Here is a 57249-nt window from a genome sequence, read left to right as displayed (position 1 = left end):
CACCGCGAGCAGCGTCGACTTGCCCGCGCCGTTGGGGCCGACCAGCGCCACGTGCTCGCCCGCCTCGATCCGCAGCGAGACGCCATCGAGGATGCGGGCCGGGCCGATCTCGACCGAGACGTCCTTGACCGACAGCATCAGGCCCAGCCCCCCGCGCTGTTGCGAGCCCGTCGCAGCAGCCAGAAGAAGAAGGGCCCGCCGACCAGGGCGGTGAGCATGCCGATCGGCAGGTCGGCGTAGGCGACCGCCGTGCGCGCGAACAGATCGGCGGTCACCAGCAGCAGTGCGCCGCCGAGCGCGCTCGCGGGGACGAGCACCCGGTGGCCGGGGCCGACCACCATCCGGATCAGGTGCGGGATGACCAGGCCGACGAAGCCGATGATCCCGGCGAAGGAGACCGCTGCGGCGGTCAGCACGGCGACCAGCACGATCGAGGTCATCCGCAGTTTCTCCACGTCGATGCCGACGTGGCGGGCGGCCCGGTCGCCGAGGGCGAGGATGTCGAGCTTGCGGGCCAGCACGATCGAGCCGAGCACGCCGGCGACGACGAAGGGGGTCACCACACCGACGTACTGCCAGCGGGTGCCGTTGAGGCTGCCCAGCTGCCAGAAGACGATCTCCTCGCGGGCCTGGGTGTCGGCCAGGAAGATCATCAGCGCCAGGCCGGCGCTGCAGACCGCGTTGACGGCGATGCCGGTGAGGATCAGGGTCACGACCTCGGTACGACCGCCCGAGCGGGCAAGCAAGTAGACCGTCAGCGTGGTGACCAGGCCCCCCACGAACGCGAAGACGGGCACGGTCCAGGCGCCGAACAGGCTGATCTGGTAGACGATCACGACCGCCGCCGCGAACGCCGCGCCGGTCGAGACGCCGACGACGCCGGGCTCGGCGAGCGGGTTGCCGAAGATGCCCTGCATGAGCGCGCCGGCGGTGGCGAGTGCCGCGCCGACGATCACCGCGAGGGTGACCCGCGGGAACCTCACCGACCACAGCGTGGCGTCGCCTTGCGGATGGGCGGGCATCGGGCCGATGTCGAGGCCCATCCGGTGCAGCACCGAGCCGAGCACCTCGTCGGCCGGGACGTGGAGCTGGCCGCGGCCGGCCGCGACGAGCACCATCACGACCAGGCCGGCACCGAGGAGGACGAACAGCAGCGTCGCACGACCGACGCGCGAGCGCGGCAGCACGTGCTCCTGGGTGGCGACGGTCACTTGGCGGCCTCGCCGGGCTCCAGATCGACCTCGACGTCATCGGTCCTGGCGTCGGCGATCGCCGAGTCGGGCGCGTAGATCGCCACGGCGAGTGCGTTGAGCACCTCGGCGGTGCGCGGGCCGTAGCTCAGGATCGCGGTGTCGCTCATGTCGACGATGCGGCGCTTCTGGCCGGCCGGGGTCTGCTGCAGCGCGGGCAGCCGGTCCAGCAGCCCGTCCACGCCGTCGACCGACTCCAGCCCCTTGGTCATCATCAGGATCAGGTCGGGTTGGGCCGAGATGATGCCCTCGTCGGTGACCGGCTTCATGCCCGACCAGTCGATCTCCCCGGCGACGTCGTAGCCGCCCAGCGCGGTGATCAGGCTGTCGGCGCCCGAGCCCTCGCCGAACATGTAGTAGATGCCGGACTGGCCGCGGACGTAGAGGAAGACCATCCGGAGCTTGTCCGTCAGGTTCTGTGGCGCGATGGCCGCGATCTCGGCGATCTTGGCGTCGGCCTCGGCCTGGATCCGCTCGCCGAGCTCCGTGCCCTCCTCGGGAACGCCGAGTGCCGCGGCGACCTCCTCGGTGAGCGAGGCGAGGTTGTCCATGCTCCGGGTGGAGTCGGTGACGACGACGGGGATGCCCGCGTCGCGCATCTGCAGGATCACGTCCCAGGGGCCGAGCGTGCTGTCGGTGATGATCAGCGAGGGGTTGAGCTCGAGGATCTTCTCGGCGACCAGCTCATGGCCGTTCTCGGTGACCAGCGGGAGGTCGCGAGCCTCCTCGAACTGCGTCGAGATGTCGCGGCCGACGACATAGTCGCCCAGCCCCAGGTTGAACACCGTCTGCGAGAGCGTGCCGTAGAGATCCAGCGCGAGGATCCGGCTGGTGTCGGTCACCTTGACCTTGGTGCCCTGGGCATCGGTGACGGTGACCGGCAGCGCCTGGGCGGGGTGGTCGGCGATCGGGTCGATGGACGCCTCCGCCAACCCGGCGTGGGTCGGCCCCTCGTAGGCCTTCGGGTCGTCGAGCAGCTTCGCGTCGGAAAGGTCGATCGAGGCGGTGTCCCCCTCGCCGTGCGGCGAGGCGGAGGTCGCGTCGCAGCCCGCGAGCACGACCACGAGGAGGGTCGCCACCAACCGAGCCGCTGACCCGCTCATCCGGCCGCGCAAGCGGTTCACACCCTTTCCACATCCGTTCGACACTCTTGACCAGGCACCATTGAGTTAGGTTAGCCTAAACACAATGAGGTGAGCCTTCCCAAATACTTGCCAGGATCCTGACGCCGTGTCAATATCTTCTCGACAACTCGTCAGCATCTGGGCCGAGCCTCAGGCCGAGAGAGGGAGACCCATGACCGTGATCGACCCGGTGGTCGACCAGACCAGGTCGCTGTCGGCGGCCATGCGGGAAGGCTCCCGGGCCGAGCATGAGGCGGCCGAGCACTCCTCGTTCTTCGAGGAACTGCTCGCCGGACGCATCAACGAGGCCGGGTACGCCGCCTACCTGCGGCGCTATCGCATCGTGTACGCCGCGCTGGAGGAGACCACCCGGGCCTCCGCCGGTGACCCGGCCGTGGCGGCCGTCTTCGACCCCGGCCTGGAGCGGCTCGCGCTGCTCGAGCGGGACCTCGCCTTCTGGGACTCGGTCACCGCCGCCGACCCGGTCGAGTCCCCCGCCGCGACCGCCTATGCCGCGCGGATCCGCGCGGCCGCGGCCGAATGGGCGCCGCTACTGGTGGCCCACCACTACACCCGCTATCTCGGCGACCTCTCCGGCGGCCAGGCCATCGGCCGGCTGCTGACCCGGCACTTCGACCTCGACGGCACCGCCGGGGTGGCGTTCTACGACTTCGCCTCGATCGAGAAGCCCAAGATCTACAAGGACGGCTACCGCGCCCGGCTCGACGCGCTCGGTCTCTCCGAGGCCGAGATCGGCCGGGTCGTGGAGGAGGTGAAGCTCGCCTTCAGCCTCAACCAGGCGATCTTCGAGGAGCTCGGCGCCCAGATCGACGCCTTCCGCCGCTGACTCGGGGCGCGGTCCGCCGGCAGGGCGCGCAACGGCTCGGCAGCGGCCCCGCGCCCGGGGCGTCAGCTCACCCGCAGCCTGACGACGCGCTTGGAGGCCGCCGTGGTGTCACTGCCGCTGTAGACCGCCCGGATTCGGTGCTTGCCGGTGCCGAGCCGGGGCAGTTGGAGGACCAGCGTGCCATCGGCCGCCGCGCTCAGCGCACGGGTGCGGACCACGGCGCCGTCGACCCGCACCACCACCGTGCCAGTGGGCACGATGCCGGCGTCGGCCGTGGTCACCCTGATGGTGGCCCTGAACCGCTTGCCCGCCCGGGCGGGAGCTCGGGCCAGCGACACCTTGGTCGTGGTGGACGCCTTCGCGGTGGTCGTCGTGCCGGTGCCGGTGGTCGTGCCGGTGCCGGTGGTCGTGCCGGTGCCGGTGCCGGTGGTCGTCCCGGTGCCGGTGGTCGTGCCGTCCGAGCCCGTGTCGTCCGAGCCCGTGTCGTCCGAGCCGTCGCAGGCGGCCACCGTCGAATCCGCCGCCGCAGCGGTGCTGGTGGCGGTCGCCCCGGTCGTGGCCGCCCTCGGGCCACCCGGAACACCGCCACCGCCGCCACCACCGGAGCTGGACTGACCGGCCGTCACCGTCGCCAGCAGCGTGGTGCCGGCAGTGCCGCTCTCGGCGAGCCCGCCCACCGTCGTACACGTGGCGGAGCCGCCGACGTAGAGCCGGTACGACGACCCGTTGGTCACCGAGCTCGCGGAGTAGACCACTCCCTGGAAGGCCTTGCTCGCGACGTAGGTCGCCAGCAGGTCGCCGGACGGGCCGACCACGGAGAGCACCGTCCCGGCCGACTGGGAGGCACTGAGGCTGGCCACCAGCCAGCCCTGCATGGAAGCCGAGCCGGGCGACTGGAGCATCCCGTTGGAACCGACCGCCAGCACCGTGCCGCCGTTGATCAGGAAGTCGCCGTCGGCGTCGAGCGGGCTGTTGTCGGCGCCGGTCGGCCCGGCGACCACCACAGTGCCGCCGGAGATCGTCAGGGTGCCGTTGGAGTCCAGGCCGTCGCCCTGGGCGTCGACCGCCAGCGTGCCGCCGCTGACCACCAGCGTGGGCGTCGCGAGGTCGCTGGAGGCGTTGACGCCGTCGTCGTCGGTCGTCACCGTGCTGGCGCCGCCGCTGATCAAGATGTCCTGGGCCTCCAGGCCCTCCTCGGCCTGGGTCACGGCGACGGTGCCGTCGGCGATGGCGAGCTGGGCGTCGGCGTGGATGCCGTCGTCGCCGGCGGCGATGGTGAGCGCGCCCCCGGTGACGGCGATGTCGACGCCGGAGTTGACGCCGTCAGCGGCGGCGTCGATGTCGATGGTGCCGGCGCCGATCGCGATGGTGTCGTCGGTGTTGGTGCCGGCGGTGATGCCGTGGGGCGAGGAGTCGGAGGTCTCGTCGTACTCCGTGTGGCCGCCGCCGGCCTCGACGCTCAGCGTCGCGCCGTCGAGGACGACGTCGGTGACGGCGTCGACGCCGTCGCCGGTGGCGGTCACGTCGAGGGCGCCGCCCAGCAGCGCGACGTAGCCGCGCTTGACCTTCTCGTCGTTGGTGGACTTCAGCCCGTCGCCGCCGGCCGAGACGGTGATGGTGCCGTCGCGGACCACCAGCGAGTCCTTGCCCCGGATGCCGTCATCGACCGCGCTCACGTCGTAAGTTCCGGAGCGGATGGACAGGGCGTCGGAGCTGGCGATGCCGTCGGCGTACCGTCCTGTGACCTTGAGCGTGCCGGAGCCGTAGAGGACCAGGTCGGCCGCCGAGTAGAGCGCGGCGCCGGGGGCGTCGTCGCTGGTGTCGATATAGCTGGTGGCATCGGTGAGGGTGTTGGTGGTGCCCGTCTCGGTGACCACCTCGGCCAGCCCGGCGGCCGCCACGTTGACGGCGGCGGTGGTGCTGCTGGTGATCGTGGCGCTGTCGAGCACCAGCCGGACGGTCGCCTCGGCCGCGTCGACGACCACCTGGCCGGTCAGCGAGCCGGTCAGCACGTAGGTGCCGGCGGCCGTGATCGTCACGGTGCCCGAGTCGACGGTCACGGCGGCGACCTGGGCGCCGGTCACGGTGGCCCCGGTGCCGGCGAGCGTCACCGTCGTCTCCTCGGCGGTGTCCCACACCTCGTCGGCGGTCCAGTCCTCGTCGACCGCGCCCTGGTTGACGGCCAGCACCTCGGCGGGCGTCAGCACGGCAGTGGCGGCGTAGGCCGGGGCCAGGGCCGGCGCACCGAGGCCGGCCAGCACCAGGGCGGCGCCCGCCACGACGCACAGGGGACGGGGCTTGCTCATCGATTCGACCTCCGAGTCCGTCCGCCAAGGCGCGGACACCAGCGGCAATATAGGCGCGCAACTTGTGAGGGCAAAGAGCCCTCCCTGTGAAGGCGACCTGAGATGATCGCCGACATGCCCCGGGTGACCCTGCTCACGCCGTACCTCCTGGTCGCGGCCGTCCATCTCGTCGCGGCGCTGCACGGACCCGACGCGCTGGCCGACCTCACCCAGGTGCTGTTGATGCCGGCCCTCGCGGCGTACCTGCTGCTGGTGGCGCCCCGGCAGCACCGGCTGGTCCGGCTCGCCGGCGCGGCGCTGTTCTTCTCGTGGCTGGGCGACACGGTGCCGCGGTTCCTCTCCGAGGACGCCGGCTTCCCCGCGCTGATCGGCTGCTTCCTGCTCGGCCAGGGCTGCTATATCGCCGGCTTCTGGCCCTACCGCCACCGCAGCGTGCTGCGCACCCGCCTCGTCACGCCGTACGCCGTCTGCCTGGTCGTGCTCTGGGCGCTACTGCTCCCTCACGCCGGGATGCTGGCGCCGGCGGTGGTCGTCTACGGCGCCAGCCTGGCCGGCATGGCGGTGCTGGCCACCGGCATCGACCGGCTGGCCTGGGCGGGCGGCGCCGTCTTCGTGGTCTCCGACGGGCTCATCGCGCTGGACGCCTTCGAGGTGTGGACCCAGCCCGGCCACGACTTCTGGGTGATGCTCACCTATATCCTCGCGCAGTTGCTGATCGTGCTGGGGGTGACGGCGCGGGCGGCTTCGGTAGGTTCCTCCCATGACGAGCCCCGACCCCACGGAACCGATCTCCGGGCTGATCAACCGCGCTCGCGCCTGGCTGGCTGAGGACCCCGATCCGGCCACCCGCGCGGAGCTGACCCAGCTGCTCGACGCCCGCGACGTCGCCGCGCTCGCGGACCGGTTCGCCGGCACGCTGGAGTTCGGCACGGCCGGGCTGCGCGGTGCCCTGGGCGCCGGCCCCAACCGGATGAACCGGGTCGTCGTCATCCGGGCGGCTGCCGGGCTGGCCGCCTATCTGCGCGAGCAGGGGCTCACCGGTCCCGTCGTGATCGGCTACGACGCCCGCCACAACTCCGAGGTCTTCGCCCGCGACACCGCCGAGGTGATGAGCGGCGCCGGCATCGACGCGCGGGTGATGCCGGGCATGTTGCCCACCCCGGCGCTCGCCTTCGCGATCCTCGACCAGGGCGCCGCCGCGGGCGTGATGGTGACCGCCAGCCACAACCCGCCGCAGGACAACGGCTACAAGGTCTACCTCGGCGACGGCTCGCAGATCGTGCCGCCGGCCGACGCGGAGATCGCCGCGCACATCGCCGCCGTCGGCCCGCTCGCCTCGGTGCCCCGCGGTGACTCGTGGACCGTCCTGGACCAGGGCGTCTTCGAGCGCTACCTGGCCTCGGTCGTCGGGGTGGTCTCCTCCGGCGGACCCCGCGATCTCAAGATCGCCTACACCCCGCTGCACGGCGTCGGCGGCATGGCCGTCATCTCCGCGCTGAGCTCGGCCGGCTTCGGCCATCCGGCGATCGTGCGCGAGCAGTTCGCCGCCGACCCCGACTTCCCGACGGTCGCCTTCCCCAACCCCGAGGAGCCGGGGGCGATGGACCTCGCGCTCGCGCTCGGCGCCGAGAAGGACGCCGACATCGTGGTCGCCAACGACCCCGACGCCGATCGGTGCGCGGCCGCCGTACCCACCGCCGACGGCTGGCGGATGCTGCGCGGCGACGAGGTCGGCACGCTGCTCGGCCACGCCCTGCTCGGCCGCGGCGTCCAGGGCACGTACGCCGCCTCCATCGTGTCCTCCTCGCTGCTGGGCAAGCTGGCGGCCGCTGCCGGGCAGCCGTTCGTGGCGACGCTGACCGGCTTCAAGTGGATCGGCCGGCTGCCCGACCTGGTCTTCGGCTACGAGGAGGCGCTGGGCTACTGCGTCGACCCGGCGCACGTGAAGGACAAGGACGGCATCTCGGCGCTGCTGCTGCTCTGCGAGCTGGCCGCCGCGCTGAAGACCCAGGGCCGGACCCTGCTCGACCAGCTCGACGACATCGCCCGCGAGCACGGCCTACATGCCACCGACCAGCTCTCCGTGCGGGTCGGCGACCTCGCCGAGATCGGCGCCGCGCTGTCCCGGCTGCGCACCACCCCGCCGACCTCGCTGGGCGGTCTGCCCGTCACCTCCTTCGAGGACCTCGCCACCGGCTCGGCGGACCTGCCGCCGACCGACGGGCTGCGCTACCACCTCGACGGCGGCGCCCGGGTCATCGTGCGGCCCTCCGGCACCGAGCCCAAGCTCAAGTGCTACCTCGAGGTGGTCGTCCCGGTGACCGACTCCGTCGACGCCGCCCGCACGGCCGCCGCCGACCGGCTCGACGCGATCAAGACCGACCTCAAGTCCGCCGCCGGGATCTGAGAACGTGTTCTGAGAGGCTCCGGTCAGGTCAGCAGGAGGACCACCAGCGCCAGCGCCAACACGACCACGCCGGCGATCTCCGGCCAGGCCCACTGCCGCCGTACGGCGCCGGCGGTCTGTCCCTCGCGGCGGGCCTCCCTGGCGCGTCGGTCGATCGTGTCGGCGACATGGTCGGCGTAGCGGGGCGGACCTGAGCTGGTCGGTGGCGGCAGGTCGCGGGGCCGGCGCCGCTGGTGGGCGATCTGGCCGTAGGAGTGCCCGACCGCCGCGCTGACGTAGCGCCGGTCGGCGGCGCGGACCGCCAGCACCTGCCGCACCGCGACGCTCTCGACGGCGGCGACGGGGATCACCACCGTCGAGACGATGCCGCGCAGCAGCAGGTCACTCCCGCGTACGCCGACGCGGGGACGCAGCAGCACCATCCACGACAGCAGCGCGACCAGCAGACCGAGCGCGAGATAGTCGGCCGGGGCGTGGCCGAGGACCGCCAGCCCGAGGATCACCACGGCGGCGAGCAGTCCCAGCACTCCCGAGATCCGCCCGCTGGTCGGCACGAACCACTCGGTCTCCGCCTCGCTGCCTGGGCTGCTCACGGGGATCAACACTAGGGTGTCCGGGTGAGTGTCTCTGCCGCGGCGGTCGCCCGCATCATCGACCACACCCTGCTCAAGCCCGAGGCCACCCGTGCCGACGTCGAGGCGCTGGTCGCCGAGGCGGCCGAGCTGGGCACCTACTCGGTCTGTGTCTCGCCCTCGATGCTGCCGGTCGAGGTGCCCGAGACCCTCAAGGTCGCCGTCGTCTGCGGCTTCCCGAGTGGCAAGCACACCTCCGCGACGAAGGCCGCCGAGGCGGCCGAGTCGGTGCGGCTGGGTGCCGACGAGATCGACATGGTCATCGACCTCGGCGCCGCCAAGGAGCACCGCTTCGACGACGTCCGCGAGGACATCCGCGCCGTCCGAGGCGCCGCCCCCGCGCCCACGGTGCTCAAGGTCATCATCGAGTCCGCCGCGCTCACCGATGAGGAGATCGTCGGCGTCTGCCGGGCCGCTCGCGAGGCCGGGGCCGACTTCGTGAAGACCTCCACCGGCTTCCACCCCGCCGGCGGCGCTACCCTGCACGCGGTCGAGCTGATGCACGCCACCGTGCCCGAGTTGCAGGTCAAGGCCTCCGGCGGCATCCGCAACCTGGAGCAGGCTCGCGCCATGATCGATGCCGGCGCGACCCGGCTCGGCGTCTCCGGGTCGCGGGCGCTGCTGGCCGGGGAAGCCGCCACCGGCTACTGACCGCATGGCCGCTCGCGTCATCGTCCTTGCCGGTCCCTCGGGCGCCGGCAAGTCCCGGCTCGCCCACCGGCTCGGGCTGCCGGTGCTGCGGCTCGACGACTACTACAAGAACGGCTCGGACCCGTCGCTGCCGCGCATCCCGCACGGCCCCAACGCCGGCCTGGTCGACTGGGACCACCCCGACTCCTGGCTGCCCGACGACGCGGTCATGGCACTGGTCGAGCTGTGCCGCGACGGCCACGCCGACGTGCCGGTCTACGACATCGCCGGGGACGGCAGGACCGGTCACCGGCTGCTGGACCTGGCCGGCAGCCCGCTGTTCGTCGCCGAGGGCATCTTCGCGCAGGACGTGGTGGCGCGGTGCCGTGAGGCGGGCATCCTGGCCGCGGCGTACTGCGTCACCCAGCATCCCGTCGTCACGTTCTGGCGGCGGCTGGCGCGTGATCTCCGCGAGCGTCGCAAGCCCCCGCTGGTGCTGATCCGCCGCGGCTGGGCGCTGCTGCGCGCGCAGCGGCAGGTGGTGGCCGACGCGGTCGCCAAGGGCTGCGAGGTGGTCAGCCCGGACCAGGGGTACGCCGCGGTTCGACGCCTGTTGGTCGCGGCATGACCCTGGCGTTCGGGCCGGCCCTCAAACAGCCCGACCAGCGCTGCTGCGGTGCCTGCTGCGTCGTGGTGGCGCGGCTGCTGCGTGCCGCCGAGTCCGCCGGTCCGACGCGGTCGCTGGCCGGGTTCCCGGCCGAGGCGCTGGCCACGCATCGCCGGCTCACCTCGGCCGCCGACGGCCTGGGCGGATTGCAGCTGCCCTGGCCGCGGGCCCTCGGCACACCGCCGTGGGCGATCGCGCGGGCGCTCGGCATCCTCGAGGGCGTCCGCTACCGCGTCCGGCTCGCCCGCTGGACCTCGCGCGACGACGAGATCGCCGAGGCGGTCGTGGACCACCCGGTGGCGATCTACGTCGGCTCCCCCGCGCTGCCCCGCCACGTCACCCTCGCCATCGCGGCGGAGGGTGACGGACTGCGGGTCTACGACCCCGCCTCGGGCGGTCTGGTCACGCTCGCGCGAGACAGCTTCCGCGTCGCCGGCTGGTCGGTCCCCTGGTTCGTCGTGCTGCCGCGCTGACCTGCGCAGGCACCTGCCGAGGGTCAGCGGAGCGCGGCGTACCCCGGTCTGATCTGGTCGTGGATGATCCGGACGCGCTCGTCGTAGGGGTAGAAGGCGGACTTCATGCCGTTGATGGCGAACCGCTCCAGGTCGTCGACGCCGTAGCCGAAGGCCTCCACCAGCTGCCAGGTCTCCTTGGTCATCGAGGTGTTGCTCATCAGCCGGTTGTCGGTGTTGACGGTGACCCGGAAGCCGAGGTCGGCGAGCAGGCCGAACGGGTGCTCGCCGATCGACGCGGCGGCGCCGGTCTGCACATTGGAGGTCGGGCACAGCTCGAGCGGGATGCGGCGGTCGCGGACGTAGGCCGCCAGCCGGCCCAGGCTCGCGGTGCCGTCCTCGGCGAGGGCGATGTCGTCCACGATCCGCACGCCGTGGCCGAGGCGGTCCGCGCCGCAGGGGTGGACGGCCTCCCAGATCGAGGGCAGCCCGAACGCCTCGCCGGCGTGGATGGTGAACCGGAGGTTCTCCGCGGCCAGGTGTTCGAAGGCGTCGAGGAACCGGGTAGGCGGATAGCCGGCCTCGGGGCCGGCGATGTCGAAGCCGGCCACGCCCCGGTCGCGCCAGGCGACGGCGAGCTCGGCGATCTCCCGGGCCCGGGCGGCCTGCCGCATGGCGGTCAGGATCTGCCGTACGACGATGGGGCGAGCGCCCCGAGCCGCCCCAGCGGCGACGGCCTCGTCGAAGCCGGCCTGGACGGCGGCGACGACCTGGTCGAGTGTCAGCCCCTGCTCCACGAACAGTTCGGGGGCGTAGCGCACCTCGGCGTAGACCACGCCGTCCTCGATCAGGTCCTCGGCGAACTCCCGCGCGACCCGGTGCAGGTGCGCCTCGGTCTGCATCACCGCGATGGTGTGCACGAAGGTCTCCAGGTAGAGCACCAGCGAGCCGGAGGAGGCGCTCTCGTGGAACCACCTGCCCAGCGACTCGGCGTCGTTCGCGGGGAGCTCGTGGCCGATCTCGGCGGCGAGGTCGACGATCGTCCCGGGTCGCAGCCCACCGTCGAGGTGGTCGTGGAGGACCACCTTGGGAGCCGCCTTCACCTGCTCGTAGGTGAGATCGGTGCCTGTCATGTCGGTATCCAATCAGAGGAGCGGCCCTCAGGCGGCCCAGGGGTTCAGCAGCCGCACCCCGGTCCGCTCGAAGTCCCGCGTGTTCCGGGTGACGACCGTGAGGTCGTGCACGAGCGCCGTCGCGGCGATCAAGGCGTCACGATCCGGCGCCGGATCGGGCACGTGCAACGTTGCGGCACCACGCGCGACGCGGGAGTCGACGGGGATGATCTGGCTCGCGAGCCCCACCGCGACCTCCTTCTCCAGCCAGGCACGCCAACTCCTGCCTTCGGTCGCTTCGCGGCGCTCTCGCCGGAGCACCCACACTTCCAACTCCATCAGGGTGACGACGCTCAACGCCACCTCTTCGGCGCCGACGCTGCCCAGCCAGGTCAGGACCGCGGGGCTCCCGTGCTGCTTGCGCGCTTGGCTGACGACGTTGCTGTCGAGCAGGTATCTCATTCGTCGTCGTCCTCCGGGACCCGGAGGCTTGACGGCTGACGGCGCATCTCCTCGATGAACCGGTCGAAGTCCTCGACCTCTTCGTCACTCAGAAGGAGCGTTCCGGGCGGGCGCAGCGCCTCCAGAGCACTCTTCCCGCGGCCGGCCAACCTGCGATAATCCGCGTGAGTCATCAGGACATAGGCCGGCTTGCCGCGGTCGGTGATGATCACCGGGCCCTCGTCAGCCGCCCGCTTGGCGGCGCTGACGTCTTGGTTGAGCTCACGCGCGCTGATCTGCTTCATGGCGGCCACCTCCGATGTAGGCACAGTGCCTTCATCGTACGTCGCGGCGCGGAGTGGAGTCATGCAGCCGACGGTGGGCCGCAGCGCGAGCCGCCGGAACCGCGCCGATGCGATCTGTGGATAACTCAGCTGATCCGGTCGAGCAGGAGCGGGGTGGGCTCGAAGGGGGTGCCCTCGACGGCCTCCTCGATGTCATAGCCGCCCTCCAGCGAGGCCAGGGCGCGCTCGAAGCGGGCCGGGTCGTCGGCGTGGAGGGTGAACAGCGGCGCGCCGGCGGTAACGGCGTCGCCCGGGCGGGCGTGCCAGACGACGCCGGCACCGGCCGAGACCGGATCCTCCTTGCGCTCCCGGCCGGCGCCGAGCCGCCAGGCGGCCAGGCCGACGGCCAGGGCGTCGAGCCGGGTGAGCACGCCGGAGGAGGGCGCGAGGACGACGTGCTGCTCGGCCGCCACCGGGAGCGGGGCGTCCGGGTCGCCGTCCTGGGCGGCGATCATGGCACGCCAGGCGTCCATGGCCCGGCCGGAGGCGAGCACGTCGGCAGGGTCGACGTCGGTGACGCCGGCGCCGAGCAGCATCTCCCTGGCCAGTGCCAGGGTGAGCTCGACGACGTCGGCGGGTCCGCCGCCGGCGAGCACCTCGACCGACTCGGCCACCTCCAGCGCATTGCCGGCGGTACGGCCGAGCGGGGTCGCCATGTCGGTCAGCAGCGCGACGGTGTGCACCCCCGCGTCGGTGCCGAGGTCGACCATGGTCCGGGCGAGCTCCCGGGCGGCGGGCAGGGTCTTCATGAACGCGCCGGAGCCGACCTTGACGTCCAGCACCAGCACGCCGGTGCCTTCGGCGATCTTCTTCGACATGATCGAGGAGGCGATCAGCGGGATCGACTCCACGGTGCCGGTGACGTCGCGCAGCGCGTAGAGCTTGCGGTCGGCCGGCGCGAGCCCGGAGCCGGCGGCGCAGACCACCGCCCCGATCGACTCGAGCTGGTCGAGCATCTGCTCGTTGGTCAGCGAGGCCCGCCAGCCCGCGATCGACTCCAGCTTGTCGAGCGTGCCGCCGGTGTGGCCCAGGCCCCGGCCGGAGAGCTGGGGCACCGCCACGCCGCAGGCGGCCACCAGCGGGGCCAGCGGCAGCGTGATCTTGTCGCCGACACCGCCGGTGGAGTGCTTGTCGGCGGTGGGCCGCGACAGCGACGCGAAGGAGAGCCGCTCGCCGGTGGCGATCATCGCGGCGGTCCAGCGGGCGATCTCGCGACGGGTCATGCCGCGCCACAGGATCGCCATGTTGAGGGCGGCCATCTGCTCCTCGGCGACCACCCCGTCGGTGTAGTTGCGGATCACCCAGTCGATCTGGCTGTCGGAGAGCTCCTGGCCGTCGCGCTTGGCAAGGATCACCTCGACGGCGTCGTGCTCAGCCACGGCTCCCCCTGACCGGGACGTGCCGGTTGCCGCGCAGCACGAAGGTGCCCCGGCTCTCGGGCTCGCCGGCCAGCTCCAGGTCGGGGAAGGTCTCGAAGAGCGCGGGCAGCGACTCGCCGAGCTCCATCCGGGCCAGCGGCGCGCCGAGGCAGAAGTGCACGCCGACGCCGAAGGCGAGGTGGTTGTTGGGGGTCCGGTCGACCAGGAACTCGTCGGGCCGCTCGAAGACGGCGGGGTCGCGGTTGGCCGCGCCGAGGAGGGCGGCGATCTTCTGCCCCTTCTCGACGACGACCGGCTGCTCGCCGTGGGCGAACTCGACGTCCTCGGTCGCGGTGCGCTCGAAGAGCTGGAGGGCGGAGTCGAAACGCAGCATCTCCTCCACGGTCGCCGCCACGTCCGCGCCCGGCCGCAGTCCGCGACGCAGCATCGCGGTCAGCCCGTTGCCGAAGACGTTGACCGAGGCCTCGTGCCCGGCGTTGAGCAGCAGCACCACTGCGGCGACGACCTCGTCCTCGTCGAGCTCGGTAGCGACCAGGTCGGTGATCAGGTCGTCGGCCGGTGTGGCACGCCGCTCGGCGACCAGCTCGCGGACCAGTCCGGCGAACTCGGTGGCGGCACGGACCGCGGCCTCGACGGTCTGCTGCGAGGGCGCCACCTCGTACATCTTCACGATCGCCTGGGACCAGTCCCGCAGGTCGTGGGCGTAGGAGCGCGGCACCCCCAGCAGGTCGGCGATCACCAGGACGGGCAGCGGCTCGGCGTACCCCTCGATGACGTCGAAGCCGGCCGGGTCGACGTCGTCGAGCAGCGACTTGGCCAGCTCGCGGACCCGGGGCCGCAGCCGCTCGACGTGGCCGCGGGCGAACGCGGAGGCGACGGGCCGGCGCAGCCGAGTGTGCTCGGGCGGCTCGTTCTCCATCATCTGGTTGCGGTGCAGGAGGTTGAACGGCTCCATGTAGTCCGCGGGTCCAGCGGCCGGTGCTTCTCGGTCGTGCCAGATCCGGCCGAGCCGGCGGTCGCGCTGCACCTGGCCCACCGAGGCGTGCGAGAAGGTGAGGAACATCCCGGAGGCCTCGTGCCAGGCGACGCCGCCGGTGGCGGCGTGCTCCTCCCGCTCGCGCGCGAAGTGCGGGTAGGGGTCGGCGACGACCTCCGGCGAGGTCAGGTCAAGCGAGGTCGTCGGGACCGAAGGCATCCGGCAGCACCTCGCTCATCGACTTCACGCCCGAGACGGTCCACAGCAGCATCGCCGGACCCCCGTTCTCCCACAACAGCTGCCGGCAACGACCGCACGGCATGATGACCTCACCCTTTCCGTTGACGCAGACGACGTGGGTCAGTCGACCCCCACCGGTGATGTGCAGCTGAGAGACCAGCCCGCACTCGGCGCACAGTCCGACGCCGTAGCCGGCGTTCTCGACATTGCAGCCGGTCAGCACCCGGCCGTCCTCGGCCAGTCCGGCGACGCCGACGGGATAGTGGGAGTACGGCGCATAGGCGTGCGTCGCGGCCTCGACCGCCCGCTCCCGCAGCCCCTCCCAGTCGAACCCCGAGTCGATCTGGCTCACCCGGCGCTGCCCTTTCGATAGACCTGCCCGTCGGCCGCGGGCATCCGCAGCCGCTGTGCCGCGAGCGCGAGCACCAGCAGGGTGACCAGCTGCGGGGTCATGCTGGTGAAGTCGTTGGCGATAGTGTCGGTGACCAGGAAGAGCACCAGCAGGGCCACCCCGATGCCGCCGGTGATGACCGCCTGCCGCCGGCTCCCCCGGCGCAGCATCCACGCCGCGACGACGACCAGCAGCACGACCACGAGCAGCAGCAGCGCGTGCACCGACTCCTCGCCGCTGCGCAGCCGGACTGCGTCGGCGTACCCGAACAAGCCGGCACCCGCGGCCAGGCCCCCCGGCCGCCAGTTGCCGAAGATCATCGCGGCCAGGCCGATATAGCCACGACCGCCGGTCTGGCCCTCGCGGTAGATGGAGGCGTCGTCCACGAGATAGGCGCCGGCCAGGCCGGCCAGCGCGCCGGAGACGATCACGGCGATGTACTTGTAGCGGTAGACATTGACGCCGAGCGACTCCGCCGCGGCCGGGGACTCGCCCACCGAACGCACCCGCAGCCCGAACGTGGTGCGCCACAGCACCCACCAGGTGAGCACGAAGAGCGCGACGCCGAGCAGGGTGAGCAGCGAGAGCCGGTTGGTGAACGAGGCGACCACCGCGCCCAGGTCGGAGAGGAAGAACCAGTTCTTCCCCTCCAGCCTGCTGGACCAGTCGCCCAGCAGCGGCACGTCGAAGGTCGTGATCGAGCCCACCTTCGGCGACTGGGTGGGGCCGCCGCCCTCCTTGCCGGTGAAGAGCAGGCCGGCGATATAGCGCGACGCGCCGGCGGCGATGACGTTGATGGCGACACCGGAGACGATGTGGTCGACGCCGAAGCCCACCGTGGCGACCGCGTGCAGCAGGCCGGCCAGCGCCCCGAACAGCAGCGCGAAGAACAGCCCCGCCCACATGCCCCACTGGTAGCCGGCGTAGCCGGCACCGAGGGTGCCCATGATCATCATGCCCTCAAGGCCGATGTTGACCACGCCCGCCCGCTCGGCCCACAGCCCGCCCAGGCCGGCCAGCGCGATCGGCATGGCGGCGCGGATGCCGGCCCGGATGGTGCCGGAGGAGGCCACGTCGTCGGCCCCCGTGACGGCGCGCAGCACCGAGATCAGCAGGATCGCGGCCGCCACCGCGATGAGCACCATCGGCCAGCTGGCGCGGACCTTCCTGGCCGCCGCCAGGCCGGACACCTTCTCCAGGACACTCACGCCGTCACCCCTCGCTTCGCTCGTGGCCGGCGTGTTGCCTGTGGTTCGTTCGCAAGCTCACTCACGCCGTCACCCCCTCGGGGGTCTTGGCCGCGGCCGCCAGCTGGGCCGCGACGGCACGCTGCTCGGCGGTCTTGTTGACCTGCTGGACGACCGCGTAGGCGATCACGACGGAGAGCACGATGACCCCCTGCATAATGCTGACGATGTCACTGGACACACCGGCCTGGATCTGGAGTCCGTTGGCCTGCTCGTTGAGGAAGGCGAACAGCACGGCCGCGAAGCCGATGCCCACCGGATGGTTGCGGCCCAGCAGGGCGACCGCGATGCCGGCGAAGCCGAGCCCGGTCTGGAAGGTGAGCCCGTAACTGTGCGAGGAGCTGAAGATCAGCGGCATGCCGATCAGGCCGGCCACCGCCCCGGAGAGCAGCATCGCGGCCAGGATCATCCGCTTGGAGGAGATGCCGCTGGCCGCGGCGGCGGTCTCCGACATGCCGGTCGCGCGCAGGCTGAAGCCGAACACGGTCCGGTTGAGCAGGACCCAGTAGACCAGGCCCGCGACCACGGCGAGGATGGTCAGCGTGTAGACCTTGTTGGGCGCGCCGGAGACGAGCTGGAGGCCCTCCAGCCAGCTGCTCTTCGGCAGCGTCGTGGTCGCCAGGTTGTTGCCGTCGACCTCCCCGAACTGACGCAGCAGGTAGGCCACCAGCGAGCCCGCGATCGCGTTGAGCATGATCGTGGCGATCACCTCCGAGACGCCGCGGGTGACTCGCAGCGCTGCGGCGATGCCGGCCCACAGCGCCCCGGTCACCATCGCCACCAGGACGGCGGCGAGGATGTTGAGCCACCCGGGCAGCAGGCCGTAGCCGCCGAACCAGGCGGCACAGAAGGCCGCCACGCGGTACTGCCCGTCGACGCCGATATTGAACAGGTTCATCTTGAACCCGATCGCCGCGGCCAGGGCGGACAGGTAGAGCGTGCCGGCGCCGTTGACGATGTTGACGACGTTGCGCGCCTTCGGCTTGCTGAAGATGACGTCCCACACGCCGCCGACCGGGTCGCCGGCGACGGCGAGCACCAGCGAGGTCACGATCATCGCGAAGACGACCGCCAGGACGGGCGCGGCCACGGTCAGCCCGGCCCGGCGCAGCGACTGGCCCCTCATGCCGGCACCTCCGCACCGGTCATCGCGGAGCCGAGCTGCTGCGGGGTGACGGTCTGCGGGTCCACGGTGCCGACCAGCCGTCCGCGCAGCATCACGTGGATGGTGTCGGAGAGCCCGATCAGCTCGTCGAGGTCGGCGGAGATGAGGAGCACGGCGAGTCCTTCCCGGCGCGCGGTCTTGATGTAGTCCCAGATTGCCGCTTGGGCGCCGACGTCGACGCCGCGGGTGGGATGGGAGGCGATCAACAGCACCGGGTCACCGGACATCTCCCGGCCGACGATCAGCTTCTGCTGGTTGCCGCCGGACAGTGCCCGGGCGGTGGTGTCGATGGAGGGGGTGCGCACGTCGTACGCCGCCACGATCCGGTCGGTGTCGGCCCGGGCGCCCCGCCGGTCGATGAAGGGTCCGTTGACGCAAGGCTCCCGGGTCTGGTGGCCGAGGACGCGGTTCTCCCACAGCGGCGCGTCGAGCAGCAGGCCGTGGCGGTGACGGTCCTCGGGGATGTAGCCGATGCCGGCCTCGCGCCGGCGGCCGGTAGACCAGCGCGAGATGTCGGTGCCGTCCAGCGATACAGTGCCGGTGGCCTTGCGCAGGCCCATGATCGCCTCGACCAGCTCGGCCTGGCCGTTGCCCTCGACGCCGGCGATGCCGACGACCTGGCCGCGGTGGATGTCGAAGCAGACGTCGGTGAGCAGCGGCCGCCCGCCCAGCGGGTCGGGCAGGTCGAGGTGGCGCACCGAGAGCTCGACCACGTCGGTCACGGTGGACGCCTCGGTGCTCGGCGAGGGCAGCTCGGAGCCCACCATCATCTCGGCGAGCTGCCGGGAGGTGGTGGTCGCCGGGTCGGCGGTGCCGACCGTGCGCCCGCGGCGCAGCACGGTGACGTCGTCGGCGACCGAGAGCACCTCGTCGAGCTTGTGGGAGATGAACAGCACCGTCAGACCGTCGGCCTTCAGGTCGCGCAGGTTGTCGAACAGCTCGTCGACCTCCTGCGGCACCAGCACCGCGGTGGGCTCGTCGAGGATGATCGTGCGGGCGCCGCGGTAGAGCACCTTGAGGATCTCCACCCGCTGCCGGTCGCCCACGCCGAGGTGCTCGACCAGGGTGTCGGGGTCGAGGTCGAAGCCGTACGACGTGGCGAGCTCGCGGATCCGGCGGCGGGCCTTCTCGCCGCTGCCGTAGAGCTTCTCGGCGCCGAGCACGACATTCTCCAGCACGGTCAGGTTGTCGGCCAGCATGAAGTGCTGGAAGACCATGCCGATGCCGACGGCGATGGCGTCGGACGGCGAGGAGAACGACACCGGCGCGCCGTCGATCTCGATGGTGCCGGAGTCCGGCTTCTGGACGCCGTACAGGATCTTCATCAGGGTCGACTTGCCGGCGCCGTTCTCGCCCACGAGCGCGTGGACGGTGCCCTTGCGGACCGTGACGTTGACGTCGTCATTGGCGATGACGCCGGGGAACCGCTTGCCGATCCCCGTCAGCTTCACGGCGACGTTGTCCACTGAAATCCTCCTCGGGGCGGGCCCCACAGAATGGCTGGGAGACGGCGCTGCCCGGGACGGCACGCTATCGCGTCCGGCCCGGGCAGCGCTTCCTGCCACAGCGAGTTTTGTCGGTCAGCTCTCGGGCGTCGTCGGCACCTCGATGGTGCCGTCGATGATCTGCTGCTTGTAGTCGTCGAGCTGGGTGGCGATGTCGTCGACCAGGCCACCGGAGGTCGCATAGCCCACGCCGCCCGCGGCGAGGTCGTAGGTGACCGTGCCCGTCTTCGGCGAGCCGTCGACGACCGACTTGATGAAGTCGTAGACGGCGACGTCGACCCGCTTCTGCATCGAGGTCAGGATGTAGGGCTGCACCGACGCGTCGGCGGTGAGGTACTGGTCGGCGTCGACGCCGATGGCGTAGGCACCCGCCGCGGCGGCGGCCTCGAAGACGCCGGAGCCGGAGCCACCGGCGGCGTGGTAGACCACGTCGGCGCCGTCGTCGTACATGCCCTCGGCCGCGGTCTTGCCCTTGGACGGGTCGCTGAAGCCGGTGTAGTCCGGCGGCTCGGTGAGGTACTGGACGTCGACCGTGATGTCCGGGTTGACCGCCTCGGCGCCGGCCTCGTAGCCCGCCTGGAACTTCTGGATCAGCGGGGTGTTGACGCCGCCGACGAAGCCGATGTGACCGGACTCCGACTTCAGCGCCGCCGCCGCGCCGACCAGGAAGGAGCCCTGCTCCTCGGCGAAGACCAGCGAGGTGACGTTGTCGATCGGGTTGCCGTCGGCGTCGGCGGGCACGTCGTCGATGATGGCGAAGTCGATGTCGGCGTACTGCGGGGCGACCTCAGCGACGGCGGCGTCGTAGGCGAAGCCGACCGCGATGATCGGGTTGTAGCCCGCCTCGGCGAGCTGGGTAAGGCGCTCGACCTTGGCCGCGTCGTCCTCGCCGTCGGAGGCCTCCGACTCCTGGGTCTCGATGCCGAACTCCGACTTGGCCTGGTCGAGGCCGCTGGCCGCCATGTCGTTGAACGACTGGTCGCCGCGACCGCCGATGTCGTAAGCCATGCCGACCTTGATGTCCGATGTCGCCGCGCCCGTGGACTCGCTGGTCTCGGCCGATGGACTCGTGGTGTCCTCGGCCGCCGAGCCTTCGCTGTCGCTGCTGCCGCAAGCGGCCAGCGCGACCGACAAGATACCGGCAGAAAGAACTGCCGCAAGCTTCGTGCTGCGTCGCAAGACGCCCTCCTCTGGGATCCTCCGGACGTCCCGGTTCAGGGACGCGTGGGCCTACCCTAGGTGCGCCACGAGGCCCGGTGCATTACTGACATCAACTTGTTACGCACTCGCATCTTGTGACTATTTGCCAGACGACGGCGCTGTCACCGGCGATCCTTCGGTGACTCGTGGGTGAATCGGGCCGATCGGGGCGTCTCAGCCGGCGAGCGCCAGCAGCGCCGCGCCGGCGAGCACCTTCGCGCCGATGGCGATGGCCGACTCGTCGATCCGCAGGTTGCCCTGGTGCAGGTCGTACGTCGCCCCGCCCGGCGTCCGGGTGCCGAGCCGGAACATCGCGCCGGGGATCCGGTCGAGATACCAGCCGAAGTCCTCGCCGCCGAGGCTCTGTGCGGTGGCGACGTGGCCGGTCGGGCCGAGCACCTCCTTGACCGCCTCGCGCAGGATCCGGTGCGAGGTCTCGTCGTTGACCACCGGCGGCACACCACGGTGGTAGTCGACCTGGGCCTTGACGCCGTAGGGGCGGACCAGGTCGGCGACGGCGTCGCCGACCGCCTGCTCGGCCTCGCTCCAGGCACCGGCGTCGAGGATGCGCACGGTGCCGGCGACCAGCCCGGTCTCGGGGATCACGTTGGCGGCGGAGCCGGCCCGGATCATCCCCCATACGACGCTGACGCCGGCGCGAGGATCCATCCTCCGCGAGAGCACCGCGGGCAGCTCGGTGGTGAGCTTGGCGAGCGCGAAGGTGAGGTCGGCGGTCAGATGGGGACGGCTGGTGTGGCCGCCGGGGCCGGTGAGCCGGACCTCGAGCCGGTCGGTAGCGCTGGTGAGGGGACCCTGCCGCAGGCCCACCAGGCCGGCGTCGACGCCAGGGTCGGCGTGCAGCGCGAAGATCCGCTCGACGCCGTTGAGGGCGCCGTGCTGGATCAGGTGGAGGGCGCCGCCGGGCATGACCTCCTCGGCCGGCTGCAGCAGCAGCCGCACCCGGTCCTCGAGCAGGCCGTCGCGGTGGACGGCCGTGAGCGCGGTAGCGGCCCCGACCAGTGCGGCGACGTGGGCGTCGTGGCCGCAGGCGTGGGTAAGGCCAGGGACGGTGCTGGCCCACGGGTCGCCGGTCTCGTCGGTGACCGGGAGAGCGTCCATGTCCGCCCGCAGCGCGACGGTCCGCTCCCCCGAGCCGAGGTCGGCGACCAGTCCGCTGAGCGGCACCGGACGCACCGTCCAGCCGAGCGCCTCGAGCCGGGCCGCCACCACTGCTGTGGTACGCCGCTCCTGCCAGGCCGGCTCAGGGTGGGCATGGAGCTCGCGGCGCAGCGCGACGAGCTCGCTCTCGTGCTCGTCGACGACCTGGGTGATCAGCTGGGCGGCCTCCATCCCCAGCAGGCTAGCGTCATGCGGACGGTGCAACCGCTCACACCGTCCGCATGACGCTACGCGGGCGGGTCGGCGTCGTAGGCGGTCAGGAGCTGGTCGGCCGCCACGGTGGCCGGCAGCTCCCCGCGCAGCACTCGCGCGCTGATGTCCTCGCGCACCGCCCGCACGCCGGGGCTGTGCCGCAGCCGCTGGTCGAGCTCGTCGCGCACCAGCGCCCAGGTGAAGTCGAGCTGCTGCTGGGCGCGCTTGTCGCGCAGCCCGGCCGGGCCGAGATAGTCGCGGTGCTTGCCGACCTGCTCCCAGACGCCGTCGACGCCGTCGCCGGTCAGGCCGCTCGCGGTGACGACGGCCGGGGCCCACTCCCCCTTGCCGCGCACCAGCCGGAGCGCGCCGGCCAGCTCGCGGGCGGCCGCCCGCGCCTCCTGCTGCCGGCTCGGGTCGTCGGGATCGGCCTTGTTGACGGCGATCACGTCGGCGATCTCCAAGATGCCCTTCTTGATGCCCTGCAGCTGGTCGCCGGTACGTGCGATGGTCAGGAAGAGGAAGGTGTCGACCATGCCGGCGACGGTCACCTCGGACTGGCCGACGCCGACCGTCTCGACCAGGATCACGTCGTACCCCGCTGCCTCGAGGATCGCCATCGCCTGCACCGTGGCGCGGGCTACGCCACCGAGGGTGCCGGCGCTGGGGCTGGGCCGGATGAACGCGTGCGGGTCGACCGAGAGCCGCTGCATCCGGGTCTTGTCGCCGAGCACCGAGCCGCCGGTGCGCACGCTGGAGGGATCCACGGCGAGTACGCCGACCCGGTGGCCGTGCTCGGTCAGCCGGGTGCCGAGCGACTCGATGAAGGTGGACTTGCCGACGCCGGGGACGCCGGAGATGCCGACCCGGGTCGCCTCCTTGTGCGGCAGCCGGGTCAGCAGCTCGCGGGCCTGTGCCCGGTGCTTCGGAGTGGTCGACTCGACCAGCGTGATGGCCCGGGCGATCGCGGCCCGCCTGCCCTCGGCGACCCCGGCCAGGAGGTCGGCGACAAGGCTGCTCGGGTCGGACACGGCGCAAGTCTGACATGTCAATCACTGGTTGACACCGCCGCGATGTCAACCTACGGTTGACAGCATGAGAATCCCCTCGACGTCCGGTGCCGTCCCCGTGCTGCTCGGCCTGGTGGCCTATGTCGTCGGCCGCACCCTCGACGGCCCCCTGGGCGGCTTCCTCATCGGCGCGGCGATCGCGCTGCTGCTGCTCGGCGTCTACCTCATCTCCGCCGCCGTCCGCCGCCGGCGCCGCGGCTGGCTGCCGAGCCGGGACGGCGACGGACGTGACTGACGCCCGGGACACCCTCGCCGACGCCCTCGGCGCCGCCATCCTGGGCGAGGAGACCGAGCCCGACCCCCTCGCGCTCGTGCGGCGCGCGGCCACTGCTGACACCGTCGTGGCCGGGCTGCTGGCGCAGGCGGTGGCTGCGGCGCGCTCGGGCGGCCACAGTTGGGCCGCCATCGGCATGGAGCTCGGCATGAGCCGCCAGGCGGCGCAGCAGCGCTTCGGCGGCCACGACGGCGAGCCGCTGGCCGCCGACGAGCGCTGGCTCGGCCCCGTCACGGCGTTCGACGAGATGCGCGAGCTCGACCTGGCCGGCCGGCTGGGCTGGCACACCGTCGCCGCGGGCATCCTGCGGCACCGGATGGTCCGCACCGCCACCCAGTGGGAGCACCGCCGGACCACCTGGCTCGGCGCGCGACACCTGTCCGACGGCTGGCAGGTCGGCGCTCGCGCCTTCCCGTGGGTCTACCTGATCCGCGACACCGGTCTCCCGGCCGACTGATCAGCCGTGGTGGCTCGCGGGCACGAGCTCCCTGATCGCGGTCAGCTTCTTCTCCTCGGACGTCAGTGGTCGAGCTGCTCGCGCAGCCGCCTCAGCAGGTCCAGCGCAGAATCGGCGATCACTGTTCCCGGCAGGAAGACCTCCGCCGCTCCCATCTCCTTCAGCGTCGGGACGTCGTCGGGTGGGATGACGCCGCCGATGACGATCATGATGTCCGGCCGGCCCTGGTCGGCCAGCGCCTTCCTCAGCGCGGGCAGCAGGGTCAGGTGTCCGGCCGCGAGGGAGGAGACACCCACGATGTGCACGTCGGCGTCGACGGCCTGCTGGGCGACCTCCTCCGGCGTCGAGAACAGCGGCCCCACGTCGACGTCGAAACCGAGGTCGGCGAAGGCGGAGACGACCACCTTCTGGCCGCGGTCGTGGCCGTCCTGGCCCATCTTGGCGACCAGGATGCGGGGACGGCGGCCCTCGGCCTCCTCGAACTCCTCGGTCGCCTTGAGCACTGCGGCGACGCGTCCGTCGCCGGCGGAGCGGGCCTCGTCGCGGTACACCCCGGAGATGGTACGGATCACCGCCTGGTGGCGCCCCCACACCTTCTCCAGGGCGTCGGAGATCTCCCCGACGGTGGCCTTGGCCCGAGCAGCGCCGACGGCGAGGTCGAGCAGGTTGCCCTCGCCGGACTCGGCCGACCTCGTCAGCGCCTCGAGGGCACGTCGTACGTCGTCGGGGTCGCGCTCGGCGCGCAGCCGCTCCAGCTTGGCGATCTGGGAGCGGTAGACCTCGTCGTTGTCGACCTTGAGGACCTCCAGTGGGTCCTCGGCGGCCAGCCGGAAGGTGTTGACGCCGATCACCTTCTGGGTGCCGGAGTCGATGCGGGCCTGGGTGCGGGCGGCGGCCTCCTCGATGCGCATCTTCGGGATGCCCTGCTCGATGGCCTTCGCCATGCCGCCGGCCGCCTCGGCCTCCTGGATGTGCGCCCAGGCGCGCTCGGCGAGGTCGTGGGTGAGCCGCTCGACGTAGTAGGAGCCGCCCCAGGGGTCGATGGTCGCGGTGGTGCCGCTCTCCTGCTGCAACAGCAGCTGGGTGTTGCGGGCGATCCGGGCGGAGAAGTCGGTCGGCAGCGCGATCGCCTCGTCAAGGGCGTTGGTGTGCAGCGACTGGGTGTGGCCCTGGGTGGCCGCCATCGCCTCGATGCAGGTGCGGGCGACGTTGTTGAAGACGTCCTGCGCGGTCAGGCTCCAGCCGCTGGTCTGGCTGTGGGTGCGCAGGCTCCTGCTCTTGGGGCTCTTGGGGTCGAACTGGCTGACCAGCCGGCTCCACAGCGCGCGGGCGGCGCGCATCTTGGCGACCTCCATGAAGAAGTTCATGCCGATCGCCCAGAAGAACGAGAGCCGGGGCGCGAAGGCGTCGACGTCCATGCCGGCGGCCAGGCCGGTGCGGATGTACTCCACGCCGTCGGCCAGCGTGTAGGCGAGCTCCAGGTCGGCGGTCGCGCCGGCCTCCTGCATGTGGTAGCCGGAGATGGAGATGGAGTTGAACCGCGGCATGTGCTGTGCCGTGTAGCTGAAGATGTCCCCGATGATCCGCATGCTGCCCGCGGGCGGGTAGATGTAGGTGTTGCGGACCATGAACTCCTTGAGGATGTCGTTCTGGATGGTGCCCGCGAGCTGCTCCGGCTTCACCCCCTGCTCCTCGGCCGCCACGATGTAGAGCGCGAGCACCGGGAGGACCGCGCCGTTCATGGTCATCGAGACCGACATCTGGTCCAGCGGGATGCCGTCGAAGAGGGTGCGGGTGTCGTAGATCGAGTCGATCGCCACGCCCGCCATGCCGACGTCGCCGCGCACCCGCGGGTGGTCGGAGTCGTAGCCGCGGTGGGTGGCCAGGTCGAAGGCGACCGAGAGGCCCTTCTGGCCGGCCGCGAGGTTGCGGCGGTAGAAGGCGTTGGACTCCTCGGCGGTGGAGAAGCCGGCGTACTGCCGGATGGTCCACGGCTGGGTGGTGTACATCGTCGGGTAGGGGCCGCGCAGGAACGGCGTCAGCCCGGGGTAGGTCGCCAGCGCGTCGAGGCCGGCGAGGTCAGCCGCCGTGTACGACGGCTGGATCTCGATCCCCTCCGGCGACTGCCACGGCTCCGCCGGGGACGTCAGCCGAGGTGGCTGCTCGGGCGACCGATCCGGATGACGTCCGAGGAGGTCGAGGTCCTTGAAGCTGGCCGGGATGCTCACTTGCCGAGCTCCTTCCGGGTCGAGACGAGGAACGCGAGCGCATCGACGCCCATCGCGGCAGCGGCGTCGGCGTAGTCCACCGGGCGACCCGCGATGATCACGTGCTGCGCACCCGCCTCGCGAAGGGCGGCGGCAGCGGCCGCGCCCCACTCGTCGTAGGCGGCGTCGGAGCCGGCCAGGCAGACCACGCGCTGGCCGGCGTACGCCTTGACGAGGTCGTCGACGCCGGCGGTCGCGCCGGCGCTGTCGACCCCGATGCCGCCGGCGGCGAAGAGGTTGGTGATGAAGGTGGCCCGGGCGGTGTGCTGGGCGACGGTGCCGAGGGTGGCGAGGAAGAGGTGCTGCTCGGCGGGCTGGTCGCGCAGTTCCTCGAAGGAGGCGCCGTAGCGGCGGACCCGGTCGCTGAGCGGGTCCGCGTCGCGCCGGGGCAGCGTCTCGGCGAGGTTGGGGAACTCCGAGAGGCCGGTGACCGGCCGCTTGCGCTTGGCGATCTCGGCCTCGCGCCTGGCGACCACCTCCGCGACCCGGCCGCGGAAGGCGGCGAAGTCGGCGCCGCCCGCCCACTCGGCCTCCAGGGTCTGGAACTCGCGCCAGCCCTTGCCTGCCAGGTCGTCGGTGAGCTGCTCGACGGCGTACGCGCCACCCGCCGGGTCGGCGACGGCGGCGACGTGGGACTCGTCGATGAGCAGGTGGCTGACATTGCGGGCGATCCGTCGGCCGAAGGCGTCGGGGCGGCCGTTGGCGCTGTCGAAGGGCAGCACGGTGACGGCGTCGGCTCCCCCGACGCCGGCGGCGAAGGCCGCGACGGTGCCGCGCAGCATGTTGACGTAGGGGTCGTACTTGCTCAGCATCGGCCGGCTGGTGGCGCCGTGGACGCGGGCGGTGGTGTCGGCGACGCCGGAGTGGGTCAGCACGCTGGCCCACAGCGTGCGCAGCGCCCGGAACTTGGCGATGGTCGGGAACTGCTCGTCGGTGGCGGCCAGCCGGAACTCGATCAGGCTCGCCGCCTCGTCGGGGCCGAAGCCGTCGCCCGCGAGCGCGCGCAGGTAGGCGGTGCCGACGGCGATCGCCCAGCCGAGCTCCTGGGCGTCGCTGGCGCCGAGGTCGTGTGCGGCGGTGGCGTCGACCACGATGGCGCGGATGTCGGCCTGCCAGGCCTTGCGGGCGTAGCCCGTCAGCTCCTCCATCGCCAACGGGCTCTGCTCGACCGTGGGGCGACGCAGCATCGCGCCGAGCGGGTCGATGCCGAGGTTGCAGTCGGGATGCTTCGCGCCGGGCAGCGCCAGGAACGCGTCCGCGATCGTCGCGGGCGCGGTCGGGGCGTCGAGCACCACCGGCGCCAGGTCGAGGAGTACGCCGGCCAGGGTCGCCGCGACGTCGGTGCTCTCGTCGGCGGCCAGCCACAGGCTGGTGACGCCGCCGTCGAGGTCGACCAGCGCCGCCTCGTTGGCGAGCTTCGCTTCCGGGTCGGCGATCAGCGAGCGGATGTCCCAGGCGCCCTGACGGGTGGGGCGAACCGACACGATGCTCTGCCGATCCAGGTGGCCGCCGGGCATCCCCAGCGGGGTCACGGCGATGCCGTCGAGCGTGGTGCGGGCCAGTTTGTCCCAGGCGAGCGCGTCGGCATCGGTCTCGGAGAGCCGGCGGGCCTTGCGGAGCACGGCCGCCGCAGCGGCCTCCCACTCGGCGGTGGTGTGCTCGTCCCCCGGCTGCAACAGCGGCAGGGCAGTCGCCAGCGCGTCGGCGTCGGTCATAGGCGGCACCTTAGGACCAGACAGTGGCGGTCGCCACAGAGTGTGAACTTTCCATCACGCCGTACCCCACTCGGAGCCGGACGGCGAGCAAGGGCCACATGATCACCTTCACGGGCGCGACACGCCGAGGCGCGCCCCGCGTGTCGCGCTGATCGGCCACCCGCGAGTGGCCCTACCTGCTCGTCGTACTGAGAGGTAACCGGGCATATGTCACACGGGCCCGGATCACATGACGGAAGTCACCACGAGTAACGTGCTGCGCTGTGGCAACCACCGAACTCGTCAAGGGAGTGCGGGCGACGCGGTCGACGATCGCGCTGAAGCTGCTGATGGCAGCCAGCGGGATCGTCTTCATCCTGTTCGTTCTCACACATATGTACGGCAACCTCAAGGCCTTCTCGGGCGAAGAGGCCTACAACACCTACGCGGAGCACCTGCGCATCATCGGCGAGCCGATGCTGCCGCGCGAGGGCGCGCTGTGGATCATCCGGGTCGGCCTGCTGGCCGCGCTGGTGGTCCACGTGGCCAGCGCCGCGACGCTGTGGAAGCGCGCGAACCACGCCCGCCCGGTGAAGTACCAGGTCAAGCGGAATATCAAGTCCTCGCTCTCCTCGCGCACCATGCGCTGGGGCGGGCTGACGCTGCTGGTCTTCATCATCTGGCACCTGCTGCACTTCACGATCGTCAAGATCAACCCCGGCTCGGGTGGCCAGGCCGCCGACATCACCGAGAACCCCTACCAGCTGCTGGTGCACAGCTTCGACGTGTGGTGGATGACGATCATCTATCTCATCGCGATGCTCGCCCTCGGGTTCCACCTCCACCACGGCACCTTCAGCTCGCTGCAGACGCTGGGCCTGACCAACTCCGCCGTCGCCCGCGCCCGGGCCCGCATCGCCGGCTGGGTGGTCGCGATCGTCATCGCCGGCGGCTTCGCGCTGGTCCCTCTCTTCACGCTGCTCGGCGTCATCGACTAGGAGCCCGATCATGGCTGATGGAACCCACTACCTCTCGGGGCTGACCCCGACCAACGAGCCGCCACACCAGTTGTCCGACGACGCCGCCGGCTACTACGTCCTCGGCGACAAGCTCGTCGACGCCAAGGCGCCGACCGGCCCGATCGCCGAGCGCTGGACCACTCGCAAGTTCGAGAACCGCCTGGTCAACCCGGCCAACCGCCGCAAGCTGAGCGTGATCATCGTCGGCACCGGCCTGGCCGGCGGCGCCGCCGCCGCCACGCTGGGCGAGGCCGGCTACCACGTGAAGTCCTTCTGCTACCAGGACTCCCCGCGCCGGGCGCACTCGATCGCCGCCCAGGGCGGCATCAACGCGGCCAAGAACTACAAGGAGGACGGCGACTCGATCTTCCGTCTCTTCTACGACACGGTGAAGGGCGGCGACTACCGGGCCCGGGAGTCCAATGTCTACCGGCTGGCCGAGGAGTCGGTGAACATCATCGACCAGTGCGTCGCCCAGGGCGTCCCGTTCGCCCGCGAGTACGGCGGCCTGCTGGACAACCGCTCCTTCGGCGGTGTGCAGGTCTCCCGCACGTTCTACGCCCGCGGCCAGACCGGTCAGCAGTTGCTGCTGGGCGCCTACCAGGCGATGGAGCGGCAGGTGGCGGCCGGCACGGTCGAGGCGTTCACCCGCCACGAGATGCTCGAGCTGATCGTGGTCGACGGCCGGGCGCGCGGCATCATCGCCCGCAATATGGTCACCGGTGAGGTCGAGACCCACCTCGCCGACGCGGTCGTGCTCGCCTCCGGTGGCTACGGCAACGTCTTCTACCTCTCCACCAATGCGATGGGCTCCAATGTCACCGCGACCTGGCGGGCCCACCGCAAGGGCGCCTATATGGCCAACCCCTGCTACACCCAGATCCACCCGACCTGCATCCCGGTCTCCGGAGCCCACCAGTCGAAGCTGACCCTGATGTCGGAGTCCCTGCGCAACGACGGTCGCGTCTGGGTGCCGAAGCGGGCCGAGGACGCAGAGTTGGACCCGCGGGAGATTCCCGAGGAGGACCGCGACTTCTTCCTCGAGCGGATCTACCCCTCCTTCGGCAACCTGGTCCCCCGTGACATCGCCTCCCGGGCCGCGAAGTACATGTGCGACGAGGGTCGCGGCGTCGGCCCCGAGGTCGCCGAGGCGCAGCCCGACGGCACCACCAAGATGGTCCGCCGTGGCGTCTACCTCGACCTCACCGACGCGATCGCCCGGCTGGGCAAGCACGCCATCGAGGAGAAGTACGACAACCTCCTCGACATGTACGAGCGGATCACCGGCGAAAGCCCCTACGAGGTGCCGATGCGCATCTACCCCGCCGTGCACTACGTCATGGGCGGGCTCTGGGTCGACTACGAGCTGCAGTCCAACATTCCCGGCCTGTTCGTGACGGGCGAGGCCAACTTCTCCGACCACGGCGCCAACCGGCTCGGCGCCTCGGCGCTGATGCAGGGCCTGGCCGACGGCTACTTCGTGCTGCCGAACACCATCCGCGAGTACCTCGCGGACGGCCCCTTCCCCGCGGTGGACGACTCCGACGCCGCCGTACTGGAGGCCCAGCAGGCGGTGCAGGAGCGGATCGCCAAGTTCCTGTCGATCAACGGCTCCCGCTCCGTCGAGTCCTTCCACAAGGAACTCGGCCAGATCATGTGGGAGTACTGCGGCATGGAGCGGACCGCGGAGGGCCTGAAGAAGGCCATCGGCCTGATCCGCGACCTGAAGAAGGAGTTCTGGGGCAACGTCAAGGTGCTGGGCAGCGCCGAGTCGCTCAACCAGGACCTGGAGAAGGCCGGCCGGGTGGCCGACTTCATCGAGCTCGGCGAGCTGATGTGCATCGACGCGCTCAACCGGCGTGAGTCCTGCGGTGGCCACTTCCGGGCCGAGTCGCAGACCGAGGACGGCGAGGCGATGCGCCACGACGACGAGTTCGCCTACGTCGCGGCCTGGGAGTGGGGCGGCGAGGACGGTGCCCCGGTCCTGCACAAGGAAGACCTGATCTACACGGCGATCGAGATGAAGCAGAGGTCCTACAAGTGAAGTTGACGCTGAACATCTGGCGCCAGGCTGAGGCGACCGCCGCGGGGGCGATGCACACCTACGAGCTGGACGGCGTCTCGAGCGACATGTCGTTCCTGGAGATGCTCGACCTGCTCAACGAGCAGCTGGTGACCTCCGGCGAGGAGCCGGTGGCCTTCGACTCCGACTGTCGTGAGGGCATCTGCGGCATGTGCTCGCTGATGATCAACGGCCAGGCCCACGGTCCGGAGGTCACCACCACCTGCCAGCTCCACATGCGCTCCTTCTCCGACGGCGACGTGATCACCATCGAGCCGTGGCGCGCGGGCTCCTTCCCCGTCGTCAAGGACCTGGTGGTGGACCGCTCGGCGTTCGACCGGATCATCCAGTCCGGCGGCTACATCTCCGCCAACACCGGCTCCGCGCCCGAGGCCAACTCGGTGCCGGCGCCGCGCGACAAGGCGATGCGCGCCTTCAACGTGGCGACCTGCATCGGCTGCGGTGCCTGCGTGGCGGCCTGCCCCAACGGCTCGGCCTCGCTGTTCCTGGGCGCGAAGATCACCCACCTCGGCGAGCTGCCGCAGGGCCAGCCGGAGCGCTACTCCCGGGTGGCCTCGATGGTCGCCCAGCACGACCACGAGGGCTTCGGCGGCTGCACCAACATCGGCGAGTGCGCGGCGGCCTGCCCCAAGGAGATCCCGCTCGACGTGATCAGCCAGCTCAACAAGGATCTACGCACCGCGATCAAGCAGGGGCTCTAGGGAATCGCTGATCAATCCCGCCTGCTGCGCGCCGCGATGCGGCACGCTGGCCGCGCCGCCGACGCTCGACAGGCGGCCAGCCTGACTTCGCGCCCGCGGCTTGCCAGCGCACTCGCCTCGCGACGCTCGCGACGGCGCCATTGATCAGCGATTCCCTAGCTACTGCCGTAGTGACGGCGGCGCTGGCCCGGGTGTTGCAGGCAGCCGGGCCAGCGCCCTGCCAGCCCTGGGTGACCCAACCGGCGCGGCGGCGTACGAACCCGGCTACCTGCCGGCTCGCAGGCGCTTGGCGCCGACGACCCCGAGGACGGCGCCGATGATCAGGTCGACGACGATCAGCACGGTGTGGGCGATCCAGTAGCCCTGCGGATGCTCCTCGCCACGACTGTGGGCGGCGGAGAGGTTCTTGGCGAAGGTGATCCAGATGAAGAAGTTCCAGATCGCCACGCCGACGAGCAGCCAGCCGAGTCTCTTGTCAGACTTCACGCCCGCCATCGTTTCATGCCCCCGCCTCGGCCTTGCGGGCGGCCGGTGAGGTCTGCGCCCAGGATGCGCCGTAGAGCACGACCTGCATGAAGTAGTTCATCCAGACCAGCAGTACGACGGCCACACCGAACGCCTGGAAGGCCGGGCTGCCGCGCACCGAGCCGAGCACCAGGAACGAGAGCGCCTTGAGGATCTCGAAGCCGACACCGCCGAGCATGGCCGCCTGCCACAGGCTGCGGCCGGGCACCGCCGGGCGGCCGACGAGCCGGAACAGGGCGAAGAACAGCACCACGTCGACGACCCAGGCGATGACCAGGGCGATGAGCGAGACCGCCCAGGAGGCGCCCTGGCCGAGGCCGAGCCAGCCCAGGACGTCGTCGGTCCAGCCGGTCACCAGACCGGCGCCCACGACGCTGACGAACAGCACCGCGCCGACGCCGATCAGCGCGACCAGGTCGTTCAGCTTGCCGCGCAGCCAGCCCGGCCGCTCGGCGGCGGGCACGTCGAAGACGACCTGCAGAGCGGTGCGCAGCGCGGAGATCCAGCCGAGGCCGGCGTACAGCACGCCGAGCAGGCCGACGAGGCCGGCCCAGCCACTGAAGCGCTGCACGTCGCTCAGCGAGACCTGCCCCTCCCCCGAGCCGACCAGGCCGGGGACCACCTGATTGATCGCGTCGGCCAGGCCTGCCTGGGCGTCGGGCCAGACCCGGGCGACCAGACCGACGGCGAAGACGGCCAGCGCGAGCACCGGGAAGAAGGACAGGAAGCCGAAGTAGGTGACCGCCGCCGCCTGCTGGCTGCCGCCGACGGCGCCGTAGTTCTCCTGGGTCCGCAGGGCATGGTCGACCAGCGGACTCCGGTCACGGAGCCGCTGCAGGAGCGCCTTCGGGCTCAGCGACGCGCTCCCACCTGGAGCGTGAAGTCACGACTGGGCCGCCAACCCTCGACAGCGTCGTGGAGGTAGAGGTGGAAGTCGTCGACCTCGAAGATCGCCTCGAAGTCGGCCAACTCGCCGAACGCCTGGTCCAGTGCGGCCTCCGGGAGGTCGTGGGCGACGGTGACGTGCGGGTGGTAGGGGAAGGCGAGGTCGACGTCGAGCGGCCCGCGCCGCACCGCCTCGGCCAGCAGCTCGCACTCGACGATCCCCTCGACCACCGCGACGAAGACCACCGGCGAGACCGGCCGGAAGGTGCCGGTGCCGCGCAGGTGCACCCCGAACGGGGCGATGCCGTCGGCGACCGCCGCCAGATGGCGCTCGATGTCGGGCAGCACCTCGTCGGCGACCAGGGTCGGCGGGACCAGGGTGATGTGGGTCGGGATCATCGCGGCCGTGTCGTCGCCGATCGAGGCCCGGTAGTCCTGCAGTTGCCTCGCCCACGGCTCCGGGATCGCCACAGCTACACCGATGGTCAGCACGTCGGCGACTCTACTGGCCGGGCGCCACAAATCCGACCCGTTCGTAGACGTCGGCGAGCGTCTTCGCGGCCACCGGCCGCGCCCGCGCCGCCCCGGCGGCGAGTACGCCGGAGAGATAGGTCGGGTCGTCGAGCAGCTCCAGCGCCCGCGACCGGAAGGGAGTCACGAAGTCGACCACCACGTCGGCGAGGTCCTTCTTGAAGTCGCCATAGCCGCGCCCGGCGTACTGCTCCTCGAGCTTCTCTACGGGTGCGTCGGTGAGCACGGAGTAGATGCGCAGCAGGTTGGAGACGCCCGGCTTGCCCTCCTCGTCGAAGCGGACCTCGCTGCCGGAGTCGGTGACGGCGCTCCTGATCTTCTTGGCCGAGACCGCCGGGTCGTCGAGCATCTCGATGATGCCGCTCGGGGAGGACGACGACTTCGACATCTTCCTGGTCGGATCCTGCAGGTCGAAGATCTTGCCGGTCTCCTTGACGATATAGGGCTCGGGGAGGCGGAAGGTCCTCTTGTAGCGGGAGTTGAACCGCTGTGCCAGGTCGCGGGTGAGTTCGAGGTGCTGGCGCTGGTCCTCGCCCACCGGCACGTAGGCGGGCCGGTAGAGCAGGATGTCGGCGGCCATCAGCATGGGGTAGGCGAACAGGCCGACGCTGGAGGAGCCCTCGCCGCCCTTGGCCGACTTGTCCTTGAACTGCGTCATCCGCCGTGCCTCGCCGAAGCCGGTCAGGCACTCCAGCACCCAGGCGAGCTGGGCGTGCTCGGACAGGTGGGACTGGACGAAGATCGCGCTGCGCTCGGGGTCGACCCCGGCGGCCAGCAACTGCGCGACCGCGACCAGGGTCCGCCGGCGCAGCACCTTGGGGTCCTGCTCGATGGTGATCGCGTGCTGGTCGGCGATGAAGAAGAACGGCTCGTAGTCGGCCTGCAGGGCCTGCCACTGCCGCACCGCACCGAGGTAGTTGCCGAGGTGGTAGCTGTCGGCGGTCGGCTGGATCCCGGAGAGGACCCGCGGTCGCGCCGTCGGTGCGGTCTCAGTCATGGATCCCATTCTCCCCGGCTGACCTCGCGGACGCGAACCGGTATCGCTCAGCAGGTCGCGGCCGCCAGCGTCGTACGACGATGGAGGGTGACGCTCCAGGCCATGATCGCCACGCCGACGACCGAGAGGATCACCCCGACGACGGCCGGCGAGCGGTAGCCGTAGCCGGCGTCGATCACCGCTCCGCCGAGGAAGGCGCCGAGGGCGTTGGCGACGTTGAGGGCGGCGTGGTTCATCGCCGCGCCGAGGGTGACGGCGTCGCCGGCGACGTCCATCAGCCGCAGCTGCAGGTTGATCGTCAGGATGGAGCCGACCGCGGTGACCAGGAAGGTGAACGGCCACAGCCACCAGCCGTGCGGTGCCGCCAGCCAGAAGGCGACCAGCGCGAGGCCGCTGCCCAGGCCGCCGATGAGCAGCGACCGGAAGACCGACCAGCGCGCCAGCTCGCCGGCCAGCCAGGTGCCGACGACCATGCCGAGGCCGAAGGCGAGGGTGAAGAACGGCACGGCGCCCTTGTCCAGGCCGCCGACGACCTTCACGATCTCGGCGATATAGGAGTAGACGCAGAACAGTCCGCCGAAGCCGATCGCCCCGGCCAGCATGGTCAGCCAGACCTGTCCGTTGGTGAAGAACTGGCGAGCCTCGGCGCGGCCGGTCGCCGCCGGGTCGCCGGGCTGCTGGGGCACGAACAGCGCGACCATCACGACGGTGACCAGCGCGAGCAGGGCGCAGGTGAGATAGGTGGCGCGCCAGCCGGCCTGCTGGCCGAGCCAGGTCGCGGCGGGCACGCCGACGACATTGGCGACCGAGAGGCCCATCATCACCCCGGCGACGGCGCGGCCGCGGGTCTCGGGGGCGACCAGGCTGGCGGCGACCAGCGAGGCGACACCGAAGTAGGCGCCGTGCGGCAGGCCGTCGAGGAAGCGGGCGAGGGTCAGCAGGCCGTAGGAGGAGACCAGTGCGGAGGCGGCGTTGAAGAACGCGTAGACGCCCATGAACGCCAGCAGCAGCGTCTTGCGGGGAAGCCCGGCGGCGAAGAAGGAGAGGATCGGCACGCCGACGACCACGCCGAGGGCGTAGGCGGAGATGATGTGGCCGGCCGACGGCACGCTGACGCCGACGCCGTGGGCGATCTCGGGCAGCACGCCCATGGTGACGAACTCGGTCGTGCCGATCGCGAAGCCGCCGACCGAGAGCGCGACGATGGCGAGGACGAGATGGGCGCGATGGGTCACGTGGACCCGCAACACGTGCCTCCTTCACCGGTATTCCTCAATCCCGGCATGAGCCCGGTCACCCCGCCAGGTGGCCCCAGGCCGGGGCCAGCTCCGGCCAGGGCCCGACGGCAGCGACCTCCCCGTCCACGAGTACGACGACCCGGTCGGCCTGGGCGAGCGCGGCCCGTTTCGAGGTGGCCCCGATGACGGTGGTGTGCCGCTCCCGCAGGCCCTGCCACAGCTCGATCTCGGTGGCGGCGTCGAGCGCGCTCGAGACGTCGTCGGCGAGCAGCAGCTCGGCGTCGGCGGCCAACGCCCGGGCCAGCGCCAGCCGCTGCACCTGGCCGCCGGAGAGACGGACGCCGCGATGACCCACGACGGCGTCCGGCCCGCCGGCGTCGGCGACGTCGGGGCCGAGCCGGGCGGTGGCGACCGGCCTGTCGAAGTCGCGGTCGTAGCCGAGCCTGACGTTGTCGGCGAACGTCCCCGACAGCACCCGCGGCACCTGGGCCACGTGGGCGACCTGCCGCGGCCGCAGGAACGCCTCCGCGTCGTCGACCTCGACACCGTTCCAGCGGATCGCGCCGGTGTGGTCGAGCAGCCCGGCCAGGGCCGAGAGCAGGCTGGACTTGCCGGAGCCGACCTGGCCGAGCAGCAGCACCAGCTCGCCACGCTCGACGGTGAGGTCGACACCGGAGACGCCGATGGTGCCGTCGTCGTGGACCGCAGTGAGACGGTCGAGGGTGAGGCCGCGCAACTCGACGTGCTCTGCCGGCGCCGGCTCCGGCGCGTCGCCGGTCACCAGGTCGATGCCGGGCTCCAGCGTCATCAGGTCGACGCCCCCGGCGAACTCGCTGGTGGCCCGCTGCCAGGCGGCCGTGCCGGGCGCCTCGGTGACCACGGCGCCGGCGACCCGGCCGAACCAGTCGAAGCCGTTGACGGCGTTGGCGACCAGCAGCGCGGTGGCCAGCCCCCACACCCCCCACAGCAGGCAGGCCCAGGCCACCACGACGCCGACCTGGACCAGCACGATGGGGACCGCGTCGAGGACGGCTTGGACCCGATGTTCGAAGACGGCGGCCTCGACCCGGCCGTCGTCGACCTCGCGGAGGTGGGCGTGCACCTGCGGGATCCGGCCGGCGAGCTTGACGGTGCGGGCCGACTCCACCGCCGACACCACGGCGCGCCCGAACCGGGCCCGCGCGGCGGAGGACTTGGCGGCGGAACGGCCGGCGATCGGCCGGCCGATCGAGGAGGCGAGCGCAGCCGAGGCCATCACCGCCAGCAGGATCCCGCCGGCGAGCCAGCTGCCGCCGACCAGCATGGTGAGCCCGGAGATCAGCAGGCCGTTGACGAAGTCGACCCAGCGGTCGGCGTACCTCGCGAAGCGGTCGGCGTCCATCGACCGGGCCACGATCTCGCCGGGTGGGTTGCGCGGCAGCCGGTGGGTGCAGGTCTGGCCGAGCAGGACCGACATCCGCACCCGCAGCATGACCTCGATCCACCAGCGCGGGTAGCGCCGGAAGGCGTCGGCGAGGGCGACCGGCGCGACCAGCAGCGAGGCGCACAGGGCGAGGGTGAGCAGCGTCGGCGTGTCGCCCTCGGTGAGGTCGGCGACGGCCCGCCCCCACACCCAGCCGGTGATGACGCCGAGCGGCGCGCAGATGCTGCCGACCAGGAATTCCATCACCGAGAAGGCGCCCCACCAGGGCTTGATCCACAGCGCGTGCCAGGTGCCGCGGGCCAGCGACGGGCCCTCGCCCACCTCGGGGCGGGCCGGGCGCCGGCCCTGGCGACGTACCGCGCCGACGGCGGTGTCCGGGGCGTCCCCGGCGGCGGGGTCGTCGAAGCCCTCGGTGGCGCTGGCCGCCAGCAGCCGACGGAACGGCCCGTCGACGCGGGCGAGCTCGTCGCGCATACCGTGCTGGATGACCCGGCCGTGGTCGAGGACGGCGACCATCTCGGCGCGCTCGATGGTGCTGAGCCGGTGGGCGACCAGGACGCCGGTGCGGCCGCTGACGAGGCGGTCGGCGGCGGCGACCACCCGGGCCTCGGTGACCGGGTCCATCCGGGCGGTGGCCTCGTCGAGCACGACCAGCTGGACGTGGCGCACCAGCAGCCGGGCGAAGGCGACCAGCTGCTCCTCCCCCGCCGAGAGGTTGGTGCCGCCGGGGCCGAGCAGGGTGTCCAGCCCGTCGGGCAGACCGGCCACCCAGTCGCTGAGGCCGAGCTCCTCGACTGCAGCGGTCACCTCCTGGCGTGGCACCGCGTCGAAGAGGGTGATGTTGTCGGCGAGGGTGCCGGCCAGGATCTCGGTGCGCTGGGTGACCACGCCGACCCGGGCGCGCAGCTGCTGCAGGTCGATCGCGGTGACGTCGACACCGCCGAGGAAGACGGTGCCGGGCGGTGGCTCGACGGCCCGCGAGAGCAGTGAGGCCAGGGTCGACTTGCCCGAGCCGGTGCGGCCGACCAGCGCGATGGTGTGGCCAGGCTCGACCTGGAGGCTGATGTCGCGCAGCCCGAAGGTGCCCTCCTCGTAGGAGAAGTCCAGGCTGCGGATGCGCAGGTCGAGCGGCCCCGTCGGGACCGGTGCGCCGCCGGTCGGCTCGGCCGGGACCGCCATCATCTGCCGCAGCCGGATCACCGCGCCGAGGCCGGCCTGGATGTCGGGCAGCTGGTGGGCGAGCTGGTTGATCTGGCCGACGAAGGTGGTGGTGACCAGGAAGAGGGTGACCAGCCGGGCCACGGTGAGGTGGTCGGTGACGACCAGGGCGACGCCGGCGACGGCGGTAGCGACCAGCAGTCCGCTGAGCAGCAGTCCCACCCGCAGCGCGAGCCGGGCCTCGACGCGGAGCACCCGGAAGAACTTCGCGTGGACTTCGGCGGAGAGCCGTGCCAGGCGTCGTACGGCGAAGGGGCGGCCCAGCGAGGTGCGCAGATCGTCGCGCCCGGCGATGCCCTCCTCCAGCGCGGCGGCGTGGTCGGTCCAGGCGGCCTCCTCGACGACCTTGCGTCGGGCGATCTCGGCCAGGAAGGGGCGCATCACCACCACGGCGACGGCGCCGACCACGGGGAAGAGCACGAACGCCGGCCACCAGGTGAACCCGGCGACCAGCCACATCGGCCCCGTGGACAGCAACGTCTTGAAGGCGACCCAGATCTGCCAGCGCAGCAGGTTGCCGACCTCGTGGGTGTCGTCGTCGACCCGGTCGAGGATCTCGCCGACCGCCTGCTCGGTGAGCGAGGCGAGCGGCTGGTGCAGGGCGGCGGCGAGCAGGTCGCCGCGCAGCGTGCCCTCGGCCCGGTCGGCGACACCGGCCCACGCGGCCCGGCCGGTGGTGTCGAGGATCGCGCCGCCGACGACGAGCAGGGCGAGCAGCCAGACCAGCGCCGTCGTCGGCCCCTCGGCGAGATGCCCGGCGACGACGGAGCCGAGCGCCTGGGCGATCGCGGCGAGGCCGAGCATGACCAGCGCGGCACCCGCGACCGGGTGTCGCATCCGCCGCCAGTCGACGCTCCGCGAGGGGTGCGGGCGCGGCGCGTCAGGCTGACTGCCGAGCCCGGCCGGGGCCCCTGAGATCGTCTCGGTCACTGTCCCGACACTATGACGCGGCGCGGACACTCCGCCTCTGGTTTTCCGGGTACCGGGGGCCTGGGCCGAGGTGGACCGCCAAGCCAACCCCCCTTCCCCAAGGTGAGCAGTCGCAAACTGACAGGAGGAGCGCAGCGGGGGATGTCAGTTTGCGACTGCTCACCGTCCCACGCGCGTCAGTTGCGACTGCTCACCGTCCCACGCGCGTCAGTTTGCGACTGCTCACCACTGAATTGGCGTCAGTTTGCGGCTGCTCACCGGGGAGGGGTGGTCAGAGGGCGGCGAGGGCCTCGTTGAAGGTCTTGCTGGGGCGCATCACCGCGGCGGTCTTCTCCGGGTCGGGCAGGTAGTAGCCGCCGATGTCGGCGGGCTGGCCCTGCACCGCGAGCAGCTCCTCGACGATGGTCGACTCGGCGGCCGCCAGCGACTGGGCGAGCGGCTTGAACGCGGCGGCCAGCTCCGGCGAGTCGGTCTGCGCGGCCAGCTCCTGGGCCCAGTAGAGCGCCAGGTAGAAGTGCGAGCCGCGGTTGTCGATGGTGCCCAGCTTGCGACCGGGCGAGCGGTCCTCGTTGAGGAAGGTGCCGGTGGCCTTGTCGAGGGTGTCGGCGAGCACCTGGGCGGCGGGGGCGCCGGCCTGCTCGGCGTACTTCTCGAAGGAGGGCACCAGCGCGAAGAACTCGCCGAGGCTGTCCCAGCGCAGGTAGTTCTCCTCCACCAGCTGCTGCACGTGCTTGGGGGCGGAGCCACCGGCGCCGGTCTCGAAGAGGCCACCGCCGGCGATCAGCGGCACGACGGAGAGCATCTTCGCCGAGGTGCCCAGCTCGAGGATCGGGAAGAGGTCGGTGTTGTAGTCGCGCAGCACGTTGCCGGTCACCGAGATGGTGTCCAGGCCCTGCCGCATCCGCTCCAGGGAGTACGCCGTGGCGAGCTGCGGCGAGAGGATCTTGATGTCCAGGCCGTCGGTGGCGTGCTCGGGGAGGTAGGCGTTGACCTTGGCGATGATCGAGGCGTCGTGGGCGCGGGACTCGTCGAGCCAGAACACCGCCGGGGCGCCGGTGGCCCGGGCCCGGGAGACGGCGAGCTTGACCCAGTCCTGGATCGGGATGTCCTTGGTCTGGGTGCCGCGCCAGATGTCGCCGGCCTCGACGTCGTGCTCGAGCAGCACGGTGCCGTCGGAGGCGAGCACCCGGACGGTGCCGGCGGTGGGGATCTCGAAGGTCTTGTCGTGGGAGCCGTACTCCTCGGCCGCCTGTGCCATCAGGCCCACATTGGGGACGGTGCCGATGGTGGCGGGGTCGAGCGGGCCGTTCTTCTTCACGTCGTCGATGACGGTCTGGTAGACGCCGGCGTAGGAGGAGTCGGGGATCACCGCGAGGGTGTCGTCCTCGCCGCCATCCGAACCCCACAGTCGCCCCCCATTTCGGATCAGCGCCGGCAGGGAGGCGTCCACGATGACGTCGGAGGGCACATGGAGGTTGGTGATGCCCTTGTCGGAGTTGACATAGGAGAGCCGCGACCCGGCCTCGATGGCCGCGGTGATGGCCGCCTCGATCTCCGCACCGTTGGGCAGCGAGGCCAGCCCGGCGAGGATGGCGCCGAGGCCGTCGTTGGCAGACAGGCCGGCGGCAGCGAGGTCCGCACCGTAGGTGGCGAAGACGTCGGCGAAGTAGGCCTTCACGACGTGGCCGAAGATGATCGGGTCGGAGACCTTCATCATGGTCGCCTTGAGGTGCACCGAGAAGAGCACGTCCTCGGCCTTGGCCTGGGCCAGCGCGTCGCGCAGGAAGGCGTGCAGGTCGGCAACGGAGAGGAAGGTCGCGTCGACGATCTCGCCGGCGAGCACCGGCAGCGACTCCTTGAGCACCACGGTCTCGCCGGCCGCCGTCTCCAGGACGATCTTCAAGGTGTCGTCGGCGCCCAGGGTGACCGACTTCTCGTTGCTCCTGAAGTCGTGGGCGCCCATCGTGGCGACGGCGGTCTTGGAGCCCTCGCCGAAGGGCTTGTTGCGGTGCGGGTGCGACTTGGCGTAGTTCTTCACACTCAGCGGCGCGCGGCGGTCGGAGTTGCCCTCGCGCAGCACCGGGTTGACCGCCGAGCCCTTGACCTTGTCGTACTTGGCGCGGATCTCGCGCTCCTCCTCGGTGGCGGGCGACTCGGGGTAGTCCGGCACCGCGTAGCCCTTCTCCTGCAGTTCCTTGATCGCGGCCTTGAGCTGGGGGATGGAGGCGGAGATGTTGGGCAGCTTGACGATATTGGCCGCCGGGGTCTTGGCCAGCTCGCCGAGCTCGCTCAGCGCGTCGTCGGCGAGGCCGAACTGCGCCAGGATCCGCGCCGCGACCGAGATGTCCCGGGTCTCCACGGCCACACCGGCCTTCGCGGCGTAGGCGCTCACGATGGGGAGGAAGGAGTACGTCGCCAGCAGCGGCGCCTCGTCGGTGTGGGTGTAGATGATCTTGGCTGCCATGACGCTCCTGGGTCGAAGATTGCTTGACGTCAAGATACCTGACGCGCGGGCGACTCTCACCTTGGCATCCGGGAATGCACAGGCAAAGGGTCTAGGGTGAATTCCGTTCGTGTCGAACCTAGGGGTGGAACATGTCTCAGGAAGTGCCCGAGCCGATCGAGCCGGACATCGTGGAGGCCGGACCGGTCGCCGCTGTCGGCAGTCAGGCCATCGCCGCAGAGGCGATCGGCACCTTTATCCTCGTCCTACTCGGCTGCGGTGCGGCCCTCGCGACCGGCGCGGCGGGCGGCACCGCTCCCGACACTGTCGCGACCGGTCTCTCGTTCGGCATCGCCGTCGTCATCGGCGCCTATGCCTTCGGCCGCATCTCCGGCGGCCACTTCAACCCGGCGGTGACCGTGGGGGTGGCGGCCAGCGGCCGGTTCGCCTGGCGCAACGTGCCGGTCTACGTCGGCGCGCAGGTCGTCGGCGCGATCCTCGCCGCCGCCGCGCTCTGGGTGGTGTTGCAGGGCTTCGACGGCTACACCGCCACCGACCACATGGCGCAGAACGGCTTCGGCAGCCACGGCTCCGGCCTCGCCTGGTGGGCGGCCTTCCTTGCCGAGCTGGTGCTCACCGCCGTCTTCGTGTTCATCATCCTGGCGGTCACCGACGCGCGTCACGAGTACGAGGCGCTCGCCCCGCTGGCCATCGGCCTGGCCCTCGCCGCGATCCACTTCGTCGCGATCCCGCTGACCGGCACCTCGGTCAACCCGGCCCGCTCGATCGGTCCCGCACTGTTCGCGGGCGGCTCCCACATCGTGCAGCTGTGGCTGTTCATCCTGGCCCCGCTGCTCGGCGGCGTGATCGCCGGCGTGCTCTTCCCGGTGGTCTTCGGCCACGGTTCGGACCCGGTGCCCGGCTCGGGCATCTCGCTGCCGAGCCTGCCGACCCCGGCGGCCAAGCCGACCGACGGCACTCCGGCCTGGAGCCAGGCGGACGAGACCACCTCGGAGACCGCCATGCCGACCTCGGCGTTCGTCGCGGACACCTCCGGCGAGCACGGCGTCGATCCGGCCACCGGGCAGCCCCGGATCATCCAGGACGGCTGGGAGTGGGACTACGTCGCCCAGCAGTGGAAGCCCGCGACCGACACGCCGCCTAGTCCGCCACAGGCCTGAGCGACCACCTGATCGAGCCCTCGACCCGCTCGATCAGGCCGGCGCCCCGTCGGTAGGTGTCGGCACGGTCGTCGGTCTCGACGACGACCGTGCCAGCACCGCCGCCGGGCTCGTCCGGCGCGTCGATGACGGTGGCGAGGTGCTCGCCCTCCCCCGGCAGGTACGCCGTCGGGTAGCCGTCGCCCCGGCGCGGGGTCGCCGACATCGCGAGGCCGGCCCGGGCGCCGCCCTCCCCCGCCCGCCAGCTGCCGGTGTCGGCGGCGCCGTCGTGGCCGAGCCACCAGACGTTGCCGGCCTCGTCCTGGGCGAGGTAGTCGACCACTCCGCCCGGATCGGTCCGCATGATCGGTAAGCATGCCCCTGTTATGCCCGTCACACGCACGGTAACGTGCCTGTCGTGAACACACCCCTCAAGGTGGCGGTCACCGGTGCCGCCGGTCAGATCGGCTACAGCCTGCTCTTCCGTCTCGCCTCGGGCGCCCTCGGTGGCGACCGCGAGGTCGAGCTGCGACTCCTCGAGATCACTCCGGCGCTGCGCGCGCTGGAGGGTGTCGTCATGGAGCTCGACGACTGCGCATTCCCCCAGCTTGCCGGCATCGAGATCGGTGACGACCCGAAGAAGGTCTTCGACGGCGTCGAGCTCGCGCTGCTGGTCGGGGCGAGACCACGCAGCGCGGGCATGGAGCGCAAGGACCTGCTGGAGGCCAACGGCGCGATCTTCACCGCACAGGGCCGGGCGCTCAACGAGGTGGCCTCCGGAGACGTCCGGATCCAGGTGACCGGCAACCCGGCCAACACCAACGCGCTGATCACCGCGGCCAACGCGCCCGATATCCCGCGTGAGAGGTTCTCGGCGCTGACCCGACTCGACCACAACCGCGCCATCGCACAGTTGGCCGCGAAGACCGGCTCCTCGGTGCGCGACATCACCCGCATGACGATCTGGGGCAACCACTCGGCCACCCAGTTCCCCGACGTGTCCCACGCCTTGGTCAACGGCAAGCCGGCCACCGATCTGGTCGACGCCGACTGGCTCGACTCCTCCTTCATCCCGACCGTCGCCAAGCGCGGCGCGGCGATCATCGACGCCCGCGGCTCGTCCTCGGCGGCCTCGGCGGCCTCGGCCACCGTCGACGCCTCCCGGGACTGGCTGCACGGCTCGACCGACGACGACTGGGTGTCGATGGCGGTCATCTCCGATGGCAGCTATGGCGTGCCGGAGGGGCTGGTGTCGTCGTTCCCGGTCCGGACCAGTGGCGGCGCCTGGAGCATCGTCGAGGGCCTGGAGATCTCCGACGCCGCGCGCGCCCGCATCGACGCCTCGGTCGCCGAGCTGGAGGAGGAGCGGGCCGCCGTCCGGTCGCTCGGCCTGATCTGAGCTTGCGTTTCAACCTCGGTCGGGTGGAGCCGGTCCTCACCGTACGGCCGGGAGTTCCTCCAGGTCGTAGTCGACGACCACCGGCGCGTGGTCGCTGAGTCGGACGCCGCGGTGGTGCCGGTCCACGACGACGGACCGGGCAGCCCGGGCGAGGCCGGGCGTGGCGAGGTGGTAGTCGATCCGCCAGCCGGCGTCGCGGTCGTAGGCCTGGCCGAGCCAGCTCCACCAGGAGTATGGGCCGTCGGCGTCCGGCCGCAGCCGGCGCACCACGTCGACCAGCGTCCGGGGCGTGATGAGGGCGTCGAGCCAGGCCCTCTCCTCGGGCAGGAAGCCCTCGACCTGGCCGCTGCGCCGCCAGTTCGCGACGTCCTGGCGGGTGTGGGCGATGTTGAGGTCCCCGGTCAGCAGGAACTCCCGGCCGGCCGCGGCGGCCGCCCGGCGGGCGAGGGTCAGGTAGCGGGCGAAGCCGGCCATGAACGCCATCTTGCGCTCGTACCTCGCGCCGCCGTCGGGTGCCTCCCGCATCCGCCGCGGGTCCTGCAGGTGCGCAGGCAGGCCGCCTTTGGGGAGGTAGAGGCTCGCAACGGTCAGGGGTACGTCGGCCAGGTCGACCTCGACATAGCGGCCCTCGGTGGCGTGGCGGCGCAGCGGCCGCGGCAGCGACCGGGCCAGGTCCGGCACCGACCAGGTGCGCACCGCCGCGGCGGGCGTCCGGGTGAGGACGGCGACCCCGTTGCGGCCGGCCACCTCGCCGGCGTCGTAGGCGACCTGATAGTCGCCGAACGCCTGCTCGGGCAGCGCCGCCACCGGGCAGCGGACCTCCTGGAGCGTGACGACATCGCACTCCCGGGTTGCCAGCCAGTCGTCGAAGCCGCGGCGATGGGCCGCCCGGATGCCGTTGACGTTGACGGTGGCGATGCGCAGCACTCGACGGAGGCTAGCGGTCGTCTCCGCATCGCGCCGATCCGGTGTCAGGGAGGGACGGCCGATCAGACCTGGTTCGGGATGGTGGTCGCCAGGACGTAGAGCGCACCGCCCACGACCAGCAGCAGCCCGGCGTCGAGGAACCGGCCGCGGACGGCCAACATGCCGGCGTCGCGCTGCCGCAGGATCAGCCGCAGCAGCGCGGCGACGATCAACGCGACGGCGAGGATGTGGACGCCGGTGCGCCAGTGGCCGGCCGCGACCACGACGAGCGCGGCGGCCACCGCGGCCAGGATGACCAGATAGCAGGCGCCGCCGATCGTCGACGGGTAGCGACGCTCCTCCTCCACGTCGGGCGCCGAGGGCCGGCCCGACTCCTCGGGCGTCGCCTCGGTGTCGTCCACGAGGGTCAACTATGCCTCCCTGGTCCGGCCGGTCAGGCCAGCGACCGCTCCGCCGTCTGCACGATATTCGTCAACAGCATGGCACGGGTCATCGGGCCGACCCCGCCAGGGTTGGGCGACACCCAGCCGGCGACCTCCCAGACGTCGTCGGCGAGGTCGCCGGCGATCTTGCCGTCGACCCGGCTGACGCCGACGTCGAGCAGCGCCGCGCCAGGCTTGACCATGTCGGCGCTGATGATGCCGGGCACGCCCGCCGCTGCGACGACCACGTCGGCGTTGCGGGTGTGGGCGGCCAGGTCGCGGGTGCCGGTGTGGCACAGGGTGACCGTGGCGTTCTCGGTACGACGGGTGAGCAGCAGGCCGAGCGGGCGGCCGACGGTGACGCCGCGGCCGACGACCACCACCTCGGCGCCCTTGAGCTCGACCCCGTGGCGGCGCAGCAGCTCGATGCAGCCGACCGGAGTGCAGGGCAGCGGGCCGTCCTCGCCGAGCACCAGCTTGCCGAGGTTGTAGGGGTGCAGGCCGTCCACGTCCTTGTCCGGGCTGACCCGGGAGAGCAGCGCGAACTCGTCGAGGCCGGTGGGTTGCTGCACCAGGAAGCCGGTGCAGGCCGGGTCGGCGTTGAGCTCGTCGATGGCCGCCTCGACCTCGGCCTGGGTGGCGGTGGCGGGCAGGTCGACCCGGATCGACTCGATGCCGATCTCGGCACAGTCCTTGTGCTTGGCGTTGACGTACCAGTGTGAGCCGGGGTCGTCGCCCACGAGGACGGTGCCGAGCCCCGGCCTCACGCCGCGGGCTCGGAGTCGCTCGACCCGCTGGGCCAGCTCGGCCTTGATGTCCTTGAGGGTGGCTGAGCCGTCCAGCCGCTGTGCCGTCATTGCCTGGTCCTCTCCCGGACGTCATACGAGCTGGTCGCCCCGGCAGCCACCTCGTATGACGTCCTCGTCGTTGTGTGCCGCAGCGTCATGCGAGCCGGTAGCCCCGGCAGCCACCTCGTATGACGCTGCGGGCGGGGTCAGTGAAAGAAATGCCTCGTGCCGGTGAGGTACATCGTCACGCCGGCCTGCTTGCAGGCCTCGATGGTGAGCTCGTCGCGGACCGAGCCGCCCGGCTGCACGATCGCGGTCACGCCGGCGTCGAGGAGGATCTGCGGGCCGTCCTCGAACGGGAAGAACGCATCGGACGCGGCCACCGCGCCCCGGGCCCGCTCCTCCCCCTCGGCCAGGGTGTTGGCTCGCTCCACCGCGAGCCGGCAGGAGTCGACCCGGTTGACCTGGCCCATGCCGATGCCCACCGAGGCACCGTCCCGGGCGAGCAGGATGGCGTTGGACTTCGCGGCGCGGCAGGCCTTCCAGGCGAACGCCAGGTCGGCCAGCACCTCCGGGGAGGCGGCCTCGCCGGTGGCCAGCGTCCAGGCCGCCGGGTCGTCGCCGGGGGCGTCGACGTGGTCACGCAGCTGGACCAGCAGGCCGCCCCTGCTCACCTGCCGGAACTCCGCCGGCGCGTCCCCGCCGACCTCGGCGAGAAGGATCCGGATGTTCTTCTTGCGTGTGAGGATCTCCACAGCGCCGTCCTCGTAGCCCGGCGCCACGATGACCTCGGTGAACACCTCCGCGACCTGCCGGGCCATCTCGACGCTGACCGGCCGGTTGGCGGCGATGACGCCGCCGAAGGCGCTCACCGGGTCGCAGGCGTGCGCGCGGCGGTGTGCCTCGGCGATGTCGGCACCGACGGCGATGCCGCACGGGTTGGCGTGCTTGATGATCGCCACCGCCGGCTCCGCGAAGTCGTTGGCGGCGCGGCGGGCGGCGTCGGTGTCGACGTAGTTGTTGTAGGACATCTCCTTGCCGTGCAACTGCTCGGCGGTGGCCAGCCCCGAGGCGTCGGGCGCGGCGTAGAGGGCCGCCTGCTGGTGCGGGTTCTCGCCGTAGCGGAGCACCGCCGACTTGGTCCAGGCCTCGCCGACGAACTCCGGCCAGCCGTCCTCGCTGCCGACGTAGGCCGAGGCGAACCACGAGGCCACCGCGACGTCGTACGCCGCGGTGTGGGCGAACGCGGCGGCGGCGAGCCGCTTGCGCTGCTCGAGGGTGAAGCCGCCGGCCCGGATCGCGGCCAGGGTGTCGTCGTACTGCCCCGGGCTGGTCACGATCGCGACGCTGGGGTGGTTCTTGGCGGCGGCGCGGACCATCGAGGGGCCGCCGATGTCGATCTGCTCGACACACTCGTCGGGGCTCGCCCCGGAGCGCACCGTCTCAGTGAACGGGTAGAGGTTGGAGACGACCAGGTCGAACGGCTCCACGCCGAGCTCTGCGAGCTGGGCGACGTGGGACTCCAGCCGCCGGTCGGCGAGGATGCCGGCGTGGACCCGCGGGTGGAGCGTCTTCACCCGGCCGTCGAGACACTCGGGGAAGCCGGTGAGGTCCTCGACCTTGGTCACCGGCAGGCCGAGGTCGGCGATCAGCTTGGCGGAGCCGCCGGTGGAGATCAGCTCGACGCCGGCCTGGTGCAGGCCGGCGACCAGGTCGGCCAGCCCGGACTTGTCGTAGACGGAGACCAGCGCGCGCTTGACGGGAATCTGATCCATGGGGCTCTCCTCATCGGTTGGGTTGTCGACGAGGGGCACCCAGGCGTTCGATGCCGGCTCGGTCCCGCCGCGGCGGGGCACTCCCTGGTGGTCGCCCACCTGCGCCAGTCGTGTGCCGCCAGTCTAGGACCTCGGCCGTTCCGAGCCGAACCGGAAGCGCCGCTCCGTGACGAGATAGCCCTCGCGGGCGATCCGCCCGACGGCGTCCACCAGCATCTGCCGCTCGACGACCTTGATCCGCTCGTGCAGCGTCTCCTCGGTGTCGTCGTCCTCGACCTCGACGACCCGCTGGGCGACGATCACGCCGGTGTCCACGCCCTCGTCGACGACGAAGAGGGTGGCGCCGGTGACCTTCACGCCGTACGCCAGCGCGTCCCGGGCGCCGTGCATCCCGGGGAAGCTCGGCAGCAGCGCCGGGTGGGTGTTGAGGAAGCGGCCGCGGAGCTTCGCCAGGAATGCCGCACCGACCAGCTTCATGAAACCGGCGGAGATCACCAGGTCCGGCTGGTACGCCGCCACGTCGTCCGCCAGCGCCGCGTCCCACTCCTCCCGGCTCGGGTAGTCCTTCACCCGGTGCACGAAGGTGGGCACGCCGGCTCGCTCGGCCCGCTCCAGCGCCAGGATGCCGTCCCGGTCCGCGCCGACCGCGACGACCCGGGCGCCGTAGTCGGGATCCGCGCAGGCGTCGAGCAGCGCCTGGAGGTTGGTCCCCGAGCCGGAGACGAGGACGACGAGCCGCGAGGTCACGGCGGGGAGCCTAATAGCCTGCCGCGGCTACGGCGCGGGCAGGTAGCGGCGGCGCTGCCACCAGGTCATCGCCAGCCCGGCGAGCAGGCCGCCGAGGCCGAAGGAGACCACCGCATGGAGGGTGACGTCGAGCGCGTGGGCGTGGACGTCGGCCATCCGGCCGGGCCCGGCGGCGCCGCCGGAGATCCCGGCCACGATGCCGAAGAGGATGCCGGCGCCGACGCCGCCGGTCAGGCCGCGGACGACGCCCTCCTCCCAGCGCAGCGCCGGGTGGCGGCGCTGCACCCGGGCCACCGCCAGGAAGGCGGTGAGCGGGGCGAGCAGCAGCAGCCAGGGTGCCCAGGCGGGGCCGTTGCCGGCGTCGGGGAGGGCGGCGAGCAGCGGGAACATCGGCAGCGGGCCGAGCACCACCGCTCCCGGTGAGACGAGCGTGTCGATGCCGACGGTGAAGCCGGGGCCGAGCAGGTAGGAGCCGGCGAAGGCGGTCGCATTGGGGAGCACGCCGGCGGTGACGCCGGCATAGAGGGTGGACTCGCCGGCGTCGGTGTGGAGCTGGGAGAGCACATTGGCGGCGGTAGTGGCGTCGACGACGAAGGCCGCGACCAGCGCGATGGCGCCGACCAGCAGCCAGCCGACCAGGACGGCTCGGGTGGTGCGCAGCGCGGCGCGCAACGTCGGCGGCAGCCAGGCGACCCAGATCGCGGCCCGCCCGGAGCCGACCGCGATGCCGGTGCCGCCGACGACGAGCGCCATCAGGAAGCCCCAGGTCGTGGCCCGGGAGACGCCCAGGCCGGTCCCCGGGGTCGCGGCCAGCGATCCGGTGACGGCCACCGCGACGGCGTACCCGACCGTGAAGAGTCCCGCCGCGGCGGGCACCGTCCAGTCGCGCTCGCCGTCGGAGATGCGATCGGCGTCGGGTCCGTGGCCCGAGATCGAGTCGCCGACCCGGTTGCCGATGCGCCACAGCGCCCACAGGCAGACCAGCGTCAGCCCCAGCGGTACGACGGTCACGGCCGTGCCGCGCACGGTCACGCCCGAGCCGTGGGCCATCAGCCAGCCGGTGGCGCCGACCCGGAGCGCGTCGCGCGGGGCCCCGAAGGCGCCGTCCTCGGTGAGGAACCAGCCGACGACGCCGGCGGCGAGGCAGACCAGCAGCGGCAGCACCGCGGCCAGGACACCGCCCAGGGTCGCCACCAGCACGAGCGGTCGGCGGTGCCGCAGATCGGCGCTCACCTCGACCGACGAGCGGGTGGGCGGCTGGAGCAGGGAAGTCATCGCGACCATCTTGACCCGGCCGGCAAGGCAACCGCGACAGGGCACGCCGGGCGATCCGCACTCTCCGGAGGGCGGCGCGGTGGATGTCGGCCGGCGGGGTTCCCCCGGGTACCCTGATCGACGCTCATGAGGACCAAGCCAGACCCCGACGCGTTCGAGACGTTCTACAAGGACGTCCGTGGCCGGCTGCTGCTGCAGGCCTGGGCGCTCACCGGGGACCTGCCGGCGGCCCAGAAGGGCGTCCGTGACGCGCTGGTCGTCGGCTGGCACCACTGGCGCAAGGTGAGCCGGCTCGACGATCCGGAGAGCTTCGTCCGGCCGCAGGCATGGTCGCGCGCGATGCGCCGGGCCACGGCCCGCCCCTTCCACCGCGAGCGGGGGCTCGACGACGGCATCAAGGCGACGCTGGCCGCCCTCGCGAAGCTGCCGATGACCCAGCGCAAGGTGCTGCTGCTGGCCCACCTGACGACGCTGCCGCTGGACCAGCTGGCCCGCGAGGTCGGCATCACCCAGGTCCGCGCCGAGCGTGAGCTGCAGGCGGCCACCGCGGCGTTCGCGTTGAGCCGGGGAGTGCCCACGACCAGCATCCTGGGCGTCTTCGAGCCGATGGCGGCCGAGCTGCGGGAGACCCGCTGGCCGCGACCCACCATCCTGACCCGGGCCGGCTCGGCGCGTCGCCGGGTCCATACCGCGATCGGGGCAGTCGTCGCGGTCGCCGCGTTCGCGGGCTCGGGCTGGGTGGTGACCGACGCCAACGGCGAGCGGCCGGGCCTGGACACGCTCAGCCTGCACGGTCCGACCACCGCGCCGCTGCCGGTGAAGACCTACCCGCTCACCTCCGAGGACATGCTCTCCGACAGCCAGGTGGACGCGCTGCTACCGGGCGCCTGGGCGACCGAGCTCACCTCGGACAACACCGACCGCGACGGGCTGCTGCTGCCGTGCCAGCAGCAGCGGTTCGCCGACAAGTCGCCGGAGGCTGCGCTGATGCGCACCCTCACCTCCGAGAACCGTCAGGTCGGCCAGGCGACCGAGGTCTCCGCCACGCCCGAGGCGGCGCAGGCGGCGTACACGACCACCCTGGGCTGGTACGCCGGCTGTCAGCAGCCCCGCGTCCAGCTGATCTCCACCCGACGGGTCAGCGGGGTCGGCGACGAGGCGATGCTGCTGTGGCTGCGGGACTGGGCCGCCGACGGCCGGCCGCTGGTCGCCAGCGTGGCCCGTACCGGCGCGATCACCACCAGCGTGGTGGCCTCGCTGCCCCCGACGTCGACCAAGCCGGTCGCCGCGACCACGAGGCTGCTCGCCGCCGCGGTCGACGGGCTGTGCCAGCTGCCGTCCGCCGGCGCGTGCAGGAACAACCCGACCACCGACGAGGTCGACCCGCTGCCCGGCGGCGAGAGCCCGGCCATGCTCGACGAGGTCGACCTGCCGCCGGTGCCGAGCGTGACCCAGCCGTGGTCGGCGACGGCGCCGGTGACCTCCACCGCCGACAACCTCGCCGCGACCAGCTGCGACTCCGCCAACTTCCACCGCAAGGGCGTGACCGGCGACCTGACCCGGTCCTATGTGGTGCCCGAGGCGACCAATCTGCCGGCGGAGTTCGGGCTGACCGAGACGATCGGCTCGTTCGGCACCCAGAAGGCGGCCACCAAGTTCATCCAGCGGGTGCGCGACAAGCTCGCCCAGTGCCCGAAGGACGACCTGGGCACCAAGATCGAGCAGATCGCCGTCACCGACGCCGAGAGCGTGTGGCGGGTGACCGTGGAGATCTCCGACAAGCAGTCGGTGGTCTACCTGATGTCGGTCGTCCAGACCGGCGACAATGTCGCTCAGATCGGCTTCGTGCCCTCCGGCGCCGCCACCATCTCCGATGAGGAGTTCGTCGCGCTGACCCACCGGGCGGCGCTGCGGCTGGTCAATCTGGGCTGAGCCGCAACCGCGGCCCGCGCTCGACGCGATGGCCACGATCGGGAGGTAGCGGCGAAACTGGTGGCGAACGGCCGCCTCCAGCGGAGGATTCGTGCGAATCGCCACCAGTTTCCAGCCGGCTTGTCCACCCGGTGCCTCCTGAGACGCGAACGGCCCGCCCTGCCGGAGCAGGGCGGGCCGTCGTACGGCGTGGCTCAGAGCGCGGTCAGGATCTCCCGCATCAGCGCGGCGGTCTCCGACGGCGTCTTGCCGACCTTGACGCCGGCGGCCTCCAGGGCCTCCTTCTTCGCCTGCGCGGTGCCGGCCGAGCCGGACACGATCGCGCCGGCGTGGCCCATGGTCTTGCCCTCGGGAGCGGTGAAGCCGGCGACATAGCCGACGACCGGCTTGGTGATGTGCTCCTTGATGTAGGCGGCGGCACGCTCCTCGGCGTCGCCGCCGATCTCGCCGATCATCACGATCGCCTTGGTCTCCGGGTCGTCCTCGAAGGCCTGCAGCGCGTCGATGTGGGTGGTGCCGATGATCGGGTCGCCGCCGATGCCGATGGCGGTGGAGAAGCCGAAGTCACGCAGCTCGTACATCATCTGGTAGGTCAGCGTGCCCGACTTCGACACCAGGCCGACCGGGCCGCTGCCGGCGATGGTGTGCGGGGTGATGCCGGCCAGCGACTCGCCCGGGGTGATGATGCCGGGACAGTTGGGGCCGATCATCCGGGTGCCCCCGTGATTGGACTCAGCGCCCTGCAGGTAGGACCACACCTCGGCGGTGTCCTGGACCGGCACGCCCTCGGTGATGACGACGAGCAGGCCGATGCCGGCGTCGATCGCCTCCACGCAGGCGTCCTTGGTGAAGGCCGGCGGCACGAAGACGACCGACACGTCCGCGCCGGTCTCCTTCATCGCCTCGGCCACGGTGCCGAAGACCGGCAACTCGACGTCGTGCCCGTCCTTGTCAGGGTGGGTCACGGTGGTGCCGGCCTTGCGGGCGTTGACGCCGCCGACGATCTGCGCGCCCGAGTCGAGCATCAGGGCGGTGTGCTTGGCACCCATGCCGCCGGTGATGCCCTGGACGATGATCTTGCTGTCCTTGTTGAGGTAGATGCTCATTGTCTTGTCTCCCCTGGCCTCAGGCGTTGGCCAGTTCGGCGGCCTTGTCGGCACCGCCGTCCATGGTGTCGACGATGGTGACCAGCGGGTGGTTGCGGTCACGCAGGATCTGGCGGCCGAGGTCGACGTTGTTGCCGTCGAGGCGTACGACGAGCGGCTTGGTCGCGGCGTCGCCGAGCAGGTCGAGCGCGCCCACGATGCCGTTGGCGACCTCGTCGCAGGCGGTGATGCCGCCGAAGACGTTGACGAAGACCGCCTTGACCTGGTCGTCGTTGAGGATCACGTCGAGGCCGTTGGCCATGACCTGCGCGTTGGCGCCGCCGCCGATGTCGAGGAAGTTGGCCGGCTTGACGCCACCGTGTGCCTCGCCGGCGTACGCGACGACGTCGAGGGTGCTCATGACCAGGCCCGCGCCGTTGCCGATGATGCCGACCTGACCGTCGAGCTTGACGTAGTTGAGGCCGAGGTCCTTGGCCTTCGCCTCGAGCGGGTCGGCCTCCTCGCGGATCTCGAACTGGGCGTGGTCGGGGTGGCGCACCTCGGAGGCGTTGTCGTCGAGGGACACCTTGCCGTCGAGGGCCTCCAGCCGGTCGCCCTCGAGGCGGGCCAGCGGGTTGACCTCGACGAGGGTGGCGTCCTCCTCGACGAAGACCTGGTAGAGGGCTTGGATCATGGTCACGGCCTGCTCGAAGACGGCCTCGGGGAAGGCGGCCGCGGTGGCGATCTCGCGGGCCTTGGCCTCGTCGACGCCGGCACCCGGGTCGATGCCGATCTGCTTGATCGCGTCGGGGTTGGTCTCGGCGACCTCCTCGATCTCGACGCCGCCCTCGACCGAGGCGATGCAGAGGTACTGGCGGTTCGACCGGTCGAGCAGGAAGGAGAAGTAGTACTCCTCCTGCGGCGGGGTCGCCGGCGTGACCAGGACCCGGTTGACGGTGAGGCCCTTGATCTCCATGCCGAGGATGTTCGACGCATACTCAAAGGCCTCGTCGGGCGTCTTGGCGAGCTTGACGCCGCCGGCCTTGCCACGACCACCGGCCTTGACCTGGGCCTTGACGACGGTGACGCCGCCGATCTGCTCGGCGGCCTCCTTCGCGGCCTCGGGGGTCTCGACAACGACACCGAGGGTGGTTGCCACCCCGTGCTTGGCGAAGAGCTCCTTCGCCTGATATTCCATCAGATCCACTGATCCACCATGTTTCTTCGTTGGTCTACAGACTCAGAAGTTGTCCTCGACGCACCCTAGACCCGGCTTCTGTGCGGGGCGAGGCCGGGGATGCCCGACGTGACGCACGACACTCCCGCTCATCGAGCGTGTTCGGCGCGGCTTTTCCGTCGTTCTGCTGCGCGACATGACTCGTTCCTCCACAATCGGCAGGGCGTGCTGATTTCGCTGACCCCCCGGGGTCCGCTAAGGTCGTGGCTCGCCGTCTGAACCCCGAGCAGCGGAGATGATGAAATAGATGGGTGCCTCACGCCTGGAGACGACCGGTCCCGACCGGTCCGCCAGCGTCGAAGGCTCCCCCTATGTCGGCAAGCGCGCCGCTCGGGTGACTGCTCCCGAGGAGCGCCCCGCCACGCCGTACGTCGGCAAGCGCGCCGCCCGCCCGGCCGAGCCGGTGCCCGCGCCGGTGCCGGAGCCCGTGCCCTATGTCGGCAGGCGGATCGCTCGCCCGGCCCCGACCGAGACCGCCGCTGCGGTGCCCGCGCCGCGAGCCCCGATGGAGTGGGGCCTGTTCGCGGCCGAGTCCCCGGAGGACACCGGACAGCTCCCCTACGCGCTGACCGACGACTTCACCGGCAGTCTGCCGAAGCTCACCGACGAGATGCTCTACGGCGAGCCCGGCACCGACTTCAGCTATGACACCACCGCCACGCTGCCGGCTGCGAGGGCCGGCAAGCGCCGCTCCCGCAAGCGCACCGGGATCAAGGCCAAGGGCCTGCCGGCGCTGCCCGCGCTCGCCGGTCTCGCGGTGATGGCCGTCGCCGGCTTCGGCGCGGTGAACACCGGTCACGCCCCCACCCTGGTGGCGGCCGAGGCGGCGCCGCTGCGCCAGGCCAACGCCATGACCGGCACGGCGGCGGTGGCCGCGGTCGGGATGCGCAAGGCCACCCTGAGCCGCAGCAGCGACCGTGAGGACGACCCCGAGGCAGCGGCCGCCGACCGCGCCACCGCGCTGGCCGGGTACAAGGACCAGGCCGGCGCCTGGTCGGAGAACCTCAAGGCCAACCAGTGGCAGCTGCCGGTCACCTTCGGGGTCTACCGGCTGACCGCCCGGTTCGGGCAGTACGGGCTGTGGTCGAGTATGCACACCGGCCTCGACTTCGCCTGCGGCGTCGGCACCCCGATCCACGCGGTGGCCAACGGCACCATCAGCTCTGCGCAGTACGACGGCGCCTACGGCAACAAGACCGTCGAGACGCTGGAGGACGGCACCGAGATCTGGTACGCCCACCAGAGTGCCTTCAACGTCAAGCCCGGCCAGGTCGTCCACGCCGGCGAGATCATCGGCTATGTCGGCGCCACCGGCCACGTCACCGGACCGCACGTTCACATCGAGGTGCGACCCGGCGGCGGTGACCCGATCGACCCCTACAGCGCGATGGTCAACCAGGGCCTGACCCTCGAATAAGAGGTTCCGCCAGTAGGTGTCGCCGTCGCGAGCGTCGCGATGTGCGTGCGATGGCCAGGCGCGCGGTGGGTGACCGGGCGGCCGCCTCGTTGGGGCTGTCAGGGGTGGTGCTCGGCGTGCTGCTGGCGCGTCACCGACCGGTCTGCTCGGCGGCCCAGCGGGCGACCCGGGCGGCGCTCTCCTCGTCGGAGAGATCCTCGACGCGCGTCATGATCGACCACCGGACGCCGAAGGGGTCCCTGATGCTGGCGTAGCGGTCGCCGCTGACGAAGGTCGCGGTCGGCTCGCGGACCGTGGCGCCCTGGGCCACGGCTCGCGCCACCACGTCGTCGACGTCGGGCACGTAGAGGCCCATCGAGTAGCAGTCGTCGTCACCGGCGGGCGCGGCGAGGAGGTGGTACGACGGCTGGGGATCGCCGAGCTGCAGCAGCCCGGCCTCGAAGGCCAGCACGGCGTGGGCGACGATCGGCTCGCCGTCCGGCCCGGGGAACTCGGTGACGTCGACGGTGCGGGCGCCGAGGACCTCGTTGTAGAACGCGATCGCCTCGCGCGCTCGCGGGACCACGAGGAACGGGGTCAGGGAGGTGGCCGACCTCGGCCGGCCGTTGACGGTGTGCTCACCGTTGGCGGCGGTCTGGATGCTCATAGTGCCGACGCTAGGCCGGCGTCGTACCGCTCTCTTGAAGAAATGCGACAGGCTGGTGATCGTGAAGTCACGCGGCCATCTCAACCCCTCGGCCGGAGCGCCGGTGATGCGGCTGCCGCCGCCGGCGCGCGCTGCCGGACTGGTCGGGTGGTTCTGGGTGCCGGAGTGGGACCTGCCCGAGGGCGTGACCCACCGGGCGCTGGTGCTGACCTATGCCGCCTGCAACCTGGTCGTCGACCCGGAGGGGATGTTCGTCTACGGGCCGAGCACGCGGATCTCGGAGCGAGTGCTGAGCGGGCGCGGCTGGGCGGTCGGCGCGCTGCTCCGGCCGGCGGCCACTCCGCTGCTGGTGCCGGAGGTCCGCTCGGTCCTCGACTCCCGGCTGGCCGTCGACGACGCCGCCCTGGCGGCGACCGTGACGGTGGCGATGGCGGGCAGGGCGGCTGAGCGTCACGCGATCGTGTCCGAGGCGGTCTCGGACTGGCTCCTCGCGCGGCGCGACTCGCGTTGGCCGGCCGGACCGCCCGGCGAGGCGGCGGTGGCCAACCGGCTGCTGGACCTGGTCGACGGCCCGGAGCCGCCGCACCGGCTCGGCGACCTGGCGGACGCACTGGGGGTCTCGCCGCGCGCGGTGCAGCGGATCGCGCGACGCTATGTCGGCATCACTCCTGCAGCGATGCTGCGTCGTCGCCGGCTCCAGGACGCCGTACCCCGTGTCCAGGCCGGCGAGGATCTGGCCGCCGTCGCCGCCGAGCTGGGCTATGCCGACCAGGCGCATCTGACCCGCGACTTCCGCACGGTCCTCGGCTTCACCCCCGCCCGATTCGCCGAGTCGGCAGAAGTGCGGGGCTCAGAACCGCCGAGTCGGCAGTAGTGCGGGTCTGAAACGTGCCGAGTCGGCAGAAGTGCTGGCGAGCGACCTGCACTTCTGCCGACTCGCGCCCTCTGGGACCTGCACTTCTGCCGACTCGCGCCCTCTGGGACCTGCACTTCTGCCG

The 57249-nt window shown here is 71.6% G+C and carries 52 protein-coding genes (1 of these 52 only partly in view); 16 read left to right on the top strand and 36 right to left on the bottom strand.

The window, feature by feature from the left end:
* The 3 genes in view from QM595_RS14635 to QM595_RS14625 are tightly spaced (each overlapping or abutting the next) and all read right to left on the bottom strand, a layout consistent with a single transcriptional unit that may run on beyond the window.
* A protein-coding gene (locus QM595_RS14635; RefSeq protein WP_415172302.1) for a heme ABC transporter ATP-binding protein crosses the window boundary here: on the bottom strand, nt 1–138 show its start. Its footprint begins 672 nt before the window's first position; 138 of the gene's 810 nt are visible here — the first part of the coding sequence; the start codon lies at nt 136–138; its stop codon lies off the left edge, out of view.
* A complete protein-coding gene (locus QM595_RS14630; RefSeq protein WP_415172301.1) occupies nt 138–1211 on the bottom strand; it encodes a FecCD family ABC transporter permease in 1074 nt (357 codons plus the stop codon). The genes QM595_RS14635 and QM595_RS14630 overlap by 1 nt, the downstream gene beginning before the upstream one ends.
* Nucleotides 1208–2329, bottom strand: coding sequence for a heme/hemin ABC transporter substrate-binding protein (locus QM595_RS14625; protein ID WP_415172300.1), 1122 nt, complete (start codon nt 2327–2329; stop codon nt 1208–1210). Before QM595_RS14625 ends, QM595_RS14630 begins: the two co-directional genes overlap by 4 nt.
* Nucleotides 2330–2546: 217 nt before the next feature.
* On the opposite strand from QM595_RS14625, the gene QM595_RS14620 reads away from it, so the two are divergent.
* Nucleotides 2547–3221 carry a heme oxygenase (biliverdin-producing) gene (locus tag QM595_RS14620; RefSeq protein ID WP_415172299.1) on the top strand — a complete coding sequence of 225 codons (675 nt, stop codon included), beginning with the start codon at nt 2547–2549 and terminating at the stop codon, nt 3219–3221.
* A gap of 62 nt (nt 3222–3283) precedes the next feature.
* Here the strand turns inward: QM595_RS14620 and QM595_RS14615 are convergent, their stop codons facing one another.
* Entirely contained in the window at nt 3284–5527 is a 2244-nt protein-coding gene (locus QM595_RS14615; RefSeq protein ID WP_415172298.1) for a carbohydrate-binding domain-containing protein, read from the bottom strand.
* Nucleotides 5528–5629: 102 nt separating this feature from the next.
* On the opposite strand from QM595_RS14615, the gene QM595_RS14610 reads away from it, so the two are divergent.
* Together QM595_RS14610 and QM595_RS14605 are read left to right on the top strand one after the other, a co-directional pair.
* On the top strand, nt 5630–6355 hold the full coding sequence (locus QM595_RS14610; RefSeq protein ID WP_415172297.1) for a lysoplasmalogenase: 726 nt from the start codon (nt 5630–5632) through the stop codon (nt 6353–6355).
* Nucleotides 6288–7934 carry a phospho-sugar mutase gene (locus tag QM595_RS14605; RefSeq protein WP_415172296.1) on the top strand — a complete coding sequence of 549 codons (1647 nt, stop codon included), beginning with the start codon at nt 6288–6290 and terminating at the stop codon, nt 7932–7934. Before QM595_RS14610 ends, QM595_RS14605 begins: the two co-directional genes overlap by 68 nt.
* A 23-nt stretch (nt 7935–7957) precedes the next feature.
* Here the strand turns inward: QM595_RS14605 and QM595_RS14600 are convergent, their stop codons facing one another.
* Complete coding sequence (locus QM595_RS14600) at nt 7958–8527, bottom strand: hypothetical protein (protein WP_415172295.1); 570 nt, start codon at nt 8525–8527, stop codon at nt 7958–7960.
* A 24-nt stretch (nt 8528–8551) separates the two neighbouring features.
* Between QM595_RS14600 and deoC the strand changes: the two genes are divergently transcribed.
* The 3 genes from deoC to QM595_RS14585 are packed head-to-tail and all read left to right on the top strand — an operon-like array spanning nt 8552 to nt 10336.
* Entirely contained in the window at nt 8552–9217 is a 666-nt protein-coding gene (gene deoC / locus QM595_RS14595) for a deoxyribose-phosphate aldolase (RefSeq protein WP_415172294.1), read from the top strand.
* Between the two features lie 4 nt (nt 9218–9221).
* Entirely contained in the window at nt 9222–9824 is a 603-nt protein-coding gene (locus QM595_RS14590; protein WP_415172293.1) for an ATP-binding protein, read from the top strand.
* Nucleotides 9821–10336 carry a hypothetical protein gene (locus tag QM595_RS14585; protein ID WP_415172292.1) on the top strand — a complete coding sequence of 172 codons (516 nt, stop codon included), beginning with the start codon at nt 9821–9823 and terminating at the stop codon, nt 10334–10336. Before QM595_RS14590 ends, QM595_RS14585 begins: the two co-directional genes overlap by 4 nt.
* Before the next feature lie 23 nt (nt 10337–10359).
* Here the strand turns inward: QM595_RS14585 and QM595_RS14580 are convergent, their stop codons facing one another.
* From QM595_RS14580 to meaB, 12 genes are all read right to left on the bottom strand, one after another.
* On the bottom strand, nt 10360–11448 hold the full coding sequence (locus tag QM595_RS14580) for an adenosine deaminase (protein ID WP_415172291.1): 1089 nt from the start codon (nt 11446–11448) through the stop codon (nt 10360–10362).
* A 27-nt stretch (nt 11449–11475) separates the two neighbouring features.
* On the bottom strand, nt 11476–11889 hold the full coding sequence (locus tag QM595_RS14575; protein ID WP_415172290.1) for a type II toxin-antitoxin system VapC family toxin: 414 nt from the start codon (nt 11887–11889) through the stop codon (nt 11476–11478).
* Entirely contained in the window at nt 11886–12173 is a 288-nt protein-coding gene (locus QM595_RS14570; protein ID WP_415172289.1) for a type II toxin-antitoxin system prevent-host-death family antitoxin, read from the bottom strand. The genes QM595_RS14575 and QM595_RS14570 overlap by 4 nt, the downstream gene beginning before the upstream one ends.
* A gap of 125 nt (nt 12174–12298) precedes the next feature.
* Nucleotides 12299–13591 carry a thymidine phosphorylase gene (locus QM595_RS14565; protein ID WP_415172288.1) on the bottom strand — a complete coding sequence of 431 codons (1293 nt, stop codon included), beginning with the start codon at nt 13589–13591 and terminating at the stop codon, nt 12299–12301.
* Nucleotides 13584–14786, bottom strand: a complete 1203-nt coding sequence (locus tag QM595_RS14560) for a cytochrome P450 (RefSeq protein WP_415172287.1) — start codon at nt 14784–14786, stop codon at nt 13584–13586. The genes QM595_RS14565 and QM595_RS14560 overlap by 8 nt, the downstream gene beginning before the upstream one ends.
* Nucleotides 14758–15150 (bottom strand): cytidine deaminase, encoded by a 393-nt coding sequence (locus QM595_RS14555; protein WP_415172323.1) that lies wholly within the window; start codon nt 15148–15150, stop codon nt 14758–14760. The genes QM595_RS14560 and QM595_RS14555 overlap by 29 nt, the downstream gene beginning before the upstream one ends.
* Nucleotides 15151–15155: 5 nt before the next feature.
* Complete coding sequence (locus tag QM595_RS14550) at nt 15156–16406, bottom strand: ABC transporter permease (protein WP_415172286.1); 1251 nt, start codon at nt 16404–16406, stop codon at nt 15156–15158.
* A 61-nt stretch (nt 16407–16467) separates the two neighbouring features.
* A complete protein-coding gene (locus QM595_RS14545) occupies nt 16468–17571 on the bottom strand; it encodes an ABC transporter permease (RefSeq protein WP_415172285.1) in 1104 nt (367 codons plus the stop codon).
* Nucleotides 17568–19076: an ABC transporter ATP-binding protein gene (locus tag QM595_RS14540; protein ID WP_415172284.1), complete on the bottom strand. Its 1509-nt coding sequence runs from the start codon at nt 19074–19076 to the stop codon at nt 17568–17570. Before QM595_RS14540 ends, QM595_RS14545 begins: the two co-directional genes overlap by 4 nt.
* 114 nt (nt 19077–19190) lie before the next feature.
* A complete protein-coding gene (locus QM595_RS14535; protein ID WP_415172283.1) occupies nt 19191–20294 on the bottom strand; it encodes a BMP family lipoprotein in 1104 nt (367 codons plus the stop codon).
* 195 nt (nt 20295–20489) lie between these two features.
* On the bottom strand, nt 20490–21665 hold the full coding sequence (locus tag QM595_RS14530) for an amidohydrolase (protein WP_415172282.1): 1176 nt from the start codon (nt 21663–21665) through the stop codon (nt 20490–20492).
* Nucleotides 21666–21721: 56 nt separating this feature from the next.
* The gene (meaB, locus tag QM595_RS14525) at nt 21722–22717 is read right to left on the bottom strand and encodes a methylmalonyl Co-A mutase-associated GTPase MeaB (protein ID WP_415172281.1); all 996 of its coding nucleotides are present in this window, start codon (nt 22715–22717) and stop codon (nt 21722–21724) included.
* A gap of 64 nt (nt 22718–22781) precedes the next feature.
* On the opposite strand from meaB, the gene QM595_RS14520 reads away from it, so the two are divergent.
* Both QM595_RS14520 and QM595_RS14515 read left to right on the top strand, forming a co-directional pair.
* Complete coding sequence (locus QM595_RS14520; protein WP_415172280.1) at nt 22782–22991, top strand: hypothetical protein; 210 nt, start codon at nt 22782–22784, stop codon at nt 22989–22991.
* Nucleotides 22984–23487 carry a hypothetical protein gene (locus QM595_RS14515; RefSeq protein ID WP_415172279.1) on the top strand — a complete coding sequence of 168 codons (504 nt, stop codon included), beginning with the start codon at nt 22984–22986 and terminating at the stop codon, nt 23485–23487. The genes QM595_RS14520 and QM595_RS14515 overlap by 8 nt, the downstream gene beginning before the upstream one ends.
* A gap of 62 nt (nt 23488–23549) precedes the next feature.
* Here QM595_RS14515 and scpA read toward each other — a convergent pair whose 3' ends face one another.
* Together scpA and QM595_RS14505 are read right to left on the bottom strand one after the other, a co-directional pair.
* On the bottom strand, nt 23550–25715 hold the full coding sequence (gene scpA / locus QM595_RS14510; RefSeq protein ID WP_415172278.1) for a methylmalonyl-CoA mutase: 2166 nt from the start codon (nt 25713–25715) through the stop codon (nt 23550–23552).
* The gene (locus QM595_RS14505) at nt 25712–27469 is read right to left on the bottom strand and encodes a methylmalonyl-CoA mutase family protein (protein WP_415172277.1); all 1758 of its coding nucleotides are present in this window, start codon (nt 27467–27469) and stop codon (nt 25712–25714) included. Before QM595_RS14505 ends, scpA begins: the two co-directional genes overlap by 4 nt.
* Nucleotides 27470–27732: 263 nt before the next feature.
* On the opposite strand from QM595_RS14505, the gene QM595_RS14500 reads away from it, so the two are divergent.
* Genes QM595_RS14500 through QM595_RS14490 form a run of 3 tightly spaced genes read left to right on the top strand, consistent with a single transcriptional unit; the run spans nt 27733 to nt 31251 of the window.
* Complete coding sequence (locus QM595_RS14500; protein ID WP_415172276.1) at nt 27733–28446, top strand: succinate dehydrogenase cytochrome b subunit; 714 nt, start codon at nt 27733–27735, stop codon at nt 28444–28446.
* 10 nt (nt 28447–28456) lie between these two features.
* Nucleotides 28457–30511, top strand: a complete 2055-nt coding sequence (locus QM595_RS14495) for a fumarate reductase/succinate dehydrogenase flavoprotein subunit (RefSeq protein ID WP_415172275.1) — start codon at nt 28457–28459, stop codon at nt 30509–30511.
* Nucleotides 30508–31251, top strand: a complete 744-nt coding sequence (locus QM595_RS14490; RefSeq protein ID WP_415172274.1) for a succinate dehydrogenase/fumarate reductase iron-sulfur subunit — start codon at nt 30508–30510, stop codon at nt 31249–31251. The genes QM595_RS14495 and QM595_RS14490 overlap by 4 nt, the downstream gene beginning before the upstream one ends.
* A gap of 264 nt (nt 31252–31515) precedes the next feature.
* Here the strand turns inward: QM595_RS14490 and QM595_RS14485 are convergent, their stop codons facing one another.
* The 7 genes from QM595_RS14485 to QM595_RS14455 form a co-directional block, all read right to left on the bottom strand.
* On the bottom strand, nt 31516–31737 hold the full coding sequence (locus QM595_RS14485; RefSeq protein ID WP_415172273.1) for an SCO4848 family membrane protein: 222 nt from the start codon (nt 31735–31737) through the stop codon (nt 31516–31518).
* A gap of 13 nt (nt 31738–31750) precedes the next feature.
* A complete protein-coding gene (locus tag QM595_RS14480; RefSeq protein WP_415172322.1) occupies nt 31751–32572 on the bottom strand; it encodes a YihY/virulence factor BrkB family protein in 822 nt (273 codons plus the stop codon).
* A gap of 56 nt (nt 32573–32628) precedes the next feature.
* Nucleotides 32629–33153: a 2'-5' RNA ligase family protein gene (locus QM595_RS14475; RefSeq protein ID WP_415172272.1), complete on the bottom strand. Its 525-nt coding sequence runs from the start codon at nt 33151–33153 to the stop codon at nt 32629–32631.
* 10 nt (nt 33154–33163) lie between these two features.
* Nucleotides 33164–34189 (bottom strand): tryptophan--tRNA ligase, encoded by a 1026-nt coding sequence (trpS, locus tag QM595_RS14470; RefSeq protein ID WP_415172271.1) that lies wholly within the window; start codon nt 34187–34189, stop codon nt 33164–33166.
* A 47-nt stretch (nt 34190–34236) separates the two neighbouring features.
* Nucleotides 34237–35439 carry an MFS transporter gene (locus tag QM595_RS14465; protein WP_415172270.1) on the bottom strand — a complete coding sequence of 401 codons (1203 nt, stop codon included), beginning with the start codon at nt 35437–35439 and terminating at the stop codon, nt 34237–34239.
* Between the two features lie 43 nt (nt 35440–35482).
* Nucleotides 35483–38998, bottom strand: coding sequence for an ATP-binding cassette domain-containing protein (locus QM595_RS14460; protein WP_415172269.1), 3516 nt, complete (start codon nt 38996–38998; stop codon nt 35483–35485).
* Between the two features lie 271 nt (nt 38999–39269).
* Nucleotides 39270–41462: an NADP-dependent isocitrate dehydrogenase gene (locus tag QM595_RS14455; RefSeq protein ID WP_415172268.1), complete on the bottom strand. Its 2193-nt coding sequence runs from the start codon at nt 41460–41462 to the stop codon at nt 39270–39272.
* Between the two features lie 131 nt (nt 41463–41593).
* Between QM595_RS14455 and QM595_RS14450 the strand changes: the two genes are divergently transcribed.
* The gene (locus QM595_RS14450) at nt 41594–42622 is read left to right on the top strand and encodes an MIP/aquaporin family protein (protein ID WP_415172267.1); all 1029 of its coding nucleotides are present in this window, start codon (nt 41594–41596) and stop codon (nt 42620–42622) included.
* Here the strand turns inward: QM595_RS14450 and QM595_RS14445 are convergent.
* The gene (locus QM595_RS14445) at nt 42603–42965 is read right to left on the bottom strand and encodes a hypothetical protein (RefSeq protein ID WP_415172266.1); all 363 of its coding nucleotides are present in this window, start codon (nt 42963–42965) and stop codon (nt 42603–42605) included. The genes QM595_RS14450 and QM595_RS14445 overlap by 20 nt on opposite strands.
* 45 nt (nt 42966–43010) lie before the next feature.
* Between QM595_RS14445 and QM595_RS14440 the strand changes: the two genes are divergently transcribed.
* Nucleotides 43011–44000, top strand: a complete 990-nt coding sequence (locus QM595_RS14440; protein ID WP_415172265.1) for a malate dehydrogenase — start codon at nt 43011–43013, stop codon at nt 43998–44000.
* Nucleotides 44001–44036: 36 nt separating this feature from the next.
* Here the strand turns inward: QM595_RS14440 and QM595_RS14435 are convergent, their stop codons facing one another.
* From QM595_RS14435 to QM595_RS14410, 6 genes are all read right to left on the bottom strand, one after another.
* Nucleotides 44037–44924 (bottom strand): exodeoxyribonuclease III, encoded by an 888-nt coding sequence (locus QM595_RS14435; protein WP_415172321.1) that lies wholly within the window; start codon nt 44922–44924, stop codon nt 44037–44039.
* Nucleotides 44925–44989: 65 nt separating this feature from the next.
* Nucleotides 44990–45328, bottom strand: coding sequence for a DUF3017 domain-containing protein (locus tag QM595_RS14430; RefSeq protein WP_415172320.1), 339 nt, complete (start codon nt 45326–45328; stop codon nt 44990–44992).
* Between the two features lie 32 nt (nt 45329–45360).
* A complete protein-coding gene (locus tag QM595_RS14425) occupies nt 45361–46206 on the bottom strand; it encodes a bifunctional methylenetetrahydrofolate dehydrogenase/methenyltetrahydrofolate cyclohydrolase (protein ID WP_415172264.1) in 846 nt (281 codons plus the stop codon).
* A 137-nt stretch (nt 46207–46343) separates the two neighbouring features.
* Complete coding sequence (gene purH, locus QM595_RS14420) at nt 46344–47912, bottom strand: bifunctional phosphoribosylaminoimidazolecarboxamide formyltransferase/IMP cyclohydrolase (protein ID WP_415172263.1); 1569 nt, start codon at nt 47910–47912, stop codon at nt 46344–46346.
* Between the two features lie 123 nt (nt 47913–48035).
* Nucleotides 48036–48659, bottom strand: coding sequence for a phosphoribosylglycinamide formyltransferase (gene purN / locus QM595_RS14415; protein ID WP_415172262.1), 624 nt, complete (start codon nt 48657–48659; stop codon nt 48036–48038).
* A 27-nt stretch (nt 48660–48686) separates the two neighbouring features.
* The gene (locus tag QM595_RS14410; RefSeq protein WP_415172261.1) at nt 48687–49934 is read right to left on the bottom strand and encodes a DUF6350 family protein; all 1248 of its coding nucleotides are present in this window, start codon (nt 49932–49934) and stop codon (nt 48687–48689) included.
* Between the two features lie 126 nt (nt 49935–50060).
* On the opposite strand from QM595_RS14410, the gene QM595_RS14405 reads away from it, so the two are divergent.
* Nucleotides 50061–51866, top strand: a complete 1806-nt coding sequence (locus tag QM595_RS14405; RefSeq protein WP_415172260.1) for an RNA polymerase sigma factor — start codon at nt 50061–50063, stop codon at nt 51864–51866.
* 194 nt (nt 51867–52060) lie between these two features.
* Here QM595_RS14405 and sucD read toward each other — a convergent pair whose 3' ends face one another.
* Complete coding sequence (gene sucD / locus QM595_RS14400) at nt 52061–52972, bottom strand: succinate--CoA ligase subunit alpha (protein ID WP_415172259.1); 912 nt, start codon at nt 52970–52972, stop codon at nt 52061–52063.
* Between the two features lie 19 nt (nt 52973–52991).
* Complete coding sequence (gene sucC, locus QM595_RS14395; protein ID WP_415172258.1) at nt 52992–54158, bottom strand: ADP-forming succinate--CoA ligase subunit beta; 1167 nt, start codon at nt 54156–54158, stop codon at nt 52992–52994.
* A gap of 277 nt (nt 54159–54435) precedes the next feature.
* Between sucC and QM595_RS14390 the strand changes: the two genes are divergently transcribed.
* Entirely contained in the window at nt 54436–55605 is a 1170-nt protein-coding gene (locus tag QM595_RS14390) for a M23 family metallopeptidase (RefSeq protein WP_415172257.1), read from the top strand.
* A gap of 130 nt (nt 55606–55735) precedes the next feature.
* On the opposite strand, the gene QM595_RS14385 is transcribed toward QM595_RS14390, so the two are convergent.
* Complete coding sequence (locus QM595_RS14385) at nt 55736–56251, bottom strand: VOC family protein (protein ID WP_415172256.1); 516 nt, start codon at nt 56249–56251, stop codon at nt 55736–55738.
* A gap of 61 nt (nt 56252–56312) precedes the next feature.
* Here QM595_RS14385 and QM595_RS14380 point away from each other — a divergent pair, with 61 nt between their 5' ends.
* Nucleotides 56313–57125 (top strand): helix-turn-helix domain-containing protein, encoded by an 813-nt coding sequence (locus QM595_RS14380; RefSeq protein WP_415172255.1) that lies wholly within the window; start codon nt 56313–56315, stop codon nt 57123–57125.
* The last annotated feature ends 124 nt before the right edge of the window (nt 57126–57249 follow it).

It is taken from the genome of Nocardioides sp. (assembly GCF_047607185.1).
Taxonomy (GTDB): domain Bacteria; phylum Actinomycetota; class Actinomycetes; order Propionibacteriales; family Nocardioidaceae; genus Nocardioides.
The sequence above is the reverse complement of the archived record's forward strand: the minus strand, read 5'-3'. Positions and strand labels throughout refer to the sequence as shown.

What these genes read in the sequence shown, in the direction of transcription:
- QM595_RS14580 (WP_415172291.1), bottom strand. Translation starts at nt 11,448, where the DNA reads ATGACAGGCACCGATCTCACCTACGAGCAGGTGAAGGCGGCTCCCAAG.
- QM595_RS14385 (WP_415172256.1), bottom strand. Translation starts at nt 56,251, where the DNA reads ATGAGCATCCAGACCGCCGCCAACGGTGAGCACACCGTCAACGGCCGG.
- QM595_RS14520 (WP_415172280.1), top strand. Translation starts at nt 22,782, where the DNA reads ATGAGAATCCCCTCGACGTCCGGTGCCGTCCCCGTGCTGCTCGGCCTG.
- QM595_RS14620 (WP_415172299.1), top strand. Translation starts at nt 2,547, where the DNA reads ATGACCGTGATCGACCCGGTGGTCGACCAGACCAGGTCGCTGTCGGCG.
- QM595_RS14405 (WP_415172260.1), top strand. Translation starts at nt 50,061, where the DNA reads ATGAGGACCAAGCCAGACCCCGACGCGTTCGAGACGTTCTACAAGGAC.
- QM595_RS14570 (WP_415172289.1), bottom strand. Translation starts at nt 12,173, where the DNA reads ATGAAGCAGATCAGCGCGCGTGAGCTCAACCAAGACGTCAGCGCCGCC.
- QM595_RS14495 (WP_415172275.1), top strand. Translation starts at nt 28,457, where the DNA reads ATGGCTGATGGAACCCACTACCTCTCGGGGCTGACCCCGACCAACGAG.
- QM595_RS14455 (WP_415172268.1), bottom strand. Translation starts at nt 41,462, where the DNA reads ATGGCAGCCAAGATCATCTACACCCACACCGACGAGGCGCCGCTGCTG.
- QM595_RS14530 (WP_415172282.1), bottom strand. Translation starts at nt 21,665, where the DNA reads ATGGAGGCCGCCCAGCTGATCACCCAGGTCGTCGACGAGCACGAGAGC.
- QM595_RS14615 (WP_415172298.1), bottom strand. Translation starts at nt 5,527, where the DNA reads ATGAGCAAGCCCCGTCCCCTGTGCGTCGTGGCGGGCGCCGCCCTGGTG.
- QM595_RS14450 (WP_415172267.1), top strand. Translation starts at nt 41,594, where the DNA reads ATGTCTCAGGAAGTGCCCGAGCCGATCGAGCCGGACATCGTGGAGGCC.
- QM595_RS14505 (WP_415172277.1), bottom strand. Translation starts at nt 27,469, where the DNA reads ATGACCGACGCCGACGCGCTGGCGACTGCCCTGCCGCTGTTGCAGCCG.
- QM595_RS14410 (WP_415172261.1), bottom strand. Translation starts at nt 49,934, where the DNA reads ATGACTTCCCTGCTCCAGCCGCCCACCCGCTCGTCGGTCGAGGTGAGC.
- sucD (WP_415172259.1), bottom strand. Translation starts at nt 52,972, where the DNA reads ATGAGCATCTACCTCAACAAGGACAGCAAGATCATCGTCCAGGGCATC.
- purH (WP_415172263.1), bottom strand. Translation starts at nt 47,912, where the DNA reads ATGGATCAGATTCCCGTCAAGCGCGCGCTGGTCTCCGTCTACGACAAG.
- QM595_RS14590 (WP_415172293.1), top strand. Translation starts at nt 9,222, where the DNA reads ATGGCCGCTCGCGTCATCGTCCTTGCCGGTCCCTCGGGCGCCGGCAAG.
- QM595_RS14545 (WP_415172285.1), bottom strand. Translation starts at nt 17,571, where the DNA reads ATGAGGGGCCAGTCGCTGCGCCGGGCCGGGCTGACCGTGGCCGCGCCC.
- QM595_RS14610 (WP_415172297.1), top strand. Translation starts at nt 5,630, where the DNA reads ATGATCGCCGACATGCCCCGGGTGACCCTGCTCACGCCGTACCTCCTG.
- QM595_RS14390 (WP_415172257.1), top strand. Translation starts at nt 54,436, where the DNA reads ATGGGTGCCTCACGCCTGGAGACGACCGGTCCCGACCGGTCCGCCAGC.
- QM595_RS14605 (WP_415172296.1), top strand. Translation starts at nt 6,288, where the DNA reads ATGACGAGCCCCGACCCCACGGAACCGATCTCCGGGCTGATCAACCGC.
- QM595_RS14585 (WP_415172292.1), top strand. Translation starts at nt 9,821, where the DNA reads ATGACCCTGGCGTTCGGGCCGGCCCTCAAACAGCCCGACCAGCGCTGC.
- QM595_RS14425 (WP_415172264.1), bottom strand. Translation starts at nt 46,206, where the DNA reads ATGACGGCACAGCGGCTGGACGGCTCAGCCACCCTCAAGGACATCAAG.
- QM595_RS14445 (WP_415172266.1), bottom strand. Translation starts at nt 42,965, where the DNA reads ATGCGGACCGATCCGGGCGGAGTGGTCGACTACCTCGCCCAGGACGAG.
- trpS (WP_415172271.1), bottom strand. Translation starts at nt 34,189, where the DNA reads ATGACTGAGACCGCACCGACGGCGCGACCGCGGGTCCTCTCCGGGATC.
- QM595_RS14575 (WP_415172290.1), bottom strand. Translation starts at nt 11,889, where the DNA reads ATGAGATACCTGCTCGACAGCAACGTCGTCAGCCAAGCGCGCAAGCAG.
- QM595_RS14560 (WP_415172287.1), bottom strand. Translation starts at nt 14,786, where the DNA reads ATGCCTTCGGTCCCGACGACCTCGCTTGACCTGACCTCGCCGGAGGTC.